54 protein-coding genes (2 of these 54 cut by a window edge) are annotated in these 57,144 nt (G+C 55.6%); 29 read left to right on the top strand and 25 right to left on the bottom strand.

Annotation, left to right across the window (positions count from 1 at the left end):
- Together kdpD and FCN45_RS18355 are read left to right on the top strand one after the other, a co-directional pair.
- A protein-coding gene (gene kdpD, locus FCN45_RS18360) for a two-component system sensor histidine kinase KdpD (protein WP_137386706.1) crosses the window boundary here: on the top strand, window positions 1-2,270 show its 3' portion. The gene continues 403 nt to the left of window position 1, outside the view; 2,270 of the gene's 2,673 nt are visible here — the last part of the coding sequence; the start codon falls outside the window, past its left edge; it ends in the stop codon at window positions 2,268-2,270.
- Window positions 2,271-2,324: 54 nt separating this feature from the next.
- Entirely contained in the window at window positions 2,325-2,834 is a 510-nt protein-coding gene (locus FCN45_RS18355) for a TIGR00645 family protein (protein ID WP_110867675.1), read from the top strand.
- 112 nt (window positions 2,835-2,946) lie between these two features.
- Here the strand turns inward: FCN45_RS18355 and FCN45_RS18350 are convergent, their stop codons facing one another.
- Window positions 2,947-3,879 carry a LysR family transcriptional regulator gene (locus FCN45_RS18350; RefSeq protein WP_137386705.1) on the bottom strand — a complete coding sequence of 311 codons (933 nt, stop codon included), beginning with the start codon at window positions 3,877-3,879 and terminating at the stop codon, window positions 2,947-2,949.
- A gap of 92 nt (window positions 3,880-3,971) precedes the next feature.
- Between FCN45_RS18350 and FCN45_RS18345 the strand changes: the two genes are divergently transcribed.
- From FCN45_RS18345 to FCN45_RS18330, 4 genes are all read left to right on the top strand, one after another.
- Complete coding sequence (locus FCN45_RS18345; RefSeq protein WP_110867673.1) at window positions 3,972-5,177, top strand: MFS transporter; 1,206 nt, start codon at window positions 3,972-3,974, stop codon at window positions 5,175-5,177.
- Between the two features lie 53 nt (window positions 5,178-5,230).
- On the top strand, window positions 5,231-6,580 hold the full coding sequence (locus tag FCN45_RS18340) for a sodium:proton antiporter (RefSeq protein WP_101762737.1): 1,350 nt from the start codon (window positions 5,231-5,233) through the stop codon (window positions 6,578-6,580).
- A gap of 26 nt (window positions 6,581-6,606) precedes the next feature.
- Complete coding sequence (locus tag FCN45_RS18335) at window positions 6,607-6,954, top strand: hypothetical protein (protein ID WP_137386704.1); 348 nt, start codon at window positions 6,607-6,609, stop codon at window positions 6,952-6,954.
- 160 nt (window positions 6,955-7,114) lie between these two features.
- The gene (locus tag FCN45_RS18330) at window positions 7,115-8,011 is read left to right on the top strand and encodes an alpha/beta hydrolase (RefSeq protein WP_110867672.1); all 897 of its coding nucleotides are present in this window, start codon (window positions 7,115-7,117) and stop codon (window positions 8,009-8,011) included.
- On the opposite strand, the gene FCN45_RS18325 is transcribed toward FCN45_RS18330, so the two are convergent.
- Window positions 8,012-8,929 (bottom strand): bestrophin family protein, encoded by a 918-nt coding sequence (locus FCN45_RS18325; RefSeq protein WP_110867671.1) that lies wholly within the window; start codon window positions 8,927-8,929, stop codon window positions 8,012-8,014. It abuts the gene before it with no gap.
- A 108-nt stretch (window positions 8,930-9,037) separates the two neighbouring features.
- The gene (locus tag FCN45_RS18320; protein WP_137386703.1) at window positions 9,038-9,940 is read right to left on the bottom strand and encodes a LysR family transcriptional regulator; all 903 of its coding nucleotides are present in this window, start codon (window positions 9,938-9,940) and stop codon (window positions 9,038-9,040) included.
- A gap of 95 nt (window positions 9,941-10,035) precedes the next feature.
- Between FCN45_RS18320 and FCN45_RS18315 the strand changes: the two genes are divergently transcribed.
- Entirely contained in the window at window positions 10,036-10,857 is an 822-nt protein-coding gene (locus FCN45_RS18315; protein ID WP_137386702.1) for an SDR family oxidoreductase, read from the top strand.
- Window positions 10,858-10,932: 75 nt separating this feature from the next.
- On the opposite strand, the gene FCN45_RS18310 is transcribed toward FCN45_RS18315, so the two are convergent.
- The 3 genes from FCN45_RS18310 to FCN45_RS18300 all read right to left on the bottom strand — a co-directional run bounded on the left by FCN45_RS18310 (window position 10,933) and on the right by FCN45_RS18300 (window position 12,760).
- Window positions 10,933-11,301: a helix-turn-helix domain-containing protein gene (locus FCN45_RS18310; RefSeq protein ID WP_137386701.1), complete on the bottom strand. Its 369-nt coding sequence runs from the start codon at window positions 11,299-11,301 to the stop codon at window positions 10,933-10,935.
- An 87-nt stretch (window positions 11,302-11,388) separates the two neighbouring features.
- The gene (locus FCN45_RS18305; protein ID WP_137386700.1) at window positions 11,389-11,664 is read right to left on the bottom strand and encodes a type II toxin-antitoxin system RelE/ParE family toxin; all 276 of its coding nucleotides are present in this window, start codon (window positions 11,662-11,664) and stop codon (window positions 11,389-11,391) included.
- Window positions 11,665-11,827: 163 nt separating this feature from the next.
- Complete coding sequence (locus FCN45_RS18300; protein WP_137386699.1) at window positions 11,828-12,760, bottom strand: nucleoside recognition domain-containing protein; 933 nt, start codon at window positions 12,758-12,760, stop codon at window positions 11,828-11,830.
- Between the two features lie 318 nt (window positions 12,761-13,078).
- Between FCN45_RS18300 and dinD the strand changes: the two genes are divergently transcribed.
- Window positions 13,079-13,936 carry a DNA damage-inducible protein D gene (gene dinD, locus FCN45_RS18295; RefSeq protein WP_137386919.1) on the top strand — a complete coding sequence of 286 codons (858 nt, stop codon included), beginning with the start codon at window positions 13,079-13,081 and terminating at the stop codon, window positions 13,934-13,936.
- Between the two features lie 72 nt (window positions 13,937-14,008).
- Here dinD and gorA read toward each other — a convergent pair whose 3' ends face one another.
- Complete coding sequence (gene gorA / locus FCN45_RS18290) at window positions 14,009-15,361, bottom strand: glutathione-disulfide reductase (RefSeq protein WP_137386698.1); 1,353 nt, start codon at window positions 15,359-15,361, stop codon at window positions 14,009-14,011.
- A 126-nt stretch (window positions 15,362-15,487) separates the two neighbouring features.
- Between gorA and rnz the strand changes: the two genes are divergently transcribed.
- Window positions 15,488-16,399, top strand: a complete 912-nt coding sequence (rnz, locus tag FCN45_RS18285; protein WP_137386697.1) for a ribonuclease Z — start codon at window positions 15,488-15,490, stop codon at window positions 16,397-16,399.
- Here the strand turns inward: rnz and FCN45_RS18280 are convergent.
- A complete protein-coding gene (locus FCN45_RS18280) occupies window positions 16,396-17,208 on the bottom strand; it encodes a CPBP family intramembrane glutamic endopeptidase (protein ID WP_137386696.1) in 813 nt (270 codons plus the stop codon). The genes rnz and FCN45_RS18280 overlap by 4 nt on opposite strands.
- A gap of 40 nt (window positions 17,209-17,248) precedes the next feature.
- Window positions 17,249-18,091, bottom strand: a complete 843-nt coding sequence (locus tag FCN45_RS18275) for a 23S rRNA (adenine(2030)-N(6))-methyltransferase RlmJ (RefSeq protein WP_101762727.1) — start codon at window positions 18,089-18,091, stop codon at window positions 17,249-17,251.
- Between the two features lie 330 nt (window positions 18,092-18,421).
- On the opposite strand from FCN45_RS18275, the gene FCN45_RS23770 reads away from it, so the two are divergent.
- The 3 genes from FCN45_RS23770 (at window position 18,422) to rsmJ (ending at window position 21,990) form a co-directional block, all read left to right on the top strand.
- Window positions 18,422-18,871, top strand: a complete 450-nt coding sequence (locus FCN45_RS23770; RefSeq protein ID WP_246862542.1) for a hypothetical protein — start codon at window positions 18,422-18,424, stop codon at window positions 18,869-18,871.
- 318 nt (window positions 18,872-19,189) lie between these two features.
- The gene (gene prlC, locus FCN45_RS18265; protein WP_110867662.1) at window positions 19,190-21,232 is read left to right on the top strand and encodes an oligopeptidase A; all 2,043 of its coding nucleotides are present in this window, start codon (window positions 19,190-19,192) and stop codon (window positions 21,230-21,232) included.
- Window positions 21,233-21,240: 8 nt separating this feature from the next.
- Window positions 21,241-21,990 (top strand): 16S rRNA (guanine(1516)-N(2))-methyltransferase RsmJ, encoded by a 750-nt coding sequence (gene rsmJ, locus FCN45_RS18260; RefSeq protein WP_110867661.1) that lies wholly within the window; start codon window positions 21,241-21,243, stop codon window positions 21,988-21,990.
- A gap of 66 nt (window positions 21,991-22,056) precedes the next feature.
- Here rsmJ and uspA read toward each other — a convergent pair whose 3' ends face one another.
- A complete protein-coding gene (gene uspA / locus FCN45_RS18255) occupies window positions 22,057-22,494 on the bottom strand; it encodes a universal stress protein UspA (protein WP_007889892.1) in 438 nt (145 codons plus the stop codon).
- Window positions 22,495-22,912: 418 nt separating this feature from the next.
- Here uspA and uspB point away from each other — a divergent pair, with 418 nt between their 5' ends.
- Window positions 22,913-23,248, top strand: coding sequence for a universal stress protein UspB (uspB, locus tag FCN45_RS18250; protein ID WP_008108136.1), 336 nt, complete (start codon window positions 22,913-22,915; stop codon window positions 23,246-23,248).
- Between the two features lie 44 nt (window positions 23,249-23,292).
- Here the strand turns inward: uspB and pitA are convergent, their stop codons facing one another.
- Window positions 23,293-24,792, bottom strand: coding sequence for an inorganic phosphate transporter PitA (pitA, locus tag FCN45_RS18245; RefSeq protein ID WP_137386695.1), 1,500 nt, complete (start codon window positions 24,790-24,792; stop codon window positions 23,293-23,295).
- Between the two features lie 242 nt (window positions 24,793-25,034).
- On the opposite strand from pitA, the gene FCN45_RS18240 reads away from it, so the two are divergent.
- Window positions 25,035-26,219, top strand: coding sequence for an NAD(P)/FAD-dependent oxidoreductase (locus FCN45_RS18240; RefSeq protein WP_137386694.1), 1,185 nt, complete (start codon window positions 25,035-25,037; stop codon window positions 26,217-26,219).
- Here FCN45_RS18240 and FCN45_RS18235 read toward each other — a convergent pair.
- Window positions 26,216-27,211 (bottom strand): autotransporter domain-containing protein, encoded by a 996-nt coding sequence (locus FCN45_RS18235; protein ID WP_137386693.1) that lies wholly within the window; start codon window positions 27,209-27,211, stop codon window positions 26,216-26,218. The two genes, FCN45_RS18240 and FCN45_RS18235, sit on opposite strands and share 4 nt — an antisense overlap.
- Before the next feature lie 566 nt (window positions 27,212-27,777).
- Between FCN45_RS18235 and FCN45_RS18230 the strand changes: the two genes are divergently transcribed.
- From FCN45_RS18230 to yfaU, 6 genes are all read left to right on the top strand, one after another.
- Window positions 27,778-28,125: a hypothetical protein gene (locus tag FCN45_RS18230; protein ID WP_137386692.1), complete on the top strand. Its 348-nt coding sequence runs from the start codon at window positions 27,778-27,780 to the stop codon at window positions 28,123-28,125.
- Between the two features lie 267 nt (window positions 28,126-28,392).
- Window positions 28,393-28,809 carry a DUF1640 domain-containing protein gene (locus FCN45_RS18225; RefSeq protein ID WP_137386691.1) on the top strand — a complete coding sequence of 139 codons (417 nt, stop codon included), beginning with the start codon at window positions 28,393-28,395 and terminating at the stop codon, window positions 28,807-28,809.
- Window positions 28,810-28,986: 177 nt separating this feature from the next.
- A complete protein-coding gene (locus FCN45_RS18220; protein ID WP_101762719.1) occupies window positions 28,987-29,769 on the top strand; it encodes an IclR family transcriptional regulator in 783 nt (260 codons plus the stop codon).
- 13 nt (window positions 29,770-29,782) lie between these two features.
- Window positions 29,783-30,985: an L-rhamnonate dehydratase gene (rhmD, locus tag FCN45_RS18215; RefSeq protein ID WP_137386690.1), complete on the top strand. Its 1,203-nt coding sequence runs from the start codon at window positions 29,783-29,785 to the stop codon at window positions 30,983-30,985.
- Between the two features lie 47 nt (window positions 30,986-31,032).
- Window positions 31,033-32,319, top strand: coding sequence for an MFS transporter (locus FCN45_RS18210; RefSeq protein WP_137386689.1), 1,287 nt, complete (start codon window positions 31,033-31,035; stop codon window positions 32,317-32,319).
- A gap of 13 nt (window positions 32,320-32,332) precedes the next feature.
- Window positions 32,333-33,133: a 2-keto-3-deoxy-L-rhamnonate aldolase gene (gene yfaU, locus FCN45_RS18205; protein WP_137386688.1), complete on the top strand. Its 801-nt coding sequence runs from the start codon at window positions 32,333-32,335 to the stop codon at window positions 33,131-33,133.
- Between the two features lie 109 nt (window positions 33,134-33,242).
- On the opposite strand, the gene FCN45_RS18200 is transcribed toward yfaU, so the two are convergent.
- The gene (locus FCN45_RS18200) at window positions 33,243-33,734 is read right to left on the bottom strand and encodes a helix-turn-helix domain-containing protein (RefSeq protein ID WP_137386918.1); all 492 of its coding nucleotides are present in this window, start codon (window positions 33,732-33,734) and stop codon (window positions 33,243-33,245) included.
- A gap of 317 nt (window positions 33,735-34,051) precedes the next feature.
- Here FCN45_RS18200 and FCN45_RS18195 point away from each other — a divergent pair, with 317 nt between their 5' ends.
- Entirely contained in the window at window positions 34,052-35,074 is a 1,023-nt protein-coding gene (locus FCN45_RS18195) for an alpha/beta fold hydrolase (protein WP_101762714.1), read from the top strand.
- Window positions 35,075-35,651: 577 nt separating this feature from the next.
- Here FCN45_RS18195 and FCN45_RS18185 read toward each other — a convergent pair.
- The 3 genes from FCN45_RS18185 to proP form a co-directional block, all read right to left on the bottom strand.
- A complete protein-coding gene (locus FCN45_RS18185) occupies window positions 35,652-36,623 on the bottom strand; it encodes a diguanylate cyclase (RefSeq protein ID WP_137386687.1) in 972 nt (323 codons plus the stop codon).
- A 109-nt stretch (window positions 36,624-36,732) separates the two neighbouring features.
- Entirely contained in the window at window positions 36,733-37,710 is a 978-nt protein-coding gene (hemB, locus tag FCN45_RS18180; protein WP_101762712.1) for a porphobilinogen synthase, read from the bottom strand.
- Window positions 37,711-37,826: 116 nt separating this feature from the next.
- Window positions 37,827-39,332 carry a glycine betaine/L-proline transporter ProP gene (gene proP, locus FCN45_RS18175; RefSeq protein WP_101762711.1) on the bottom strand — a complete coding sequence of 502 codons (1,506 nt, stop codon included), beginning with the start codon at window positions 39,330-39,332 and terminating at the stop codon, window positions 37,827-37,829.
- Between the two features lie 360 nt (window positions 39,333-39,692).
- On the opposite strand from proP, the gene FCN45_RS18170 reads away from it, so the two are divergent.
- From FCN45_RS18170 to FCN45_RS18160, 3 genes are all read left to right on the top strand, one after another.
- A complete protein-coding gene (locus FCN45_RS18170; protein WP_137386686.1) occupies window positions 39,693-40,493 on the top strand; it encodes a hypothetical protein in 801 nt (266 codons plus the stop codon).
- Window positions 40,486-40,956 carry a hypothetical protein gene (locus FCN45_RS18165; protein WP_137386685.1) on the top strand — a complete coding sequence of 157 codons (471 nt, stop codon included), beginning with the start codon at window positions 40,486-40,488 and terminating at the stop codon, window positions 40,954-40,956. The genes FCN45_RS18170 and FCN45_RS18165 overlap by 8 nt, the downstream gene beginning before the upstream one ends.
- A 111-nt stretch (window positions 40,957-41,067) precedes the next feature.
- Window positions 41,068-41,571, top strand: a complete 504-nt coding sequence (locus tag FCN45_RS18160; protein ID WP_137386684.1) for a hypothetical protein — start codon at window positions 41,068-41,070, stop codon at window positions 41,569-41,571.
- Here FCN45_RS18160 and FCN45_RS18155 read toward each other — a convergent pair.
- The gene (locus tag FCN45_RS18155) at window positions 41,539-42,498 is read right to left on the bottom strand and encodes a D-2-hydroxyacid dehydrogenase family protein (protein WP_137386683.1); all 960 of its coding nucleotides are present in this window, start codon (window positions 42,496-42,498) and stop codon (window positions 41,539-41,541) included. The genes FCN45_RS18160 and FCN45_RS18155 overlap by 33 nt on opposite strands.
- The gene (locus FCN45_RS18150) at window positions 42,473-44,077 is read right to left on the bottom strand and encodes an EAL domain-containing protein (RefSeq protein ID WP_137386682.1); all 1,605 of its coding nucleotides are present in this window, start codon (window positions 44,075-44,077) and stop codon (window positions 42,473-42,475) included. Before FCN45_RS18150 ends, FCN45_RS18155 begins: the two co-directional genes overlap by 26 nt.
- A 227-nt stretch (window positions 44,078-44,304) precedes the next feature.
- Between FCN45_RS18150 and FCN45_RS18145 the strand changes: the two genes are divergently transcribed.
- A complete protein-coding gene (locus FCN45_RS18145; RefSeq protein ID WP_137386681.1) occupies window positions 44,305-45,069 on the top strand; it encodes a class II aldolase/adducin family protein in 765 nt (254 codons plus the stop codon).
- 11 nt (window positions 45,070-45,080) lie between these two features.
- Window positions 45,081-46,031 (top strand): ABC transporter substrate-binding protein, encoded by a 951-nt coding sequence (locus tag FCN45_RS18140; RefSeq protein ID WP_137386680.1) that lies wholly within the window; start codon window positions 45,081-45,083, stop codon window positions 46,029-46,031.
- A 78-nt stretch (window positions 46,032-46,109) separates the two neighbouring features.
- On the opposite strand, the gene FCN45_RS18135 is transcribed toward FCN45_RS18140, so the two are convergent.
- The 4 genes from FCN45_RS18135 to FCN45_RS18120 form a co-directional block, all read right to left on the bottom strand.
- Complete coding sequence (locus FCN45_RS18135) at window positions 46,110-47,156, bottom strand: AI-2E family transporter (RefSeq protein WP_101762704.1); 1,047 nt, start codon at window positions 47,154-47,156, stop codon at window positions 46,110-46,112.
- A 115-nt stretch (window positions 47,157-47,271) separates the two neighbouring features.
- Complete coding sequence (locus FCN45_RS18130) at window positions 47,272-48,921, bottom strand: iron ABC transporter permease (protein WP_137386679.1); 1,650 nt, start codon at window positions 48,919-48,921, stop codon at window positions 47,272-47,274.
- Between the two features lie 3 nt (window positions 48,922-48,924).
- A complete protein-coding gene (locus tag FCN45_RS18125; protein WP_168197471.1) occupies window positions 48,925-49,896 on the bottom strand; it encodes an ABC transporter substrate-binding protein in 972 nt (323 codons plus the stop codon).
- The gene (locus tag FCN45_RS18120; protein WP_137386677.1) at window positions 49,874-50,587 is read right to left on the bottom strand and encodes an ABC transporter ATP-binding protein; all 714 of its coding nucleotides are present in this window, start codon (window positions 50,585-50,587) and stop codon (window positions 49,874-49,876) included. The genes FCN45_RS18125 and FCN45_RS18120 overlap by 23 nt, the downstream gene beginning before the upstream one ends.
- 226 nt (window positions 50,588-50,813) lie before the next feature.
- On the opposite strand from FCN45_RS18120, the gene FCN45_RS18115 reads away from it, so the two are divergent.
- Window positions 50,814-52,037, top strand: coding sequence for an MFS transporter (locus FCN45_RS18115; protein ID WP_137386676.1), 1,224 nt, complete (start codon window positions 50,814-50,816; stop codon window positions 52,035-52,037).
- A gap of 212 nt (window positions 52,038-52,249) precedes the next feature.
- Here the strand turns inward: FCN45_RS18115 and FCN45_RS18110 are convergent, their stop codons facing one another.
- Complete coding sequence (locus FCN45_RS18110; protein ID WP_137386675.1) at window positions 52,250-53,065, bottom strand: TIM barrel protein; 816 nt, start codon at window positions 53,063-53,065, stop codon at window positions 52,250-52,252.
- Between the two features lie 424 nt (window positions 53,066-53,489).
- On the opposite strand from FCN45_RS18110, the gene FCN45_RS18105 reads away from it, so the two are divergent.
- Together FCN45_RS18105 and iolB are read left to right on the top strand one after the other, a co-directional pair.
- Complete coding sequence (locus FCN45_RS18105; RefSeq protein ID WP_137386674.1) at window positions 53,490-54,995, top strand: CoA-acylating methylmalonate-semialdehyde dehydrogenase; 1,506 nt, start codon at window positions 53,490-53,492, stop codon at window positions 54,993-54,995.
- A 24-nt stretch (window positions 54,996-55,019) separates the two neighbouring features.
- Window positions 55,020-55,835 (top strand): 5-deoxy-glucuronate isomerase, encoded by an 816-nt coding sequence (gene iolB / locus FCN45_RS18100; protein WP_137386673.1) that lies wholly within the window; start codon window positions 55,020-55,022, stop codon window positions 55,833-55,835.
- A 72-nt stretch (window positions 55,836-55,907) separates the two neighbouring features.
- Here the strand turns inward: iolB and FCN45_RS18095 are convergent, their stop codons facing one another.
- On the bottom strand, window positions 55,908-56,753 hold the full coding sequence (locus FCN45_RS18095) for a MurR/RpiR family transcriptional regulator (RefSeq protein WP_064741245.1): 846 nt from the start codon (window positions 56,751-56,753) through the stop codon (window positions 55,908-55,910).
- A gap of 331 nt (window positions 56,754-57,084) precedes the next feature.
- On the bottom strand, window positions 57,085-57,144 hold the 3' portion of the coding sequence (gene iolC / locus FCN45_RS18090; protein WP_137386672.1) for a 5-dehydro-2-deoxygluconokinase. It continues 1,854 nt past the right edge of the window; the window shows 60 of its 1,914 coding nt (coding positions 1,855-1,914); its start codon lies off the right edge, out of view; the stop codon is at window positions 57,085-57,087.

Here is a 57,144-nt window from a genome sequence, read left to right as displayed (position 1 = left end):
ACGTCATCACCACCGTTAACGTCCAGCATCTGGAAAGCCTGAATGATGTGGTCGGCGGTGTCACCGGCATTCAGGTGCGTGAAACCGTGCCCGATCCCTTCTTTGATAGCGCCGACGAAGTGGTGCTGGTGGATCTGCCGCCGGACGATCTGCGTCAGCGGCTGAAAGAGGGCAAAGTCTACGTCGGCGACCGCGCCGAACGCGCCATCGAAAACTTCTTCCGTAAAGGCAATCTGTTCGCGCTGCGTGAGCTTGCGTTGCGTCGTACCGCCGATCGCGTGGATGACCAGATGCGTGCCTGGCGCGATCGGCAAGGCCGCGACAAAGTGTGGCACACGCGTGACGCCATTCTGCTGTGCATCGGCGACGATACCGGCAGCGAAAAGCTGGTGCGCACCGCCGCGCGTTTAGCGGCACGGCTCGGCAGCGAATGGCACGCGGTGTATGTGGAAACGCCGCGCCTCAATCGGCTACCGGAAGCGCGCCGTCGCGCCATTTTACGCACACTGCAACTGGCGCAGGAACTTGGCGCTGAAACCGCCACGCTCTCCGATCCCGATGAAGCGCGCGCGGTGCTGCGTTACGCGCGCGAGCACAATCTCGGTAAAATCGTGACCGGCCGTCAGCCACAACGGCGCTGGCGGCGCGACAGCTTTGCCCAGCGCCTCGGCGAACTCGGCCCGGATCTCGATTTGCTGGTGGTGGCGCTGGATGAACCGGTGCGCGATGCGCCGCATCCGCTCAGCGGCCAGCGCGCCAGCAACGAAAAATGGCGGCTCTATCTGCGCGGCTGTGTGATGGCGCTGCTGCTGTGTATTTTGGTCACCGGCGTTGGCCGCTGGCTGCTGGTGGCGTTTGATCCCGCCAACAGCGTAATGATTTATCTGCTGGCGGTGGTGCTGGTGGCGCTGCGCTATGGCCGCTGGCCGTCGGTGTTCGCCACGGTGATCAACATCATCGCTTTCGACCTGTTCTTTGTCGCGCCCACCGGCACCGTGGCGGTGTCGGATTTGCAGTATCTGGTGACCTTTGCGGTGATGCTGGCGGTGGGCGTGATTGTTGGGAATCTGACAGCGGGCGTGCGCTATCAGGCCAAAGTGGCGCGCTACCGCGAACAGCGCGCGCGACATCTGTATGAGATGGCGAAAGCGCTCGGCAGCGATTTGACGCCGCAGGATATTGCCACCACCAGCCAGCGCATCATCGATGTCACCCTGCAGGCGCGCAGTTTACTGCTGTTGCCGAATGAGCAGGGCGAGCTGGAAACCGTGGGCGATACGGCGATCGGTACGCCGCCGGATCTGGCCATCGCCAAATGGAGTTACAGCAAAGGCCAACCGGCGGGCGCGGGCACCGATACCTTGCCCGCGGTGCCGTACCAGATTTTGCCGCTGAAAAGTGGTAATCACTGTCTCGGCTTGCTGGTGGTGGAACCGGAAAACCTGCGTCAGCTGATGATCCCCGAACAGCAGCGTTTACTGGAAACCTTCACCGTGTTGATTGCTAACGCGCTGGAACGCATGGCGCTGTCGCACAGTGAGGCGGCGTCGCGGCTGGCCGCCGAGCGCGAGCAGCTGCGCAATGCGCTGCTGTCAGCGCTGTCGCACGACCTGCGCACGCCGCTGACGGTGCTGTTTGGTCAGGCGGAGATGCTGATGCTCGATCTCGCCAGCGAAGAGTCGAAGTATGTCGGCCAGGCCAATCAGATTCGTGAACAGACGCTGAGTACTATCCGGCTGGTGAGTAACATGCTGGATATGGCGCGCATACAATCCGGCGGACTCAATCTGCGCGAAGAGTGGGTGGCGCTGGATGAGGTGATTGGCGGCGCGCTGAGCAGCATGGGCCCGTCGCTGAAGGGCCATGAATTTATCCTCGATTTACCCGAGATGGTGCTGATCAAAGGCGACAGCGCCATGCTGGAGCGCGTGTTTACCAATCTGATCGAAAACAGCCTGAAATACGCAGGCAACGCGGCGCAGCACGGTATTCGGGCGTGGCGCGATCGCGATCGGCTGGAGATTGCGGTGTGGGACAGCGGTCCCGGCATCGCGCCGGAGAACCTCACGCGTATTTTTGACAAGTTTGCGCGCGGTGATAAAGAGTCGGCGGTGCCGGGCGTCGGCTTGGGTTTGGCGATCGGTAAAACCATTATCGAATCCCATCGCGGGCGCATCTGGGCGGAGAATCGGCCGGAAGGCGGCGCGGTGTTCCGTTTGTCATTGCCGCTGCCCGCCGCGCCTGAAATTTCTGAAGAAGGGCTGAAATAACTTCACATAAGTTCGGTTATACTCGCCCACTTGTCTGTTGATTAATGGGAACTTATGGAACGTTTTATCGAAAACCTGATGTATTCATCGCGCTGGCTGCTGGCTCCGGTTTACATGGGACTTTCGTTGGGCCTGCTGGCGCTGACCATCAAATTCTTCCAGGAAATTTTTCACCTGTTGCCGCACGTCTTCAGCATTGCGGAGAACGATTTGATTCTGCTGCTGCTGTCGCTGGTGGATATGACGCTGGTCGGCGGTTTGCTGGTGATGGTGATGCTCTCGGGTTACGAGAACTTTGTCTCCAAGCTGGATATTGATGAGCACAGAGAGAAGCTGAGCTGGCTCGGTAAAATGGACTCCGGCTCGTTGAAAAACAAAGTCGCGGCCTCGATTGTGGCGATTTCGTCGATTCACCTGCTGCGTATCTTTATGGACGCGCGCAACATCGAAAACGAAAAGCTGATGTGGTACGTGATTATCCACCTGACGTTTGTGCTGTCGGCCTTTGTGATGGGCTGGCTGGACAATATGTCGAAGGGGGATAAGAAAGCGGTAAAGATGTAGTTTGTGCGCGCTGTCCCTCACCCCAGCCCTCTCCCGCAAGCGGGCGAGGGGGCTGACCGCGCTACCATCGGTTCCCTCTCCCGTTGGGAGAGGGTTAGGTTAGGGACAACCGCTACCGCGTCGCTGGCTGCGTCCCGGCTAACTTCGGCATCACGTCCCGAATCATGGCGAAAAACTTCTGTAACCGCGCCGGATAGTAGCTGGCCCACGGATAAGTCAGCCACACCGGCAGCGGCGGCGCTTGCCACTCCGGCAACAGCTGAATCAAATCCCCTTTCGCTAAATCCTCCTGCACCACCCACGATGACACCACCGCCGCGCCCATCCCGGCAACGGCGGCTTTGCGCACCGCGTATAAACTGTCGCTGGCGAGGCGCGGGGCAATCGCCAGGTTCACCGGCTGACCATCGTTAATACGCTGCAGGGCGATTTCGTTGCGATAAAAACTGGTCAGCGCCAGCCAGGGCAGGTTGGTGAGCTGCGAGACGTCCTCAATCGGCGGGTGCGCGGCCAGCAGCGACGGTGCCGCCACCACAAAGCGCGGCACTTCCGCCAGCAGCACCGCCACGATGGACGCATCGCTGGGCGCACCGACCTGAATGGCGCAGTCGATGTTTTCGCTGATGAAGTCTGGCGTGCGGTCATTCAGCGTCCACTCCACGTTTAAGCGTGGATAGCGATGCAGATAATCAATCAGCGGTTCAATTAGCTGATCCTGACCAAACGCATGCGGCGCCCGCACGCGCAGCGTGCCAATCGGGTCGTCGCTGGCGCCGGTGAGATCATCCTCTAGCGCGTGCCAGGTCGCGACCAGCTGACGCGCCTGCGCATAACAGCGTTCGCCATCGTCGGTGAGTTTCAGCGCATGCGTGGTGCGCATAATCAGTTTGAGACCGAGCCGCTGCTCAAGCGCCTGCAGCCGTCGGCTGATGGTGGGCTGCGTGGTGCCAAGCTGGGCGGCGGCGGCGGAAAGCGATCCGCTCTCGACGATGCGGATAAAGGTCTGCATCAGTTCGATACGATCAAGGCTGGATGGGTTGTTCATACGCACCGCGCATAACAGTTCTGTGTTTGAGCAGTCTACCGCGTATGGCGGCAACGCGCTTTAATAAGCGCACTTTCACGGGGGAATCCACTATGTCAGCTATATCAACGTCAGCCATGCCAGCTGAAAAACTGCCCGCGCCGCTGGTCTTCACGCTCGCGGCCGGTGCCGGACTCAGCGTTGCATCTATTTACTACAGCCAGCCGATGCTGGATATCATCAGCAAACAATTCAACGTCGGCATCGGCAGCGTCGGCATGGTGCCAATGCTGACGCAAGCCGGTTACGCGCTGGGAATTTTGCTGCTGGCCCCGCTCGGCGACCGCCACGATCGCCGTACCATTATCCTGATTAAAGGTCTGCTGCTGGTTGCCGCGCTGCTGCTGTGTGGCTTCTCGGGCGGATTGAACGCCTTGCTGATTGCCAGCTTCGTCACCGGTTTAACCGCTACCGTGGCGCAGGATATCGTGCCCGCTTCCGCGGCGTTAGCGCCGGAGCGCAGCCGCGGCAAAATCGTCGGCACGGTAATGACGGGATTGCTGGTGGGGATTTTGCTATCACGCGTGGTAAGCGGCGTGGTGGCGGAGTATTTCGGCTGGCGCACCATGTACATGATTGCGGCGGCGGCGGTGTTGCTGATTAGCGTGGCGCTGTGGCGCGTGCTGCCGCGCTTTACGCCGGGCACGTCGGTGAGCTATCCGCGTTTGCTGCTGTCGCTGGCGCATCTGTGGCAGCACCATCAAACGCTGCGCCGCGCCGCGCTGGCACAAGGTTTGTTGTCGGTGGGCTTTAGCGCCTTCTGGTCAACGCTGGCGTTGATGCTGAGTCAAAACTTCCATCTGGATAGCGCGGTCGCTGGCGCATTCGGCCTTGCGGGTGCGGCAGGCGCTCTAGCCGCGCCGTTAGCGGGCAGCGTGGCGGATCGCATCGGTCCGGCGCGTGTTACGCAGTACGGTGCCACGCTGGTAATGGTGTCGTTCGCGCTGATGTTCCTGCTGCCGCTGCTGCCGATGCCGGCTCAGCTTGGTCTGATTATCATCAGCACCATCGGTTTTGATTTGGGGGTGCAGGCCACGCTGGTGGCGCATCAGACGCTGGTTTACAGCCTGGCACCAGAAGCACGCAGCCGCCTTAACGCCTTGATGTTTACCGTTGTTTTCATCGGCATGGCGACCGGCGCGGCGCTGGGTAGCCTGGCGCTGGCACATTGGGGTTGGACCGGCGTGGTCGCACTCTCAACATTGGCCGCTGCGCTTGCCTTGATGATTCGCCTCGCAAGCCGTCATCTGAAAAACTGATCGCCTAACATGTGCCAGGCTTAAAGGAGAATGTTATTTAAAAACGGAGCGTTATGAATTTCCTGGCCTGGACCGCCGCCACCGGCGGTCTTTTACTTCTTATGTCACTGGCTTCCGGTTGGATACACCGCGGGCCAGTGACCTCATTTGGTCTCTACCTGTTCGCCGGCATCCTGTGTGGCCCGTGGATGCTCAATCTGCTGCAAGTCGACATCATCGGTCACGCCAACCTCGCCGCACATCTCACCGAAATCGCGATGGCAGCCTCGCTGTTTATCACCGGGCTGAAACTGCGCTTGCCGCTCAACGCGCATGCGTGGCGGCTTGGCGTCAGGCTGGCGTTTCCCGCGATGCTGCTCACCGTCGGCAGCATGACGGTGCTGGTGCACTGGATCACCGGCTTTGACTGGGCGATGTCGCTGGCGTTTGGTGCCATTGTCGCGCCGACCGATCCGGTGCTCGCCAGCCTGATTTCAGTGAACGATGCGCGGGATGACGATGCCCTGCGCGTGGCGCTCTCCAGCGAAGCGGGCATGAACGACGGCTCGGCGCTACCGCTGCTGATGCTGGCGATTTTGCTGTTGCAGCCGGGCGAACTCAGCACCGCTGCGCTCGGTGAATGGTTCGCCAAAGACGCGCTGTGGGCGATTGGCGGCGGGCTGGGAATCGGCTTTGCGCTGGGCTGGCTGATCGGCCAGCTGGCGACGCATTTACGTACCGCCAATCAGGATCTGGCACCCAACGATCTGTTCGCACTGGCGCTGATTGCGCTCAGCTATGCCGCCGCGCAGTCGGTGGATGCGTCGGGCTTCCTCGCCACATTTGCGGCTGGCGTCGGTTTACGTCGTGCGGAATTGCGCGTGGTGAAGCACTATCCGCAAGATGAGATGTCTGAAGAGGAGCGTTTCTTACCGGCTGAAGCGCGCGTGAATACCGGTCAGCGGATGGCGCAGGGCAGCAGCGGCATGGTGAAATCGGTGGGTTTGGTGATCGGCGATGCGCTCTCCTTTGGTGATACTATCGAGCGTTTGCTGGCGGCGGGCATGATGGTGGTGCTCGGTATTACGCTGGCGCAGCACTGGAATCTCACCGGCATTGGCCTGGCGCTACTGCTGTTTGTGGTAGTGCGCCCGCTGGCGGTGTGGATCACCACATGGCGCTGTGATATTCCGCTGATGCGACGCTTGCTAATTGGCTGGTTGGGTATTCGCGGCATCGGCAGTATCAACTATATTGCCTATGCATGGGTGCACGGCATGCGTGGACCGCAGGCGGAGCAGATGGTGGACATGGCGCTGACGTTAGTGGTGTGCAGCATTGTGTTGCACGGCATCACGGTCACGCCATTGTTAAACTGGCGTGCTGCCCGTCAGGCCGCCCGCGCCGAACAGAACGAAAAATGATTTATTGGAAATTATTGGAGCCTATTATGAAAGCGTTATTACTCGCCCTCGTTGGGCTGTCGCTGTCGGCCGGTGCGTTGGCTGCCGACGGTGACAATAATCAGGAAGAGAATGTTTATGCCAGCCAGCTGTGTCATCTGGTGAGCAGTGAAAAGAAGACCAGCGATTTGGATGGCTACACCGAGAAGTTGAAGTCGCAACTCGCGGCCAGCCAGTCTTCTTCGGCCATGCAGCAGCCTGAATTCAATGAAGAAATCGCGCAGGAAGTGATTAGCGCGTGGCTGGAGTTGGGCGAGGATGAGCGCGGTAAACTGCGCCACGACCAGTCGCAATGTGAGCAAACGGTAATGACCCAATTCCAACAGCAGGATTAGTTCTATTTATCGCAAGAATACGCGCCTTTTTAGGCGCGTTTTTTTATGGCTTTTTTGTACGATTTACGTACATAATCGCCAACGTCGAAATCAGACACGCGTCACATAATGAGATTCAGCTGTTGAAGCTGGCATTTTTTGCATACTGGCACTGGGCAAGATGATTACACGTCGTCACTTTTTGTTGGCTACTGGAGCAACCGTTCTCTCGATGACCGCGGGCAAGCTGTTTGCCCGCGATGACGTCATTCCGTTGTGGCCCGACGATCCGCCGGGCGGCGGCGGTCCTTCCGGCTTGCTTAAAGTGAATTCGCACGGTTCCTGGACCAATATCGTTTCACCCGCGATTCAGCGTTTCCGCCCGGAAAATCCCAACGGCGAAGCGGTGATTGTGGCGGCGGGCGGCGGCTATCGTTTTATCGGCATGGGCCGCGAAGCCTGGCCGGTAGCGCGCTGGCTTAATGCCAACGGTTATACCGTGTATGTGCTCAGCTACCGTTTGCCGGGTGAGAAGTGGCAGGCGGGCAATCTGGCACCGCTGCAGGATGCGCAGCGCGCCATTCGTCTGGTGCGTTCGATGGAGCGCAAAGTGCATGTGCTGGGCTTTTCTGCCGGTGGCCATCTACTTGGCATGGCGGCGGCGCGTCCGGATTTCGAATCCTATCCGGCGCAGGATCCGCTTGACCAGATCAGGCCGAAGGTGGATAGCGTTGGCCTGATTTATCCGGTGATCACCCTTGAAGCGCCATATCAGCACACCAACACGCATCTGATGATGGTGGGGAAAAACGCCACGCCAAGCCAGGAAGCCAACTGGTCAGTGCAAAATTACGTCACACGTCAATATCCCCCGACGTTCCTCGCGCAGGCCGAGGACGATCGCACCTCCAATCCTCATAATACTGAACTGATGCGCGATACCTGCCGCCGCATGCGCGTGCCGGTTGAGCTGATTGAGCTCAGCAGCGGCGGTCACGGTTTTGGTCTCGGCAAAGCGGGCACGCCTGCCGCATTGTGGGATCAGGCGTATGTGCGTTGGTTGGATAATCAGAGTTGATTACGTCAAATTGAAATGCGCATCCGGCTGCAGTGGTTCCGGTAGCGGCATATCGCCATTCATCGCTTTCAAATTGCGTTCGATAGTGACGCACAGCGCATCGAGCGGCAGATGATTCGGTGCGGTGCCAAACGGATGTTCCAGCTCCTCCGCCAGCGCTTCCAGCGATAAAAAGGTGTAGGAGATAAACATCGACACCAGCGGCGTCATCAGGTGCAAATCCGCCACCAGCGCAAACGGCAGCAGCGTGCAGAATAGATAAACGGTGCGATGCAGAATCAGGCTGTAGGCGAACGGAATCGGTGTGCTGGCAATGCGATCGCAACCGCCCAGAATCGCTGATAGCTGATTCAGATTCTCATCAATGCTTTGCCAGACAATATCCGACACCAACCCTTCATCGCGGCGTAGCGCCAGCCATTCACTCAAACACACTAAAATCTGCGACGTCGGCATCGGATGATGCAACACCGCGCTGTGCCAGTTAGCCGGCAGCAAACGCTGTAAATCGGCCTGCACATCGGTTTTACGCAGGCGATGTTTCAGGCACCAGCAGAACGCCAGCAGCAAGCCGGTAAATTCCCGCACCTGTTCTTCGCTCACGCCACGCATGCTTTTGATCTGCCGCAGCAGCGAGCGCTGGGTGATATGCAGGCTGCCCCACAAGGTGCGGGCTTCAAGAAAGCGCGCATAGCTGGCGTTATTGCGAAAGCCGAGGAAGATGGCGATCGACACCCCGACCAGGCTAAAAGGCGCGGTGGTGAGGTGAATGCCGAAAGTGGAGTACCACGGATAGCCAAAGATGGCGATCAGCGACATCAGCAGGTTAAGTGACAGGCGAAACACGATGTTGCTGAGCACCGATCCATGCCAGTCAAACAGCCGGAGAAACCAGTGTTGGTGAGGACGTACGATCATTTTGCGATGGTGTATTTTTTAGGTTTTGTGGCGACAGGTTACGCCGCCAGGCATGAGGTGATCAACGCCATTGCCAAAGGTTTTAAGACAAAAGCCGTGCTGCTCGCCTCACGCATGACGCGGCAGGCTGATTTTCAGCGCATCGATAAACAGCCGTAGCGCCATGGATTGATGCCGGTTGGGTGGGAACCACAGCGCAATCCCCGCCGATTGCACCCGCCAATCGGCCAGCAGCTCCACCAACTGGCCGCTGCGCATCTCTTTCTCGACATACAGCGACGGCACATAAGCAATGCCTAAACCGGCGAGAGCGGCCTGCGCCATCAGCGCGTTGCTGTCCAAAGTCAGCGTGCCTGGCACGTCAATCTCCTGCTTTTCTTCCGCCTGCGCATATTCCCACTGATAACGTTTTCCGCTCGGTAAGCGCTGGCGAATGCACTGTTGCTGTAGCAGATCGCGCGGATGATTAACCGCCGCGTTTCTCGCCAGATAAGCGGGCGCGGCGACGGTGACAAACGTCAGCGGGCCGCCAAGCGGAACGGCCACCATATCCTGCGGCACATCCTCAATCAGCCGAATGCCGGCATCAAAACCGGCGGCGGTGATATCCACCAACGCACCTTGCGCGGCAAAATCGAGCTGGATATCGGGATAGCGCGCGCTAAAGTCCGCCACCACGTGCTCCAGCAGCAAAGCGATCGCGGCATCGCTGGCGCTGATGCGCAGCGTGCCGTAATGCTGATGGCGGCTGGCGGAGATGTCGTGCAGCACATCATCCATCTGGTTCAGCAGCGGCGAGAGTCGATCCAGCAGTTGCTGCCCGGCATCGGTGAGCGACACGCTACGTGTGGTGCGTTGAAACAGCTGTACGCCCAGATTGTACTCCAGCGTTTTCACCAGATGGCTGAGTGACGAGCGCTTGAGACCGAGCATTTCAGCGGCACGGCGAAAGCTGCGCTGCTCGCCCAGCGTTTTAATGGCCTGCAGTTCGTGCCAGGAAGGACGTCTCATTGGTGGTTTTTCCTCACCGGGTCATGCGCGATTAGGTGGATTATCTCCACCAGTAAAGCGATCTACCATCAGGTTTTCAATATGAGGAGCACAAGATGAAAACCTGGTTGATTACCGGCGCCAGCAGCGGGCTGGGCCGATTGATGAGTGAACGTTTACTGGCGCGTGGCGATCGCGTAGTAGCGACTGTGCGGCGTGAACAGGTGATGGCCGATCTGCAGCAAACCTATGGCGAACGGCTGCAAGTTATTACGCTCGATCTGGCGCACACCGCCAGCATTGCGCCCACCATTGAACGCGCCTTTGCCGCCGTCGATCGCATTGATGTGGTGGTGAGCAATGCCGCTTACGGCCTGTTCGGCGCAGCTGAAGAGTTGAGCGATGCGCAGATTGATCGGCAGATCGCCACCAATCTTACCGGATCAATCCAACTGATTCGCGCGGTGATCCCGTTCCTGCGCCAGCAAGGCGGCGGGCGCATCGCACAGGTTTCTTCGGAAGGCGGCCAGGTCGCTTATCCCAATTTCAGCCTGTATCACGCCACGAAATGGGGGATTGAAGGATTTGTCGAGGCGGTGCGCCAGGAAGTCGCCAGTTTCGGTATCGATTTCCTGCTGGTCGAGCCGGGCCCCACCGCAACCCATTTTGGCGCCGGGCTGGACGTGGCAGATGCGCTAGAAGTTTATCGTGAAAACGCTGCAGGCCAACTGCGCAAGGCAATTCTTTCAGGCGATTTCACCATTGCCGGCGATGCCGGGAAATGCGTTACGGCGATGATCGCCACGCTGGATCAGGCCAGCATGCCGCTGCGTTTAGCGCTTGGCAGCACGGCGTATCAGAACATCGAAGCGGCGCTGGAAAGGCGGTTGGCGGAGCTACGCGGACAACGGGATGTGGCATTCGGCGCGGATGTGTAATCGTATAATGTAAAAATCACGCGAGTGCCATGCAGAACGCGTGGCACAAAAAAGCCGGGAAGACCGGCTTTTTGTTTAATCATCGGTAAGTTGTTCTGGCATGCACTCGTAAAGCTCAGCGAGCTTGGCGAGATTAAAATCACGCGGTTTTTCGCTTTTTTCCATGGCGGAGACAGACGCTTGCGTGATGCCAAGCGCTTCAGCAACCTGCTTTTGGGTCAGTTTACGATAGATGCGCCAAGCGGCGTGAAGAGTGACACCCTTATTAATGGCGATGTCTACGACGTCACCTGGAATCAAGGCGTCATCATTAATACCGGATTCGTAAGGGATTGATTGCCATAGTTCAGTGAAATCAGCATGTTGAGCCATTTTTTCGAACAGCTCGATGGGAACAATTGCCGCTTTGCGGTTGCCAGCACTGTCAGTGATGAATTCGATCATAGGATGTATGTTCCAGTATTCAGCGTTATCAGTTTTTTGAAAACGAGTTGAGAATCTGTGAATTAAGGCAGCAAATCTCTACCTTGATTATTTATATGTTCCGCTGGTACGTCTCATTACCTGCTGAATAGCGATGATTTTCGGTTCCTCGCCTTTGTTATAGTCGAACAAAACACGATAATTTCCCCATCTAAGCCGATAGTCAGCCTGACCATTTTTCAAAGACTTAACATCCAGATTGGGCGGAACAAGCGGAAACTTTTTTAACTCATTCACTTGCTCATTCAGCTTCTTCCTTTCGTAAGCGTCTGCAATGGCTCGCATCTGCTTCAGAGCAGCTTTGCGCCAATGTAGCTCTGGCATTCCCTTACCTCACTTGTTACAAACACTCCTCACTGGATTTAGATATTATAGATATTCTTTTCTATATCTGCAATGTATATAGATTTTTACTGTGTTTTAGTTCTATATAATCACAAAGCAGCGGGTTTGGCGGCTATCCATCATCAACGCTTTTGAGCCATCATCAGAATAGAATGGCGTGCACCGTCGCACGCAGCGCAATACCGAGCAGAATGCCAGGCACGGCAAAGCGGAACAGGCGCGGGAATCGGCTCGACAGGCCAAGGTAAATCCCGATGCCGGGCAGGTCAAAGGTCTGAATCAGTAATCCCGCCGAGGCGTTGATGTTGTGCGTGCTGTATAATCCTTTCTCCACCAATCCCGCCACCACGCCGTAATAGGCGGTGCCGCCCGCCAGACATTTGGTCAGCGCCGGAAGAATATAGACTTCGGAAATATTCAGCTTATCCAGCAGCGGCGACACCAGACGCGTCAGCATTTCAATCCCGCCCGCTTCTTTCAACATGCCAACCACCGATAATGAAATAATCAGCATCGGCAGCGAACCCAGCGCCAGACGAATCGCATCGGATCCGGCGCTATTAATGATGCCAATCAGCCCCATTTTATTTTCACTGTTGGTAACGGCCTCATCTTCATTTAATAGCGCCGCATCGGAAAGTTTGCGGCCAAACAGGTGATAGGTTGCCGCCGCCGCTAATACACCGCCGCAGATCGAAATAATTAGCGCTGTGCTCCAGTGTAATCCCGCCGGAATCAGGGGATAAAAGGTGCTGGCCTGGCCCATCGCAAACAGCATCGCCAGCGTGGCCGCCATATGACGATCGGACGTACCGCGCTTTTCCATGATGGCCAGCGCCGCCAGCGGGGCCGCGAAGCTGACGAAATTAAGTTGAATCATGGCAAAAAATGCCAGCCCGGTAATACCGAAGGGTTTTAATAACGGTGTGGCATGACGTACAACAAAATCCAGTACGCCTTTGACCTCCAGATATTTCATGATGAATAACATCACCACCATAATCGGAATCAATGTGTAGAGCGCCACGTCTACCGAGGCTTTGCCTGCGGACATAATGATATCAATAATATTCATGCCCGATTCCGACCTTTGTTCACACCGTTCTCCCCGTAAAAATAAATAAGCTGGCAATGCCATGAAGTTTGCGGTGCGTATTAATGCGCACCCTACAGCAACGAAATAAATCTTATCCTGTGCGTGGATTATTGAGTAGTGAAGAAAACGGATTTTGTATTTCAGGAAATGAAGTATACCCGCCTACTTTAATGACTGATTGCGGTTGAGGTTCAATAAGCATTAACGAAAAACAAGACGGATCTGCTATCGGTATAGAGGAAGGCTGTTCAGTTTGATCCTCCGAGTGATATGTGAACACGCAGTTCTGGGGGAATGATGGAAAACAAACATATTAAGATGCTGACCGATGCTTTTGTAGGCTGTTCTCAACAAACTGATAGCGGTGTGGAGTTCTGGTTGGCGCGGGATGTGCAACATCTGCTGGGATATGGCAAATGGGACAACTTTCAAAGTGTGGTTTTGAAAGCCAAAACGGCTTGCGAGATCTCAGGTCATGATGTGCTGGATCATTTTGCCGACGTCGGGAAAATGATCGAACTTGGCAAAGGTGGGAAGCGCGAGATAGATGATGTCATGCTTACGCGGTACGCATGTTATCTGATTGCCCAAAACGGCGATCCCAGGAAGCAGGAGATTGCCTTTGCGCAGACTTACTTTGCCATGCAGACGCGTAAAGCTGAGCTTATTGAATTAAGGCTGCTGGAAACTGAGCGGGTGCAGGCCAGGAAAAAATTAAGCGGAACTGAAAAAGAGCTTTTAAACGTTATCTACGAACAAACGGGTGGAAGCCAGAACTTCGCACTTATTCGCAGTAAAGGTGATTTTGCACTGTTTAATCGCAGTACCCAGGTTATGAAAGCACAATGGGTAGTACCAGAAAGTCGTCCGTTAGCCGATTTCGCACCAACCATTATTTTAAAAGCCAAGGATTTTGCCACAGAGATTACTATTCATAATGCTCGCACACTCCGAATGCAAAGTGAGCGGCAAATATCTGGTGAGCATGTTAATAATAATCAGGCGGTAAGAGACACGTTACTCAGTCGGGGAATCACACCTGAATGTTTACCGGCTGCAGAAGATGTAAAAAAAGTTGCGCGTAGATTGGCTTCAGCCGAAAAGAAATCACTTGTTAAACCTGCTAAACTGGAAAAAGATAGCGACGAGATTTAATAAGATAATATCAGGATGCTTATGCATCCTGATATTATTCACGAGATTAGCGGGTTATTAAATAAACCGATATTAACGCATCGTCACAAACTCTTCCGCCGCCGTTGGGTGAATCGCTACGGTGTTATCGAAGTCTTGCTTGGTTGCGCCCATTTTCAGCGCCACCGCGAAGCCTTGCAGCATCTCATCCATACCGTTACCGATACCGTGAATGCCGACAATCTTCTCCTCCGGGCCAACGCACACCAGCTTCATACGGCACGGCTGGCGATGCTGGGTAACGGCGGTATACATCGCGGTGAAAGAAGATTTATACACTTTCACCTGATCGTCGCCGTACTGTTCGCGCGCCTGCGGTTCGGTCAGGCCCACGGTGCCAATCGGCGGATGGCTGAACACCACGGTCGGCACGTTGCTGTAATCCAGATGCTCGTCCGGTTTGTTGTTGAACAGGCGCTCGGAAAGACGACGACCTGCCGCCACGGCCACCGGCGTCAGTTCCACCGCGCCGGTGTTGTCGCCCACCGCGTAGATGCCTTTCACGTTGGTGTTCTGGAACTTATCGACCTTGATGTAACCTTTGTCGTTCAGCGCCACGCCAGTTGCTGCCAGGTTGAGGTTGTCGGTCGCCGGCTCACGGCCAATCGCCCACACCAGGCAATCCACGGTTTGCTCGTGGCCACTTTCCAGCTGCAGCGTCAGGCTGCCGTCGGCGTTTTTAATCACGGCTTTTGGAATCGATTCGGTGTGCAGCGTTGGGCCTTCGGCCTGCATCACTTCTACCAGCGTATCGACGATCAGCGGATCGAAGCTGCGCAGAGGCGCATGCTTACGCACGAAGAGATGCGTTTCCGCACCCAGCGCATTGACCACGCCCGCCAGCTCAACCGCGATGTAACCCGCGCCCACGACCGCCACGCGTTTTGGCAGCGCATCGAGTTCGAAGAAACCGTCAGAATCGATACCGTATTCCGCGCCCGGCACCTTTGGATGGCTTGGACGCCCGCCGGTGGCGATCAGAATATGATCGGCTGTGAGTGTTTCACCGTTCACTTCCACGGTGTTGGCATCGATAAAGCGCGCGAAACCTTTGATCACCTTAACCTTGTTTTTACCAAGTACGTTGTCGTACGAGCTGTGAATGCGGTCGATGTAGGCGCTGCGGTTTTTCACCAGAATTGACCAGTCAAACCGGTTTACCGTGGTATCAAAGCCATAATCTGGCCCATAAAGATGAATAGCTTCAGCGATTTGCGCCGCATGCCACATAACCTTTTTCGGTACGCAGCCGACGTTGACACAGGTGCCGCCCAGCTCTTTGGCTTCAATCAGCGCGCACTTCTGGCCGTGCATCGCGGCACGGTTAATCGAGGCGATACCGCCGCTGCCGCCGCCGATGGCGAGGTAGTCAAAATGTCTGGTCATCCGTTATGTCCGTCTGTTGGAAGAAAATTGGCATAGAGTTTAACGCTATGACGATTATTGACGCAAAGATTGCACCTATGATTGTAATAGCATTGATTTTTATGTCCGATTACAGGGAAGCATAGCATGCAACTGACATTCCTCGGCACCGGCGGCGGTGCGCCCAGCCTGCAACGTAACGTCACGGCGATAGCGCTGACGCTATCGAAACGTGGCGACACCTGGCTGTTTGACTGCGGCGAGGCGACGCAGCATCAATACATGCGCTCTGCGTTAAAGCCGGGCAAGCTGGAGAAAATCTTTATCACCCATCTGCACGGCGACCACATCTTTGGACTGCCGGGCTTGCTCACCAGCCGCTCCATGGCCGGCATCCCCGAACCGATGACCATTTACGGGCCGAAAGGTATTCGCCAGTTTATCGAGACGGCGCTCAGTTTGAGTGGCTCGTACACCTCTTATCCGCTGGAGATTATCGAGATCGAAGCCGGTTTGGTGCTGGATGACGGCGAAGTGCGCGTGACGGCCTGGCCGATGAATCATGTGATTGAGTGTTATGGCTATCGCATTGAGCAGCACGATAAACCGGGCTTCCTTGATGCGCCGCGCCTGAAAGCCGAAGGCGTACCGCGCGGGCCGTGGTATCAGGATTTGAAAGCGGGTAAGCGCATCCAACTGGAAGATGGTCGCGAGATCAACGGCGCGGATTATCTTGGCCCGGCAACCAAAGGCAAAGTGCTGGCGATATTTGGTGATACCGCGCCCACCGACGTGGCGCTCCAGCTGGCGGCTAATGCCGATGTGATGATGCATGAAACCACGCTGGAGGCGGCGCTGCAGGAGAAAGCCAATGGACGCGGCCACTCAACCACCATTCAGGCTGCGGAGGTGGCGAAACAGTCGGGGGCGAAGCGCATGATCGCCACGCATTTCAGCTCGCGCTATTTATCTAAGGATCGGGAAAAACTGTTGGCGGAGTGCCAGTCGGTGTTTGCGGCGACCGAGCTGGCACATGATTTCGCGGTGTTCGAGGTTTAGTGCTGTAGCGCCGGATAGGTGAAGAACAGCAGATGCGTCATGTTGAACAGGAAATGGATGCCGGTGGCGACCCACAGGCGTCCGCTCCACTGCCACGCCAGGCCGTAAATTAATCCGGCGAGCGTGGCGAAGATCATCAGCAGCGGTCCGCCGGGGAAGTGCGCCAGACCAAACAGCAGCGACGTCAGTAACAGGGCCGCCACGGCACCAATGTGCTGGCGCAGACGCTGTTGCAGATAGCCACGAAAGAACGCTTCTTCTGCCAGTGATACGAAGAACAGGTTCGCCAGCATAAAACTGCCCAACCATTCCGGCCAGTGGGGTTCAATGGCCAGGCCACCCAACTGCACCGCGACATACAACAGCAGCGGAATCGCCGCCAGCAGCGCCAGCCACAAAATTTTAAGTCGCGGCGGCGCGGATTGGGTGCGGAACAGCTGCGGCAAGCAGATGAGCAGCACAAACGGAATCAGCGCTTTATCGAAGTTGTACGAGAAACTAAAGGGCAGGCTGAGCGGCCCGGCCTGCACATCTTCCACTTGGCGCGGATTTTTGAAGCCCGGGAAAAAGTGTACAAACAGGCCGATGGCAATGGCAACCAGCGCGGCTTCACTCACCCACTGAATCCAGCGCGCGTTATTTTCCACGCGAATCCAGGCGATGACGGCAATCGCGCCGAGAAGAACCATCGCCGGCCAATCCAGCACATCCTGGAACAGCCCTAAAAGAGTGGCAAGCGTGAGCAGCAGTACCGAAAAACGTTTGGCGGGCGACAGCACAGCAAGCGCGCCAGCCAGAATGATCCACATGATAATAGTCCTGATAGGCTGGCGACGCGGTAAGGCGAACTTACTCTGGCACGATCTGCGTGACGCTGAAGTGACCGGTTCCGGCTGGCACCAGCTTCTGATGCAGCCACGGCAGCAGCTCTTCCATCTGCGCTTTCAGCTTCCACGGCGGGTTAATCACGATCATGCCGGAAGCCGTCATGCCGCGCTGATCGCTGTCCGGACGCACCGCCAGTTCAATCTGCAGAATGTTGCGGATATTGGTGGCCTGCAGATCTTTAACCATGTGTTTGATCTGCTGACGCATCACCACCGGATACCACAGCGCAAACACGCCGGTGGCGAAACGCTTGTGACCTTCCTGAATGCCTTTCACCACATCCTGATAATCGCTTTTCAACTCATATGGCGGATCGATCAGAATCAGGCCGCGACGGCTCAGCGGCGGCAGCTTGGCTTTCAGCTGTTGGTAGCCATCACCACGCGCCACGCGCGCACGGGAATCTTTGCTGAACTCGGTGCGCAGCAGCGGGTAATCGCTGGAGTGCAGCTCTGTCAGCTCCATTTTGTCCTCTTCACGCAGCAGGAAGCGGGCAATCAACGGCGAACCAGGATAGTACTTTAAGGTGCCGTGCGGATTGAGATTTCGCACCGCCGAGAGATACGGCTTGAGCAACTCCGGCACATCCGGCTGCTGCCAGATGCGGCCAATGCCTTCCAGATATTCACCGGTACGCTCGGCGTGCTCTCCGCTCAGCAGGTAACGTCCGGCACCGGCGTGGGTATCCAGATAGAGGAAAGGTTTTTCCTTCTCCATCAGAGCGGTGAGGATCAGGCTTTCAACGGTGTGTTTCAGCACGTCGGCATGGTTGCCGGCATGAAAACTGTGGCGATAACTCAGCATAAAAAAAGGGGGTCCGCGGTTGCATCAAAGGGAGTGAAAACATCGTGTGTGGCGCGATTATAGCCGCGCTGCATAAAAATTGCTGACGTTTTGGCTGCCGCTTAAGTTTTGCGCCAATGCGCCGCTATAGCCCGGTGCGATCAGACTTCTTGCCGGTAAATTTGCTACGGAATGACGTGATACTCGAAATTTCATCACGGATTAAGTAAGTTAGTTTCCGATAACGAAGCGGTCATGAGCGAAATGCCAGGTGGTTCTGGCAGGAAACTTTCCGGTGAAGACCGTATAATTTTTTGCTTAAAGCATCTCAAACAACTCCTGGTGACAATAATGAAAAAAATGACTGGTGTCGCGGTGGCAAGCCTGTTGGTACTGACTGGCTGCGCGAAACAACAACCCGTTCATAGTTTAGTAACGCCGCCGACTGCGGACGAACAATCCGCCGCGCAAACCGTGCCAGAGCAGCAAGGTACGCCATTTGTGGCTTCAGCGCCGGCGCAACCCGCGACGGCTTCACTCAGTGACGACCGTTCCAGCAACATTCAGCAGTGCCGTAAAGAGCTCGACGCGATGCGTCTGTATAGCCAGGCGTCATTTGACAGCTATCAGGCCGAATTCCAGAAAATCGGTGCCCAGACCAATAAATATCTGCAAATTAAAGATTCCATTGGCGCGGATATTAACGACTTAGTGATGCCGCGTTATCAATTCCAGATTCGTGAATTGTGCTTCCGTATTAAGACACGTCTGTCACAGCTGATTATTCGTCAGGCCGGTTAAACATCTGTATTTAACCCCCTGAGCATTAAGCTGCCGTACGATAATTCCCGCTTTGCATGGGCTTCAGCACTATTAAACCAATAGCGCTGAAGCCTTTGTTGCCTTTTAAGCCGTGACAGGAACATGTGATGAGACAACGTCATTGGCCGTGATGCTGGATTATTACCGTGTTTTTACTCTCCGCCTGAGTCTTAGCGCGGCCTTTTCTTCGTGGGTCCGGTCTCAGTGGCATTGATTTTCCTGTCATCAAGCCGCATGTTAGTAAAATGCGTCGCGCGAGCATTCGCGCCACTACTTCATCATGAAAGGACTGCGCTTATGACCAATCCGTTACTCACGCCTTTTTCGCTGCCCCCGTTTTCTGCTATCAAACCTGAACATGTGGTTCCTGCGGTTACCGAAGCGCTGAACGACTGTCGCGCAGCGGTGGAGCGCGTTGTGGCGCAAGGCGCGCCTTACACCTGGGAAAATCTGGTGCAGCCGCTGGCTGAAGTTGACGATCGCTTAGGTCGCCTGTTCTCGCCGGTCAGCCATCTGAACTCGGTGAAAAACAGCCCGGAACTGCGCGAAGCTTACGAGCAAACGCTGCCGCTACTGTCCGAATACAGCACTTGGGTCGGCCAGAATGAAGGTTTGTATCAGGCCTATCGCAACCTGAAAGAGGGCGATAGCTACGCGGCGCTGGATACCGCGCAGAAGAAAGCGGTGGATAACAGCCTGCGTGATTTCGAGCTGTCCGGTATCGGCCTCGATAAAGAGAAGCAAAAGCGCTACGGCGAAATCGCGGCACGTCTTTCTGAACTGGGTTCGACCTACAGCAACAACGTGCTCGACGCCACCATGGGCTGGAGCAAGCTGGTGACCGATGAAGCGGAGCTGGCGGGTATGCCGGAAAGCGCGCTGGCCGCCGCCAAAGCGCAGGCCGAAGCCAAAGAGCAACAAGGCTGGCTGCTGACGCTGGATATCCCAAGCTATCTGCCGGTCATGACTTACTGCGACAACGCTGCGCTGCGTGAAGAGCTGTACCGCGCGTATTCAACGCGTGCTTCCGAACAGGGCCCGAATGCCGGCAAATGGGACAACGGTCCGGTGATGGCGGAAGAGCTGGCGCTGCGTCATGAACTGGCTCAGCTGCTGGGCTTCGACTCTTACGCCGACAAATCGCTGGCAACCAAAATGGCGGAAAATCCGGCGCAGGTCATCGACTTCCTGACCGATCTGGCGAAACGTGCCCGTCCGCAGGGTGAAAAAGAGCTGGCTCAGCTGCGCGCCTTCGCGAAGAAAGAGTACGGCGTCGACGAGATGAATCCGTGGGATCTGACGTATTACGGCGAGAAACAGAAACAGCATCTCTACACCATCAGCGACGAACAGCTGCGTCCGTACTTCCCGGAAGCGCGCGCGGTGAGTGGTTTGTTCGAGGTGGTTAAACGCATTTACGGCATCACCGCTAAAGAGCGTAAAGACGTCGATGTTTACCATCCAGACGTGCGCTTCTTCGACCTGTTCGACGAAAGCGGTGAACTGCGCGGCAGCTTCTACCTCGATCTCTACGCACGTGAACACAAGCGTGGCGGTGCGTGGATGGACGATTGCGTCGGCCAGATGCGTAAAGCCGACGGCAGCCTGCAGAAGCCGGTGGCCTATCTCACCTGTAACTTTAACCGTCCGCTGCAGGGCAAACCGGCGCTGTTCACGCACGATGAAGTGATCACGCTGTTCCATGAATTCGGTCACGGTCTGCATCATATGCTGACGCGCATCGAAACGCCGGGCGTGTCTGGCATCAGCGGTGTGCCGTGGGATGCCGTCGAGCTGCCGAGCCAGTTTATGGAAAACTGGTGCTGGGAGCCGGAAGCGCTGGCGTTTATCTCCGGCCACTACGAAACCGGCGAACCGCTGCCGAAGGAACTGCTGGATAAAATGCTGGCGGCGAAAAATTATCAGGCGGCGCTATTTATTCTGCGTCAGCTGGAGTTCGGCCTGTTCGATTTCCGTCTGCATACCGAGTTCGATCCCGCGCAAGGTGCGCGCATCCTCGAAACCCTGCGTGAAGTGAAGAAGCAGGTTGCCGTGGTGCCAAGCCCGGAATGGGGCCGTTTCCCGCACGCCTTCAGCCACGTCTTTGCTGGCGGATATGCGGCCGGTTACTACAGCTATCTGTGGGCCGACGTGCTGGCTGCCGATGCCTATTCGCGCTTCGAAGAAGAGGGCATTTTCAACCGTCAGACTGGTCAGTCGTTCCTCGACAACATCCTGACGCGTGGCGGTTCGGAAGAGCCCATGGAGCTGTTCAAACGCTTCCGTGGTCGTGAACCGCAGCTCGATGCGATGCTGGAACACTACGGAATTCAGGGATAAGCCGGCTTGTGAAAATTGGTTTAATCGATGAAACGGGCGCCGGAGACGGCGCCTTATTACATTTAGCCGAGCGCTGGGGTTTGCAGCAGGACGAACAGGCGACGATGGCGCTGGTGTTAACCGCTGAGCATCTTGAGTTGCGTAAACTGGATGAGCCGAAACTCGGCGGCATCTTTGTGGATTTCGTCTCGGGCGCGATGGCGCATCGGCGTAAGTTTGGCGGCGGTCGCGGCGAAGCGGTGGCAAAAGCGGTCGGCATCAAAAGCGGTTATCTGCCAGACGTGGTTGATGCAACGGCCGGTTTGGGGCGAGATGCGTTTGTGCTGGCGGCGCTGGGCTGTCGCGTGCGTATGCTGGAACGCCATCCGGTGGTGGCGGCCTTGCTGGACGATGGTTTGCGTCGCGGTTATCAGGATGCGGAGATTGGCGGCTGGCTGCGCGATCGGCTGACGCTGCTGCACGCTGTTAGCCAGCAAGCGCTGAGCGATATCACGCCCGCGCCGGATGTGGTCTATCTCGATCCGATGTATCCGCATCGCCAGAAAAGCGCGATGGTGAAGAAAGAGATGCGGGTGTTTCAGTCGTTGGTCGGTGCGGATGATGATGCTGATGCGTTGCTGGAACCGGCGCGCCGTCTGGCGAAGAAGCGCATTGTGGTGAAGCGTCCGGATTACGCGCCGCCGTTAGCGGGCGTGGTGACGCAGGATGCCGTGGTGACCAAAAGCCATCGTTTTGATATTTATCCGCCGCAGGGGTAATAACGCAAACAATGCGCAATACATTGCGCCGCTACAAAAAATCAGGCCGGTAACCCGGCCTGATTTTTATTCTTCGTCTTCGTCGCGTAACGGCACAATCAACATGTCGATATGCACGGTGTTAATCAACTGGCGCGCCGATGACATCAGCTTGCTCCAGAAGTCCTGATGGTGACCACACACCACCAAATCCACATCATATTTCTTAATCGCATCCACCAGCACCTGGCCAAGATCGCCGCTGCCGCTCAGGGTTTCACTGATCGGATAACCGGCGTTAATTGACAGCTCTTTCAGCGCGGTGTGCGTCTCTTCAGAAATACGCTTCTGCATGTCGCCCAGATTGACATCAATCAGCCCGGTGTAGAGGTCTGAATAGTTCACATCAACGTGGATCAGCGAGATTTTTGCATCATAGGGACGGGCCAGCGAAACGGCTTTATCAACCAGCAACTGGCTTTCCGGGGAAAGGTCTACTGCAATCAGGATGTGTTTATAAGCCATGATAAAACTCCTTTCTCAAGATTCGGGGCAATCTTCCTGCTTTCACGGTCGGCGATTCCTTTGCGCGAGACGGCGATGAAGCGCCACCAACCAACTATTTCAGCCTTGCAGGCGGTTTTTGTTATGTCCTGAGTATAGCCAGAGTTGTTAACAAATGCTGCAAGCGCAAGTTCGCTTGTGAGGAAGATCAAGCGTTATCGGCTTTTTCACTCGCCCTGAACGAAAATCATCGCTGGAAAAAAATTCAACAGATCTCCTACACTGAAAATAAGTGCCACTGCCGTATGCGTTGCGCACTCAGGTTCGCATAACAACAATGCAATCGACATCATTCAATGGCTGGTTTATTTCCCGTGCGGCGTCTACAGCAATTCCCCGCTGCGTTCGACGTCGTTGCGGCTCCAGCCGGGAGGGGAACATGATCAGCACTATCGCGCTTTTTTGGGCTCTGTGTGTGGTTTGTCTGGTGAATATGGCGCGCTATTTCTCTTCTTTGCGCTCACTTTTGGCCGTTTTGCGCGGTTGCGATCCGCTGTTATATCAATACGTGGATGGCGCGGGTTTCTTCACGTCGCACGGGCAGCCGAGTAAGCAGGTGCGGCTGGTGCGCTATATCTGGGAGAAGCGCTATCACGATCATCATGACGACGAGTTCATTCGCCGCTGTGAGCGCGTGCGCGGACAGTTTGTGCTGACCAGCGGGCTCTGCTTTTTGGTGGTGGTGAGTTTGATTGCGATGGCTATCTGGCAATAAAAAAGGGCGACATCGCGTCGCCCTCGAATATTTCTGCGCTTTGCTTAGATCAGTTTCAGTGCAATCCAGTAGAGCGAACCCGACAGCAAAATACACACCGGCAAGGTGAACACCCACGCCATAGCGATATTTTTGATGGTGCGACTCTGCAATCCACCGCCATCGACCAGCATAGTACCGGCCACCGACGACGACAGAATGTGCGTGGTAGAAACGGGCATACCGGTGTAACTGGCCACGCCAATCGATACTGCGGCCGTCACCTGCGCCGACATCCCTTGCGCATACGTCATGCCTTTCTTACCGATTTTCTCACCAATGGTGGTGGCAACACGACGCCAGCCAATCATGGTACCGATGCCGAGCGCCAGCGCCACAGCCACAATAATCCAGATCGGTGCGTACTCAACGGTGCCCAGCAAATCGCTTTTCAGCTTGTTGAGGAAGCGCTTATCGTCCGCGCTGGTTTCCGGCAGCTTAGCCACTTTATCCACGGTATCGGAAACGCACAGCAGCAGGCGACGCATCTGGCTGCGTTGATCAACCGTCAGCTGATCGTAGCTCTGCAGATTGTTCAGCAGCAGCTGCGCACGATCGATAGCCTGCAGCGCACGGCTGCTGTCGCAATGGAACTCCTGCGGACCGCCAAGCGATTCATCTGGCGTTGGCACCACAGGCGGCGCCATCTGCACCATGTGCGTCAGTGATTCGTTGTGCTGCTGATAATACTGCTCCAGATGGTTTACGGCATCGCGCGTGCGGGTGATGTCATAACCCGACGCATTCAGGTTCACCACAAAACCAGCCGGCGCAACGCCGATCAGCACCAGCATAATCAGGCCAATGCCTTTCTGACCATCGTTAGCGCCGTGTGAGTAGCTCACGCCAATCGCAGAAACGATCAGGGCAATGCGCGTCCAGAACGGGGGCTTTTTCTTGCCATCAATCTTTTCACGGTCAGCAGGCGTCATGTGGATGCGCGAACGCTTGGTGGTTCCGCTCCAGTAGCGACGCAGGATAAAGATCAGACCGCCTGCAATCACCAGACCTACAATCGGCGAAAGAATTAGGGACATGAAGATATTGATGACTTTCGGCAGGTTGAGCGCGTCAACCACCGAGGTGCCGGTCATCAGGGCGTTGGTGAGACCAATACCGATGATAGCGCCAATCAATGTGTGAGAACTGGACGCCGGCAAACCCAAATACCAGGTGCCAAGGTTCCAGATAATCGCGGCCAGCAGCATGGAGAAGACCATGGCGAGTCCGTGGGCCGAACCGACATTCAACAGTAAATCGGTCGGAAGCATGTGAACGATGGCATACGCCACGCTCAATCCACCAAGCAAAACACCTAAGAAGTTGAAAACACCCGCCATGACAACCGCCAGTTGCGCCCGCATCGCACGGGTATAAATGACAGTCGCGACCGCGTTAGCAGTGTCGTGAAAACCGTTGATTGCTTCGTAAAACAATACAAACAGCAGAGCAAGAATCAGTAACAGGCTGGTACTGAGGTCGAGACCAGCAAACAGATGTAGCATAAACGTTACGCCATTTTGGGAGGACATGAACGCGGCGCATTATCTGCGACAACGTGCGCGATATGAAAGAAAAATATAGCTCTTTATTGTCTTAAAATTGTAATGCAGCGTATAGATTTAGCTGAAAACAGCTTAAAATTAGTAAGTTACATTATGACACATTTACGGCATTTTTTTGAAGCTGGCGCTAAAAGCCGCAAATCCCTACAATCAGCGCCTTTCGGGCCAGGCGGATAAAAGCAGTGGAAAAGTTTGACGTTATCATTATTGGTGCAGGCGCAGCCGGCATGTTCTGCGCGGCGCAGGCAGGGCAATTGGGTCGCCGCGTATTGCTGCTGGATAACGGCAAAAAAGCCGGTCGCAAGATTTTGATGTCGGGCGGCGGTCGCTGCAACTTTACCAACATGCACACCGAACCGGCGGCGTATCTGTCGCACAATCCGCATTTCTGCAAATCGGCGCTGGCGCGCTACAACCAGTGGGATTTCATCGATCTGGTCAATCGTCACGGCATTGCGTATCACGAGAAAACGCTCGGGCAATTATTCTGCGATGACTCCGCACAGCAGATTGTCGATCTGCTGTTGAAAGAGTGTGATGCCGGCCAGGTGACGCTGCGCCTGCGCAGTGAAGTGCTGAGCGTTGAGCGCGACGATAACGGTTATACCTTGCAGCTGAACGGCACATCGGTGCAGGCAGAAAAACTGGTGATCGCCAGCGGCGGGCTCTCAATGCCAGGCCTCGGCGCCACGCCGTTTGGCTATAAAGTGGCGGAACAGTTCGGCCTGAAAGTGTTCCCGACGCGCGCGGCATTGGTGCCGTTCACGCTGCATAAACCGCTGCTGGAACAGCTCAACACGCTGTCGGGCGTCGCGCTGCCCACCACCATCACCGCGCAGGACGGTACCTTATTTAAAGAAGCGATGCTGTTTACCCATCGCGGCTTATCGGGGCCCGCCGTGCTGCAAATCTCCAGCTACTGGCAGCCGGGTGAATTCGTCACCATTGATTTGTCACCTGCCACTTCGCTGGATGATTTCATTCATGTGCAGCGCGAAGCGCATCCCAATCTCAGCCTGAAAAACAGCCTGGCGAAAATTCTGCCAAAACGGTTGGTGGAAGTGCTGCAGGAGCTAAAGCAGATTCCTGACGTCACACTGAAGCAGCTAAACAGCAAGCAGCAGGGCGAACTGGTCAGCACGCTGCATCAATGGCGCGTGCAGCCTAACGGCACCGAAGGCTATCGCACCGCCGAAGTGACGCTAGGCGGCGTCGATACCACCCAACTGTCGTCAAAAACCATGGAAGCGCGCGATGTGCCAGGTTTGTTCTTTATCGGCGAAGTGGTGGACGTTACCGGTTGGCTGGGCGGCTACAACTTCCAGTGGGCGTGGAGCTCGGCCTGGGCGTGCGCGCAGGCGCTTTAAAAGGCAATCTTTACACCCAGTTGTGTCTGCCAGTTGCTGGCACCTTCCTGACTTAGGCGATGTTGCCACTTAAGCTGGCTATTAAGCTGAACATTCTCAGTCAGTTGCCAGCCAACGTCGCCGCTATATTGCAGGTGCTTACCGCCTCGGCCAGTACGCAGATTATCTTTATCTACCGCAACATTGCCCGCATGGCCGCTGTACTGTACATAGCGTGTTTCAAGGCCAAATTTCAGGCTATCTGTTGGTCTGAAGTCATATTTCATACCGCCAGAGAACTGCAGCTGTTTTTGCTGTGAATAACCAATATGTAGATTGTCGTTGTCATGAATATCCTTGATGCGTGCCCATTGCATGGTGGCGCCCAGCACTGGGGTGAACGCATGTGAACCCTGCTGCCAGCGCCAGCCAACATCCATACCGATATTGGCGCTGCGGGCTTTTACCTGCGCCACTTTATCTTTTTCATCACTGCTTATATTGCCGCGATAGTGACCGACGCTAATCGGCAGAGCCAGTTGCAGGCCATGCTGTGGCTGCCAGCTCAACATGGCATTGATACCTTGAGTATCAACCTGCCCGTGGCTGTTGCCGCTGGACTGTGAGGGCTCCAGAGTGAAGTGACCTTTACTGATCGCCACACTCAGTGCCAGCTGTCGTTGCTCATCTTCCGTCAGTAATCCACGTAAGCCTACCAGCCAGCCGTAATAGCGGTTTTCACTCTGGTTGTGATTGGCTTCGCTGCGATAGCGCTCATCAACGCTAAAACCCGAAATGAACAGGTCATGGCGACCATCCCGACCTGCAAGTTGTGCATCATAGATAAAGCGTGCTTGCAGATTTTCATCCATACCAAAGAGTGCGGCAGGCAGAGCGGCATAAGCTGGGATTTGTGGCTTAGGTCCTGGCACGGAGGGCGGCGGCGGGGGAGGTGGATTGCCATCGAGCACGGGGTCGATCAGATCCGGATCGGGTGGAAGCGGAGCAATCATCGAGCTCTGCAGCCGGTAAAACCAAAATAAATGGGGCCTGCTACCGGCAAGCTTTCCCTGAATATGCGGGCGATTAGCCGCCGGATTGAAATCATCATACCAGCTGTTTCGTGCGAAAAATTTCCCCACCATTTTTAAGCTGTCAGCGGCTGCATGTTTAACGTTATGCAACAGCGAATCGGAGTGGGGATGCTCGGATAAAGGCGCTAAAACCGCTTCGGTTGATGAGTGAGAAAGGGGGGTTACAGGAAGCGGTGGAATGTCTGAAGAAAAGGGTTTTATCTCTTTAGCATATAACGGCTCGAAGCTACAAAGTGCACCGATAGCCAGCGTCAGCTGAGTCAGGTTCATCGTATCTGGTCGATTTATGGCGAAAGGGTTTGCAACTTATAGTGACCTGTTAGTCGAGCTATTTAAGACCTGTCTTGTTTTGACGGGCAAAATGAATCGCTCGGCAGCTGATCACAGTTAACTGGTTACGTTATGGATGCGGCCGGCAAAATATGTGCGGCCAGCCGAATGCTGTTACTATCGCGCGTTTCCTTTTTCCAGCGGATAAACCATTCATGTTAAAACTCAAATTTATTGTGCCGTTGCTGATCGTCATCAGTGCCGCGGTTTGGTGGCTGATGCCGCATTACAGCGATGAGGACAAAGGCTATTACATCGCCATGTTCTGTACGCTCACGCATGATGGACGCGGCAATGCTCCGCAAGATATGCAGCAGATTATTGAAGGCAGTAATTCCGATTACGCATTACAAAAGGTGCATTTCCAGCAAGCTTTGGCAGAGCATCTGCAAACGGTTTGGCAGGATTTGTCACCGCAACAGCAGCAACAAGCGCGGCAGGAAAATCTCTCCTGCCGCCGTTTGATGTCTGAGAAATTGCTACCGGGCCAGCCGGTTCAGTAATTATTGAACGGGCAGCGCAGGGATTAAAAGCTGCGCCGCCGTTTCAAGAAGCCGCTCAACACCTTCCCGCTCCCATATCGCAAAACGTTTCGCAGCAGAATCTGACGCCAATTTTGCGAGACGTCCCGCATTCGTCTGCACGTTACTTGTTGTACTAATTGATATTTTTCGCAGCGCCGCGCAAAATACACACAGTCACATGGTGCAGCAATCGCTCGCTGAGCATGATGTTGGCACGCGCCTCACATCAACTCAGGAGCTTCACGGATGACACTCGCGATGATGAACACACACAAAGCCTTTAAAGCACTGCAGTTGGCCGGCGTCAGCGACCAACAGGCCGAAGCCATGGTCGAGATCTTTACTGAGATGCAGCAGGATAATGCGTTATCTCGTGCTGATTTAATGAAGGCCGGAGAAGGAATTACAGGGAGCATTAAAGAACTGGATGTTCGACTTACCGGCGATATCAGAGAGCTGGATATTCGGCTTACTGGTGCGATTAAAGATCTGGATGTTCGGTTAAGTGGCGCGATTAAGGATATTGAGGAACTGAAAGCTGACGTGAAACAACTCAAAGCGGATGTTGCCACGCTGAAAACCGATATGCGCTGGATCAAACGTTTGCTAATGGTGATGACCACCACGATGGTCATTGCAGCGATCAAATACATTTTCTCTTAGATCTTGTGCTCCTGCGGCAGGAGTACAGTCGGCTGTACTCTCAGCGCGGCGCGATTCACATTCCCGCACACGCGCTGCCAGCAAACGCGCTCAGCGCCGCGTAATTTGAAGCGGCGCACACTTATCACGAAGTAAAACTACAACACTGCGCTCCAGATCATCAGACTGGAGTCCAGCATGTTGGAAATTACGCCTGTCCCCGCGCTGACGCGCGCCATAGCGATTCTCGACTTTATTGCCCAGCACGGACCGTGCAGCGCCGCCGAGATCATTGAAACGCTGGCGCTTCCCAAAAGCAGCGCCTACCTGCTGTTCGCTGAACTGAAAAAACAGCGTCTGATCACTATCGATCGCAACAACAACTATTGCCTGTGGACGCGGCTGGTGGAGTTTGCCGGTCATGCACTGCAGCGCATGGATATCCGCGATATTGCGCGTCCACCTCTGACACGTTTAATGCAGCAGACCAATCTGCTGTGCCACCTCGGCATCCTCGAGGGTGGTCACGCCTGTTACATCCTCAAACTCGAATCCGCCGCCACCATCAGCGTGCGCTCGCACGAAGGCAAAAGCCTGTCGCTGTATCGCTCGGGCATTGGCAAGTGTCTGCTCGCCTGGCAGCAACCTGAAGAGCAGGAACGCATCATCAGCGGCCTGCGCTTTGTGGCGGTGACGCCAACCTCGCTGCGCAATGCCGACGCGCTGCGTACCGAGCTGGCACGCATTCGCCGTCAGGGCTGGAGCTTTGATAACGGTGAAGATTATCCCGATGTGCGCTGCGTCGCCGCGCCGATTTTCAATGCCCGCCAGCAGCTCGTCGCCGCCATTTCGCTGGTGGGCACCCGACTCGACATTGACGACGACAAACGCGATTACCTTGCTGGCCAGGCGATTGCCTGCGCCCGCGATATTTCCCGTCTGCTGGGCTGGCGTAGCCCGGCGGAAAAACACGCCTCGTAACCAGGAGAAGAGCATGTCCCTACCTAAAATTAAAACTGTCCGCGCCTACTTTGCCGGTGGCGCTACCGCGGATAAAGCAGCGGCTGGCGGCGATTACCACGATCAAGGTGCCAATCACTGGATTGATGACCACGTCGCCACGCCCATGAGCAAATACAAGCAGTATGAGCAGTCGCGTCAATCCCTTGGCATCAACGTGTTAGGCACGCTAATTGTCGAAGTCGAAGCCGATAACGGTCAAACCGGTTTTGCCATTACCACCGGCGGCGAAATGGGCTGTTTCATCGTGGAAAAGCATCTCAACCGATTCCTTGAAGGACGCTGCGTCAGCGACATCAAACTGATTCACGACCAGATGATGAACGCCACCCTGTATTACGCCGGATCGGGCGGCCTGGTGATGAACACCATTTCATGTGTCGATTTGGCGCTATGGGATCTGTTCGGCAAAGTCACCGATCTGCCGGTGTACAAACTGCTGGGCGGCGCGGTACGCGATGAACTGCAGTTCTACGCCACCGGTGCGCGTCCGGACCTGGCGCAGCAGATGGGCTTTATCGGCGGCAAAATGGCGGTGCAGTGGGGACCGCACGATGGCGATGAAGGCATCCGTAAAGAGGTGGCGCGCATCGCTCACTATCGCGAAAGTTGCGGCCCGGATTTCTGGCTGATGCTTGATTGCTGGATGAGCCAGGACGTCAATTTCGCCACCAGGCTGGCCCACGCCTGCGCACCTTATAACGTCAAGTGGCTGGAAGAGTGTTTGCCGCCGCAGCAGTTCGAAGGATACGCCCAGCTGAAACAGCAAGCGCCGCAGGGCATGTTGATCACCAGCGGCGAACATCACGGCACGCTGCAATCATTCCGCACGCTGGCTGAAACCGGCATCGATATTTTGCAGCCTGATGTCGGTTGGTGCGGCGGCCTGACCACGCTGGTGGAAGTGGCGGCGCTGGCGAAATCACGCGGCCAACTGGTGGTGCCGCACGGCTCCTCGGTTTACTCGCATCACGCGGTGATCACCTTCACCAACAGCCCATTCAGTGAATTCCTGATGACCAGCCCGGATTGCAGCACGCTGCGCCCGCAGTTTGATCCGCTGCTGATCAACGAACCGGTACCGGTTAACGGTCGCATGCACAAATCGGTGCTGGATAAACCGGGCTTCGGCGTGGATCTGAATCGCGATGGACTGAAGCGTCCTTATCAACACTAATCGCAGCGGCTGCGGCGACGCGTCGCAGCCCTGCGTGAGGGTTTACCATGGATAATCTGGTGTTAAGCGCGGTTAAAAAGAATCGCGCACGTCTTATTCCTTTCATGTTGATGCTCTACGTGCTGGCGTTTCTCGACCGCGCCAACATTGGTTTCGCCAAAGAGGCATATCAGCTTGATACCGGCCTGAGTAATGAAGCTTACGCGTTAGGTGCTGGAATCTTCTTTGTGGTATACGCGCTGCTTGGCGTACCGGCCAATTTGCTGATGCGACGCTTTGGCGCGCGCAGCTGGATTGGCGGCAGCACGCTGCTGTGGGGATTGCTTTCGGCGGCGATGGCATTTGCTGATACCGAAGCCAAATTCCTGCTGGTGCGTACCTTGCTCGGCGCCGCTGAGGCGGGTTTCTTCCCGGGCATGATTTATCTGACCTCGCTGTGGTTCCCGCAACAGCAGCGCGCTAGCGTCATGGGACTGTTCTACATGGGCGCGCCGCTGGCGTTGACGCTGGGTTCACCGCTCTCTGGCGCACTGCTGGAAATGCACGGCGTGCTAGGCCATCCCGGCTGGTTCTGGATGTTTATCATTGAAGGATTACTGGCGGTGGCAGCCGGCGTTTTCACTTTCAGCTATATCGACGACACACCGACGAAAGCGCGTTTTCTCAGCGCCGAAGAGAAGCTGGCGCTGCAACGTCAGTTGGAGAGCGAAGAGCAGCAGAAGCCGACTTCACATCTGCGTGATGCGCTGCGCAATGGTCGCGTCTGGCAGCTCGCCATTATCTATATGACCATTCAGATTGCGGTTTATGGCCTGATTTTCTTCCTGCCTTCTCAGGTCGCAGCGTTGTTGGGCACCAAAGTCGGTTTCCTCGCCTCGCTGGTGGCGGCGATTCCGTGGGTGGCCGCGCTGTTTGGCACCTGGCTGATTCCGCGTTATTCCGACCGCAGCGGCGAGCGTCGCCGGGTCGCGGCGTTCACCTTGCTGGCTGCTGCCGTCGGGATTGGTTTGTCCGGATTGGTTTCGCCGCTGTTGGCCATCATTGCGCTTAGCGTCGCGGCGGTGGGTTTTATTGCCGTGCAGCCGGTGTTCTGGACCATGCCGACGCAGCTGCTTTCTGGCACTGCGCTGGCGGCGGGCATCGGCTTCGTCAATTTGTTTGGTGCTGTAGGTGGCTTCCTCGCACCGCTGATTCGCGTAAATGCCGAAATGCACTTTAACAGCAGCGCTGCCGGATTGCTGGCGCTGGCGCTAATTGCCGCCATCGGTTCACTCATTATCCTCAGCCTGAAAGTGGAGCGTCAGTTGCCACACTCTCAGCAGCCAAGTCATTAAGTAAGGAGCAGCTATGCAGGATCCGTTAAATAATCCCTTCAAAGCCGGATTGGCGAAAGGCGAAACGCAGATTGGTTTGTGGCTGAGCAGCACATCGTCGTATCTGGCCGAAATTGCTGCCACCAGCGGCTACGACTGGTTATTGATAGATGGCGAACACGCCCCGAATACCGTACAGGATCTCTATCATCAATTGCAGGCCGTTGCGCCTTATCGCAGCCAGCCGGTGATACGGCCAATCGAATTCCAGACCGCACTGATCAAGCAGGTGCTGGATATCGGTGCGCGCACCTTGCTGGTGCCGATGATCGATACCGCTGAGCAGGCACAGGCGCTGGTGAAGGCGACGCGCTATCCGCCTTACGGCACGCGCGGCGTCGGCGCAGGCGTGGCGCGGGCGGCACGTTGGGGGCGCGTGGAAAATTATATGGCGCGCGCCAATGAAGAGTTATGCCTGCTGATTCAGGCCGAAAGCAAAACGGCGATTGATAATCTCAATGCGTTGCTGGAGGTTGAGGGCGTTGACGGAATCTTTATTGGTCCGGCTGATTTGTCAGCCTCATTGGGCTATCCCGATAATGCCGGGCATCCTGAAGTGCAGAAAGTGATTGAGCAGAGTATCAAACGCATCCGCAGCGCAGGAAAAGCGGCCGGTTTTCTGGCGGTTAATCTGGAAATGGCGGAACGCGCTATTCGGTGGGGAGCTAATTTCGTTGCCGTCGGTGTGGATACCATGCTGTATACCGATGCGCTGGATAATCGGCTCGCGCATTTTAAAAAGAGCGTAAATGCGCTGAATAAATCGAGTTACTAATTGAGAAACGGATGGTATGCCATCCGTTTCTATTCAATTAAAGCGTTCATGAATTGGAATGAAGAAGTCTGTTGGCGTCAAATGGCGCCAAAAAAGAGTCAATTATTTATCAACGCATCGCACAACCAATTCGCGGCATATATTTATCGTTACGTACCGCGGGCGTGATAATTGCTTTATTGCGTTCCGTGGCGTCAAATCCCGCCTGACGGCAAAGCACACAGGGATCGCGACTTTCACGCATTGCAAGTTTGGCTTCCTCATCCAGCTGGCGCTTACGGCAATAAAGAGGCGTGCAGCCCAGCACATGTTTAAATGAGCGCGTGAAAGATTGTTGGCTTTCAAAATGATATTTCACTGCCAGGCTGATAATTGGCACATTGCTGTCTTTTAAGTCATTAATGCAATGAGCCAGTTTCTTTTTTCGAATGTAGCGTGCCAGCGTCTCATTGTGATAGCGGGCGAAGAGTTTCTGTAAATACCATTTCGAATAGCCAGACTTCAGTGCAATATCATCAATCGTTAAACGTTGATCCAGGTTAGCCATAATCCATTCGGTTACCGAATCAATTACCCCTTCATTATATTTTTGCTGTGTCATCATAGTCCTCCATTAACAGTGGCAGAGTGTAATTTAATTAATCTTTCCAATCTGCAATTAATGTAAAGTTTTCTGGTTATTTGGCTGTTTTAATATTTGTCATCAAGACCGGTCTTGGTTTTCGTGAATTTACAGGTTTTCTTGTTGTGATGATGTTGAGTATTTATCGTAATAACGGGCGTTATTATTAACTCAAATTTTTCATCGCTTCGCGGCGCTTAATAGTAAAAGGTGTGCTTTCTGGCGGCACACCTCATCAATACTTAACGCGGATTAACGTGCCACACTGAAGGTTTTCACTGTTGAGGAATCACCTAATGGGTTTTCGTTTCAAGCCAAAACAGTCACTTGCCGTGATTCTGGCATCAGTGGCATTAGGCGCTGTTGCTCCGGCGCTCGCCGCCAATGTGTATGGTGAACAGCTCGAAGGCTTTAACTATCCCTATCCGCTGCAGCACTTTAACTTCTCCTCGCAGCAGCAAGCGCTGAGTATGGGTTATATGGATGTCAAACCTACGCAGCAGGCCAACGGTGAAACCGTGGTGTTGATGCACGGCAAGAACTTCTGTGGCGCAACCTGGGATGACACCATCAAGGCGCTGAGCCAGAAAGGTTATCGCGTCATCGCGCCAGATCAGATTGGCTTCTGCAGCTCAACTAAACCAGCTAACTATCAATACACCTTCCAGCAACTGGCACAGAACACCCATCAACTGTTGCAGCAACTGGGTATCGACAACGCCATTATGGTTGGGCACTCGACCGGCGGCATGCTGGCGACGCGTTATGCGCTGATGTATCCCAGACAAACGCAGAAGCTGGTGCTGGTCAATCCCATCGGCTTAGAAGACTGGAAAGCCAAAGGCGCGCCGTGGCGCTCGGTGGATCAGTGGTATCAGCGTGAACTCAAGCTGGATGCGGCGGGCATCAAGAAGTACGAACAGCAGACATATTACAGCGGCCAGTGGAAGCCGGAGTATGACAAATGGGTTGATATGCTGGCTGGGCTAAACAGCGGGCCAGGCCACAAGAAAGTGGCGTGGAACTCGGCGCTCATCTACGACATGATTTTCACTCAGCCGGTGTATTACGAGTTTAAAGATCTACGCGTGCCGACCACGTTGATGATTGGCACCGCAGATACCACGGCGATTGGCAGTGATATCGCGCCGCCGGAAGTGAAAGCAAAACTCGGGCATTACAATGTATTGGGCAAGCAGGTGGCGCAACTGATTCCCGGCGCACGCTTAATCGAATTCCCGGGCATGGGGCACGCGCCGCAGATGGAAGAACCGCAGACGTTTAATCAGGCATTGATCACGGATTTAGTGGGGCATTAATTGCAGGGTCGCCATTCACGGAGTAATGCTTGTCAGTTAAGCCAACGACGAATGCGCAGGCCGGAGCCACTTTTGGTCCGGCGGTCCTCGCGCCGCTTACGCGGTACCTTCACTTCGCTCGTCTGCCTGACAGACCGGTGGAGACGGGACTTCCTTGTCCCGGCTCCGCCTTTCGCCCGCGTCCTGCGGGCTCTCCTGGCTTCCTCGTTTCGTTCAGCGCTGCGGATTGCCGGTCCAAAAGTGGCCCCGGCCTGCTCATAAGCTTCAGTGCGTGTTGCTGAAAAGGGCACGTTTGCCAGAGGCGCTGGCGCGTCTGCTGCGGCAAAAGGGCTATTCGCAGCGCTGAGGCTTTTACGTTGGGCCAGGAGGCTCACGCAGGGATGCGTGAGGCAGTTCGGGGCCGGCCATGGATGGCCGATCCACGAACGGTCCGTTGGCACAACGTGGAAGCCGAAGGTACCGCGTTAGCGGCGCGAGGACGGTCCGTGACGCAGCAGATGTGTCAGAGCCCGCATCAGAGCTAAAGCAAAATCCTTTCTCAACTGACGTGCATTACGCCATTCACGGCGACCCACAATCAACTCAGCTTCTTTTTCCCGTTCTTAGCGGCGTACATCCGTTCGTCGCTACCTTCCAGCAGCTGTTCCAGCGACTGCGGATGATCGGGATCGAACTCAACAATGCCCGATGAGAAGTGCAAAGCGTAGCGGCGCTCCAGGTTCTGGGTTTGCTGTTGCAGGAAACCATCAAAGCGCGCCAACACACCTTCGGCATCGGCTTGCTGCAAGCCATTAAACAGCACCACAAATTCGTCGCCGCCCAAACGAGCAAAGATATCCGCATGGCGAAAACTCACCTTCATGGCGTTGGCAAAGTCCATTAATGCGCGGTCGCCTTCGCGATGACCGAGCGTATCGTTAATGGCTTTAAAGCGATCGAGATCGAGGAAAGTCAGGCTGGCCGGTAACTGCTTCAACTGGCACTCATTCAGCGCCAGCTGGCCGAGCGTCATAAAGCCACGGCGGTTGGTGATTTGCGTCAGTTCATCGGATGTTGCGGTCTGGAACGCCACCAGCTCCGCTTCCGCCATTGCGGCTAAATCACGCAATGTATGGATATCATCCGCATCGAACTGGCGCGCATGATGATCGATAATGCACAAGGTGCCGACTTTCGCACCAGCCGGCGTGCGCAATGGGCAACCGGCGTAGAAACGCACCGGATTTTCGGCATTTTTAACTAGTGGATTATCGTAGAAGCGTTCATCATCAAGCGCGTTTTCCACCACCATCACATCATCCTGCAGCACGGCGTGGCCACAGAAAGAGGTATTGCGCGGTGCGGTGGTATCGCTTGAACCCGCAGTGGATTTGAACCACTGATGGTCCTCTTCCAGCAGGCTGACCAGCGCAACGGGTACACCAAACAAACGACGGGCAAGGCGGGTTAAACGGTCGAAACGCTCTTCGGCAGGCGTGTGCAGAATGTTGAGCGCACGTAACTGGGCCAGACGATGTGACTCGTCCGCAGGCAGTGCAGGTGCTTTCATCGCGTTACTCTTAATAATTATGGGATTACAGAAACACTGGTGTTTAAGCCACAAAGGCTGAAAGCGCCTGGCAACGGTATGCGATGTCCGATGCCAAGCGTAACGATAATCAGAGCACTTTTTGCTCAGCGAGATCAAGGGCAAAATAGCTGAAAATGAGATCCGCGCCGGCACGTTTAATCGCGCCAAGGCTCTCCAGAACCACATTACGTTCGTCGATGGCACCCGCCTGCGCGGCGAATTTGATCATCGCGTACTCACCGCTCACCTGGTACGCAGCGAGCGGCAGCGTGGTGCGTTCGCGGATATCGCGCAGGATATCGAGGTAAGCGCCAGCTGGTTTTACCATCAGAGAATCTGCACCTTCCGCTTCATCAAGCAGCGACTCGCGCAGCGCTTCACGGCGGTTCATCGGATTCATCTGGTAAGTCTTACGATCGCCTTTCAGCGCGGTGCCTGCGGCTTCACGGAACGGGCCGTAGAAGGAGGACGCGAACTTCGTCGAATAAGACATGATGGCGGTATCGGTGAAGCCGGCGGCGTCGAGCGCCTGGCGAATGGCTTTCACCTGGCCATCCATCGCGGCAGAAGGAGCGATAAAGTCTGCGCCGGCTTGTGCCGCAACCACGGCTTGCTTGCCGAGGTTGATCAGCGTTTGGTCGTTATCGACGCCGTGATCGCACAGCACGCCGCAATGGCCGTGGCTGGTGTATTCGCAGAAGCAGGTATCTGACATCACGATCATTTCTGGCACGGTGTCTTTGCAGATACGCGACATACGCGCCACTAAACCGTTTTCATTCCAGGCATCGCTGCCGGTGGCGTCGGTGTGGTGGGAAATACCGAAGGTCATCACTGAACGAATGCCCGCTTTGGCAATACGTTCAATCTCATAAGCTAAACGTTTCTCGGGAATACGCACCACGCCCGGCATGGCGTTAATGGGCACATAATCGTCCACGCCTTCTTCAACGAAAATCGGCAGTGCCAAATCGTTGATGCTGAGGTGAGATTCCTGGAACATTTCGCGCATTGACGCGCTTTTGCGCAGCCTTCTTGGGCGCTGGATCAGATTAAATTCAGACATGCTCTACAACTTATGCAGGTTAAAAAAGTGGCAATAGTTTACCCCTTTTCGCGGCTGCGCATGAAGGATTGTGTGCGGAAACGAAAACTCCCGCCGGGCGGCGGGAGTCGGGAAGATTACTCGTTGATGTCCGGATGCTGCTGCACCAGGTTTTTACGTTTCGCCTCAAGCTTGGCGATCTCGTCATCAATATCTTCGATTTTCTGCTCGATGTTGTCGTGATGCTCCTGCAGGATCTCACGTGCTTCATCCATGTCCGACGCGGCTGGCGTGGCACCGCGCAGCGGCTTGTTGGCGGTCTCTTTCATGAAGATACCGGTAATCAAACCAATCACCGCGACAACCATCAGGTAGTAAGCCGGCATATACAGATTGTTGGTGGCTTCCACTAAATAAGCAGCGAATGTCGGCGTTAGACCGGCAATCAGCACCGAAATATTGAAGGCACTTGCCAATGCGCTGTAGCGAATGTGGGTTGGGAACATCGCAGGTAGCGAGGATGCCATTACACCGGTAAAGGCGTTTAAGATCACAGCCATCAGCAACAGACCGGCAAAAATCAGACCCAGCACGCCACTGTTAATCAGCATAAAGGCCGGAATCGCGAAGGCAAACAGGGCGATACTGCCGATGATGACAAATGGACGACGGCCAAAGCGGTCACTCAGCATGCCCATTACTGGCTGTACAAACAACATACCCATCATAATGGCGATGATGATCAACACGCCGTGATCTTCCGAGTAGTGCAGGTTATGTGACAGGTAACTCGGCATGTAGGTCAGCAGCATGTAATAGGTCACGTTGGTGGCGATCACCAGACCGATACAGGCCAACAGGCTTTTCCAGTGTTTGGTCGCGATCTCTTTAAACGACACTTTCGGGCCGTCGCGCAGACCTTCACGGTCGCCTTGTTCTAGCTTGTCAACGTGTTGCTGGAACGCCGGCGTTTCTTCCAGGGCATGACGCAGATACAAACCGATAATGCCGAGCGGCAGCGCAATAAAGAACGGAATACGCCAGCCCCACTCGAGGAATTTCTCTTCACCGATAATGGTGGAGATCAGCACCACGACGCCCGCACCGAGCACAAAACCGGCGATGGAGCCGAAATCAAGCCAGCTGCCCATAAAGCCGCGCTTGCGGTCAGGCGAGTACTCGGCAACGAAGATCGATGCACCGGTATATTCACCGCCGACCGAGAAGCCCTGCGCCATTTTTGCCAATAGCAGCAGAATAGGTGCCCAAATACCAATTGAGGCATAGGACGGTATCAAGCCGATACAGAAGGTACTGATCGACATGATAACGATGGTAATAGAAAGGATTTTCTGGCGACCATATTTATCGCCCAACATGCCGAAGAACAAACCACCGAGTGGACGAATCAGGAACGGAACTGAGAACGTACCCAGTGCAGCAATCATCTGTACACTTGGAGAAGCATCCGGGAAGAACACCTTACCCAGCGCGTAAGCCACAAAGCCATAAACACCAAAATCAAACCATTCCATCGCGTTGCCCAGCGAAGCCGCGGTAATGGCTTTACGTAAACGGGAGTCATCGATAATGGTGACATCATCAATCCCGATAGGTTTTACACGCTTCCTACGTAGTTTCATGCAGATACCCTGTATTGGAATTCGAAAAATCCTCAACGCTGCGGACTCAAACAATGCCAACAGTCCGCGGCGTTGAGAAAATTAAAGCATAGCGGGGAAATAACGCTTTTTCCCTGCCCTGCCGGGCAATTATTAGGAAAGTAATGATTGCCAACCGCGACAGAGTATACCGATTTTGTGTGATATTTGTCATGTTCTCACCATTAACTGACTATTTTTTAGCTAATGCTGTGGCCTGTTAGCGCTTAAAACGCGTCGAAAAAAGGCCATAATTTCACGCAGCGATTTGCAGTAAGCGTGCGCCATCTCGCGAAACTACATATACTTGCGTGAGTTGCTTTTTTGGAAATCAGGTTTCATATGGCGCGCTTTGTTTTATTTGCCAAAAGTCTCTGTTTTGATGCCGACCAACAGGTGTTTTATCCACTCAATTCTCCCGCTCAACGCGTGGCATTAAGTCCGCTGCAAAGCGCGGTATTACGCCGCGTGCTCAATGCCCAAGGCAAGCTGGTGCGCAATCAGGCATTGCATGTGCTGTTTCAGCGCGAACCTTCTGAGATCCCCTTTGCCGATCGCTTAACGTTGACCATTGCTGAGATCAATCGTCTGGCGCAGCAGGCGCACGCGCCAGGTGCATTGGTACATCAGGTGCCGCTGATTGGCTGCGTGCTGGCCGAGCAGGTCGATGTCGAATCCTTCAGTGAGGTCGCTACGCCTGTTGCTGAAGCTGAAAAGCCGGTCACGGTGCAGCCCGAACCTGCTGTGAAAGCGGTCGCCGTGAAGAAAAAATCCTGGCTGTGGCGTGGCGTGCTGGTGGGATTATTACTGCTGAATGTGGCGCTGGCACTGATTGCCCGTCAGGAGTTTGCGCCAACCGAACATGATGGCATGCAATTTAAATTTTATGGTCAGGAAGCGCAGACGCAGGTCTTCATTGCAGATAGCTATCCAGAAAACTCGCTGATCGTTAAAGATGCTCTGCGGCGTTTTACTGATTTGAAGCCTCAATTAATGGATGGGGCGACTCCGCCATTACTCTACATAAACCAGTCGCGTACCCGCGTTCATACTAGTGCTTTCCTCTGCGCCAGACCGATTGCGCAAAAGGATAATGAGTGCATATCGTGGATGGTGTTTGTTCAGGAGTTACCGGATGCGTAAAGCAGTACTAGGTTCAGCTATTTTCGTGACGTTTATGCTTCCCTGGGCATTGGTGCTATTAGTACGTCCAACCGTACCGGTACCCGAATGGTGCGAAATACCTTATCGTATTGATAATCAGGGGAAACCAACCGGTACATTAAATGCCACCATGCGCACTCGTTTTAAAGCGGATGGTAGCAGCACGTCAATACTCATTGGCGCGGTCATCGTACAAGATCGCCAATATCGTTTAAATCGCGTTTCTGTCAGTAGCTGGCATCGTCAGGGAGATTTTATGCTGGTGAATACCCGTAAAGTGCAGGCGATGGCCGATGATACGGTGCCCGAGCCACTCGCTGCGCAGATACTTTTCACCTCGGCGCGAGAATCCCACAGTGATTATTATCAGATGTATCAACTCCCCAATGGCGATCAAATAATCAATTATTCTGGTATGCCGCGGCTTTATTGCCATACCTGATTGATGCGCACATAAATAAGAAAAACTTACCATTAAGCGAGGCGGCAACCTCTGCTTGCCAGCTCCAAAACATTGGGTAATACTCTGCCGCCGTGCTTTGGTGGAGTGTTCATGTCGAGGATAAACGCCCAGTCTTTTAAGAATCCCTGGCTGTCGATGAGCGACAGTGTAGAAAGCAATCTTATCAATCTTGTGCCTGCGGCACAGCGTACGACTGCCGTTTCCATTAGCTCGGTGGCGTGGATTAACTGTGGCGAACGAACCGATGCGCAGCTGGCATTATTGGCGCAACAACCCGATGAACTGCTGCAGCGCCTGAAAAGCTGGCGTCAGGCCGGATTACTCTCCCGCCAGGCGACCGAGAGCTTACGTCAGCTGCAACGGTTGACGCAAACCAGCATCGCATGTAACCAACCCATCACGCAGCTTGATGAATATCAGCAGTTGGTGGGGCAGTTAACGCCGACGCTGGAGCGCATTAATCAACGTCTCAATGCCCAGCGCGATGTGCCGAATGGCGCGCTGGCGGAAGACAGCCTTGAAGTGGCGCTGCGCATTGCGGAAAAACGGCGCGCAGGCCGTTCAGAGCAGCGAGCGCAGCGGCGCACCCGTTAACCATCCCTGAATATCTTCCACCGCCTGCGTGAAGTAGGTGCGATAATTGTTGTCGGCGACATAGCCGAGATGCGGCGTCGCCAGCACGTTCGGCAGCTGACGCAGCGGATGATTGGCGGGCAGCGGCTCCTGTTCAAACACATCTAATCCCGCACCGGCTAACTGACCCGATTGCAGCGCGGCGATCATCGCCTGTTGATCGACAATGCCGGCGCGCGATGTGTTAATCAGCAGCGCGCCGGGCTTCATCTGCGCCAGCGCTGCTGCATCAATTAAATGGCGTGAGCGCTCGCTCAATACCAGATGAATGGACACCACATCGCTGCTACTGAGCAGCGCAGCTAGCGATGGCGAACGTTCTGCGCCACACTCGGCGGCACGTTCGGCGTTTAAATTCTGGCTCCACGCACACACACGCATCCCGAACGCCTGCGCCACTTTTGCCATCTCGCCGCCGATTTTACCCAATCCAAGTAATCCCAGCGTTTTGCCCTGCAGGCTCATGCCAACGGTGTGCTGCCACGCGCCGTTGCTGCGCAGCGCCTGATTCTCCGGCACGATATGGCGCGCCAATCCCAGCAACAATCCCCACGTCAGTTCCAGCGGTGCCGCGCTGCTGCTGGCGGTACCGCACACCGCGATATAGCGTTCCGCGCAGGCATGTAAATCGATGGAGGCATTACGCATGCCGGAAGTGACTACCATTTTCAGATTGGGCAAGCGGCCAATCAGCTTGGCGCTGAGCGGCGTGCGTTCGCGCATAACCACCAAAATATCGGCGTGCGCGATGCGCTTAACCAATTCATCCTGGTCGGCGAAATGTTCAGTCAGGGAAGTGGTGTGCACCAGCGGGGCGAGAGACGCCCAATCGGCAAGCGACTGGGCGACGTTCTGGTAGTCATCAAGAATGATGCAGTTCAGGCTCATAATGTTCCTCAACGAGAAGTGGCTTGTGCCCTTGCTCGCTGAGCCAGGCACGCAGCCGGTCATTATCCAGCGGACGGGCATAATAGTAGCCCTGAATAAATATCACACCACGCTGCCGCAGGTACTCAAATTGTGTTGCGGTCTCGACGCCTTCGCCCAGCACATCCAGTTCCAGCTTGTGGCACAGATTAATAATCGCATCCAGCACCGGCGTTTCCACGTCGAGGCCTTCAATGGCATTGATAAAGCCGCGATCGATTTTCAGGTAGTCCAGCGGGAAGGTGAGCAGGTAGGTCAGTGAACAGTGGCCGGTACCGAAATCATCAATCGCCACCTTCATGCCCTGCGCGCGCAAATGACGCAGTTTACACGCCACCTTTTCACCCTCTTCAATCAGGCTGCGTTCGGTCAGCTCCAGCGTGATGCACAGCTGTTTATCTTTGATGCGCTCAGCAAACAATTCAATATCGGCCACGAAATCGTCATGCTGCAGATGCTCCGCCGCCAGATTCAGCCCGAGGTGAAATCCGGGCTCGACCTGCCAGCTCTGAATATCTTCGGCCATCAACTCCAGCAGATGCTGCGTCAACGGCACAATCATCCCTTCGGCTTCAGCGGCGCTGATAAAGATATCCGGACGAATCATCACACCGTTGGGCCGTTGCCAGCGCAGTAAGGCTTCAACACCGGCGCAGGCGTGCAAGGTATTGCTGTATACCGGCTGATAATGCACTGAGAACTGGCGGGCGCGGATAGCGCGACCAATTTCATCGTGCCAGGAAATACGACGACGCAGCCAATTGGCGGTGAGGATCATCAGCAAAATCGAGAAAATCGCCGCCATCGGCAGGAAGATGAACAGCGCCTGACGCCAGGCTTTGAGCAACTCAGAAGCCGGAACGGTTACATTAACGGTGATGGGATAGCGGCTGGAGTCGGCCTGAAAAGATTCACTTTTCATATACAGCTTTGGCTGCATGTCAGCTGGTCCGCTGGCGATCACTGCGCCACCGCTAAATTGCAGGCTCATGTGGTAACCGCGTGAACCGCCAATGGCGTTCATGAAATCCATCAAATATTGGCCGTCGATGACCGCCCAAAAACCGCTGGTATCGGGAAGCTGACGCATAAACACCACCGCCGGACGATTCGGCACGCCAACCGTTCCGCGCACCGAAATGCTCCACCAGGCTTTGCCGGTTATCGGCGGCGGCTGCATCATCATCTCAGTCAGGGTGCCATGTCGCAGGCCAAAGGCGGACGAGCAAATGATGTCATTGCCTTTCATCATACCAATGGATCGAAAATAGGGATTAAGCGTACCGGCGCGCTGCAGCTGATCTTCGATTTTGGCACAAGGCTGGTACTGATACTGGCGCATCTCAGTGATCATATTCCAGGCGTTGTCACTCATCTTTTCAGCCTGAGTAATCAAGGTATTGGCGGTTGAAATCTGCTGTTGGCTGACGGTGTGACGCGCTTCGATGGCCGTACAAAGGATGCCGAGCACCAACGGCAGCAACCCGGCACAAACGATTAAGACCCAATCAAAATCGTGATGTCGTTTTTTCAGTGGCACCAGACAATCCTCAGTCGGTTTAAGCTGCGCTTGCGGCGTCAGCAGCATACCATTTTCACAGGGCTGTGTAGGGTAGCGATTTAAGAATAAACCGGTCTGATACAGGTCAATGATCAATCTCACTTTGCGTTTAATGACATTGTTTTGCCGTTATTGGCATTTCCCAGCGGCAAAAACGCTATGCCACGATGTTAGGTAAGCACATTGACCTGAAATGAGGAGCGGAAATGAGCACGGAAACCCTGGATATCACATCATTACGGCAGCGCATCAGCGAAGGCGAATGGCAGGCGCGCATCAAACTGGCGCAGGCTTATCATCTGGCGGCGAAGCTACGCTGGACCGACCATATTTACACCCATTTTTCCCTGCGCGTACCGGGCGATCAGCCGCACTTTCTTATCAACGCTTTCGGGCAAACCTTCGATGAAATCCAGGCGGAAACGCTGGTTAAAATCGACATCGACGGCAATATTATTGACGACCCAACCGGGCTGGGAATTAACCTTGCCGGGTTTGTTATTCACAGTGCGATTCACCGCGCGCGGCCAGATGCCCATGCGGTGCTGCATACGCACACCGCGGCTGGCATTGGCGTTTCGGCGCAGCGAAACGGCCTGCTGATGATTTCGCAACACAGCACGCGTTTCCATAATCGCCTCGGCTATCACGATTACGAAGGTATCGCGCTGGATCTCGACGAGCAGCAGCGCATCGTTGCCGATCTCGGCGATCTTAACGCGCTGATCCTGCGCAATCACGGCCTGCTGACCAGCGGCGGCAGCATTGAAGAAGCTTTCTACAACCTCTATTACCTCGAGCGCGCCTGTCAGGCACAGTTGGCGGCACAGTCGGGTGGCGCGGATCTGATCATTCTGCCGGACGCCGTTTCCGAGAAAGCCGCGCAGGCGTTTGATAACAGCATCCGTAATCGCAAATATCAGCTGCACTGGGATGCTTACATCCGCCAGCTCAACCGCAACGCACTCTGAGAATCTCCCCGATGAAATGGCTAAAACCGGTAGTTTCTGCGCTGCTGCTGTGCGCGGCGTTTGGCAGTCAGGCGGCGCCTGATTTGAGTAAAGTCACGCTGGTGCTGGGCGATCAGGCACGCAATCTGCGTTCGCTGATCGAAGCGGCAGATGTCATGAAAGACGCGCCTTATCACTATCGCTGGGCGAATTTCCAGGGCGCGGCGCCGCTGTTTGAAGCGCAGCGTGCGGGTGCGGTCGATACCTCGTACGCTGGCGATTTGCCGGTGCTGATGGCGGCGTCGGGCGGCGTACCGCTGAAGATCATCGCCACCAACGTCGGTGACGCCGGTTCGAACGGGCTGATCGTCCCCGCCGATTCGCCGATCCACAGCGTGAAAGATTTGGCTGGCAAGCAGGTTGTCGTCTCGTCGGCGCGCGGCAGTATCTCGCAGCACTTGCTGTATGAGGCGTTGGAAGAGGCGAAAGTGCCACGTGATACGGTGCCGGTGCGTTTTGTGTTGCCAACCGACGCCAGCGCGGCGTTCAACTCCGGGCAGATTGCCGCATGGGCAACCTTCGATCCCTATTTAGGTATTGCGGAAAAGCATGGCGCGCGTCTGCTGCGTGACGGCAAAGGGCTGACAACCGCGCTGTCGTTTGTCACCGCCACGCAAAGCTCGCTCGACGATCCCGCGAAGCGCGCGGCGATTGCCGATTTCACCCATCGTCTGGCCAAAGCGCGCGAGTGGGCGCTGGCGCATCCGCAGCAGTATAACGAGGTGTATGCGCAGTTAACGCGCCTGCAACCAGCGGACGCGCAGCAGATTACTGCGCGTATTTCCCACGGCGTACGTGGCGTGACGCCGGATGATGTGGCAAAGGTGCAGAAGGTGTCGGACTTGTTTAGCGAGTTGAATATCCTGCCAAACAAAGTTGATGTACAGACGATTACCGACAACAGCGTGTTTCAAACGCAATAACGTAAAATCACGCCGCTACGACAACCTGCACTAAACCGTAGCGGCGCAATTTATTGCGCGACCTTGAGTAAAAGAGCCTTAACGCGCCCGTTTACCCGGACGTCCATTACCCAACATAATCGCCAATCGGCTTCCGCCCGGCGTGGTTTCCATCAAAATCTTGGTCACGCTGGTGAGCGGCACCGACAGCAACATGCCGACCGGACCCAGCAGCCAGCCCCAGAAAATCAACGACAGAAACACCACTAGCGTCGAGAGTCCCAGCCCGCGCCCCATCAATCTTGGCTCCAGCATGTTGCCGAACACCATATGAATCGCGCTGAACAGCGCCGCCACCAGCATGGCGTCATAAATATCATTTAACACCAGCGCCTGAATAAATGGCGGAATACCGGCGATGATCGGGCCAATGTTGGGGATGAAATTAAGGATGAACGCCACCACGCCCCAGAACAGCGCGAACTTCACGCCGAGCAGCAGCAGCGACAGCCAAACGGCCACGCCGGTAATCAAACTCACCAGGGTTTTCAGTGCCAGATAGTGCGTCACACCTTTCAGCGCGCGGTGCAGACCGGCGATGCGGATTTGTGGATTAACCATCGCATTGCGCATCTTGTACGGCAGATGACGCACTTCAAACAGCATAAACACCACGGTGAGGATCAGCAGCAGGACGTTGGTCATCGCGCCGGACAGCTGTTTTAGCACCGATGTTGCCATGTCCATCACCACGTTGGGATCGAGGCGCGCAGCCAGCGCTTCGGTAGAGATGTTGATATGAAAACGCGCGGCAAAATGTTGCACCACCGCCAGTTTCTGCTCCAGCATGGCGCGGATTTGCGGATAGGTATCGCTGAAGTCACTGGCCGAGCTGGCGAGTACAGCAATGAGTAACAGTACGACGATAAAAATCACGGTGATCACCAGCGTAATCGCCAGGCCACGTTTGACGCCGCGTCGCATTAGCATCGTAACCAGCGGATTGAGCACAATAGCTAAAAAGCTGGCGAGTAAGAAGGGCACCAGAATGTCCGAGGCGGCGCGAATGCCCGCCAGAATAATCACCAGCATCGCCAGTTTTACCAGGATGTTCTGGCCAATTTTTTCCTGAAGCAGGTTATTCATTCTCTCTCCTGAGACAAAATTTCTCAGGAGAGTGTAGTTGATGAAAATTAACCTTCTGTTTTTTAAGATAAAGAGAAATCCGGATCGCCGTGCCGTAGGGGCGCCATTATTATCATCACCGGGCATGACGCCGCATCAGCACCGTGGCCGCCAACATCAAACTCAAACTGGCGCAAAGCGTCAGCGTGGCCATCGCCATACCTTGTCCCACTGAGCCCTGTTCGAACTGACGCCAGATAAAGATCGCCACGGTTTGCGTGCCTGCCGGAGCCAACAGCAGCGATGTCACCAGCTCGCGCGACGCTACGGCAAACACCATCATCATCGCCGCCAGCAAGCTGGGCGCGACTAGCGGCAGCACAATCAGACGCAGCGCCTGCACACGTGATGCGCCGTGCACGCGCGCCGCCGGTTGCAGCGTGGGTGCCAGCTGGCGCAGCGCGCTACTGACATAACGCACCGGCCACGGCAGCAGCAAACAGCTGTACGACAGCAGCAGAATAAACATCGTGTTGTAGGGCGAAACCGGCCAGAAACCGCGGTTCCACAGCAGAATCAACCCCACGCCCACCACCACGCCGGGCATCGCCGCAGGCAGCAGCGCCAGGCCATCCATCATCGCCAGCAAACGGGTTTTCCCTTCCGATACGCGCCAGGCGATCAGAAAACCCAGCGCGCCGGTCAGCAGCGCCGCGCCGAGTGCCAGGCCAATGCTGGTGGAGAAGGCCGCCAGCGCATCGCCTTGCTGGCTGAACAGCGCGCCGAAGTGGCGTAGCGTCAGATTACTCAGATGCAATCCGCCGGAGAGCGTATTCAGCAAGCCGCTCAGGGTCATCGCGCCGAGCGGCAGCACCACCGCCAGCAGCACGGTGACAGCAAACGGCAGCAGCATTAAGAGTTGTAAGCGTCCCGCATGCGCCAGTTCCTGACTCACCGGTTTGCCACCAACCGCCGTCACATCGCTGCTGCCGGTCAGTTTGCGCTGCAGCAGCCACGCCGTGAGCGCCATCAGGCTCAGTATCATTGACAGCGACGCCGCGCCAGGCAGATCGATCGGCCAGTCGGCGAGTTTGGTTTCAATACCGACGGTCATCAGCGTCAACTTTGCCTGCGCACCGAGCGCCGCAGGCACGCCGTACTCCTCAATCGCCAGCGTAAACGCCAGCAGCACGCCGCCCGCCAATGCCGGTAAGGTGAGCGGCAAGGTGATGTGCCAGAAACCGCGCCACGCCGATGCGCCATGCACGCGCGCCACCCAGGCGAGACGTTGCCCGCTGGCCAGCAGCGAACGCGACACCGCGAAATAGACCACCGGGAAGATGTTCAGCGTCATCACGCCAATCATGCCGCTGCTGCTAAACAGCAGGCTGTCGAAGTTGATGCCGGTGAGTTGTTCGATATACCCGTTGCGTTGCAGCGCCAGCGTCCATGACAGCGCCACAATATAGGGCGGCGTCAGAAAGGGGATCAGAAACAGCAGATCCCACAGCGCCGCGCCCGGCAAGCGGAACAGGCCGCGCAGTGCGCCGAGCGGCAAGCCCAGCAGCAAACTGCACAGCGCCACGCCGCCGCCGATTTTCAGCGTGCCCAGCCACATCGCTGCCAGCTGCGGATCGTCCAGCAGCGCCGGAAAAGCACTAAAAGCGCCGCGCCAACTGCCTTCACCTAAGTAGGGAAACAACGCTTGCAGCACGATAAACAGCAGCGGCAGCGCCACCAGCAGCAATAACGCCAGCAGAATCACGCCATTCAGGGCACGCGACATCGCTTACTGTCCGAACAGGGCGCCAAAGCGCTTTAGCACCGCCGATCGTTCGCTGCTGCCATCCTGATTAGTCGGCAATAACTTGATCTCGGTAAACAGCGGACGTTGCGCTTTGATATCGGTACGCGCCGGCATCAGCCAGGCTTTCGCCACTTGCTCCTGACCTTCATCTGACAGCACGTAATCAACGAATTTCTTCGCATCGTCTGGGTGCTGGCTGCTTTTCAGGATCATCATCGGACGCGGTGCGACCACGGTACCGTTTTCCGGAAAGATCACCTTCACGCTCTCGCCCTGCGCGATGTTGTTATAGGTGACGTAATCGACCGCGCCAAACACCGCCGCTTTCGCGCCTTGCAGCACCGGCGTCACCGCCTGCGCGTTGGGGCCGCTCATCACCATGCCGTTGGCTTTCAGCTGGTCAAACAGCTGCCAGGCTTTTTCGCCTTCGCTGTTTTGCAGGCCAATCAGCAGATCGAGTGACGCGCCAGACAGCGCCGGATCCGGCGTGGTGACGTTATCTTTGAAGGCGGGCGCGGTGAGATCCTGCCAGGTTTTCGGCTCTGGCGTGTTGCTTTGCGTATTCCACACGATGCCGAGCGCGGAAATGCCCTGCGCGACATAGTTGGCGGTTTTGAACTGATTCGGCACCTTCGCCGCGTTGGCGCTGTTGAACGGCAGCAGCCAGCCGCGCTGTTGCAGATCTTCGGCGGTATCCCACGAAGCCGAGATCAGCACGTCGGCTTGCGGATTGGCCTGTTCCGCTTCCAGACGCGCCATCACTTTGCCGGTGGTGGCCTGGAAAATATTCACTTTGATGCCGGTCTTTTTTTCAAATCCGGCGGCAAGACTTTTCGACAGCGAACCCGGACCGGCGGTGTATACCGTCAGCGCCTGGGCGTCGTTGATCATGATGGCGGAAGTCAACATCATCGCGCTGATGGCTCCTGTTTTAACTGACTTGAGAGATGGCATTGCAGTCCCCTGAGAGGTGAGTAACGGAAACAATCTGGCCCTGCGCCAGGTGAATGATGCGGTCGGCCAGCGTGCTGGCTTCGTCGCGATCGTGCGTAACGTAAACAGCGGTGATGCGCGCCGCGCGCAGCAAATCCGCCATGGTGTGAACCAGAGTTTCACGCAGGTCGCGTTCGAGGTTGGAGAGCGGTTCGTCGAACAGCAGAATGGCCGGTTTCGCCACCAGCGCGCGCGCCAGCGCCACGCGCTGCTGTTGGCCGCCTGAAAGCAGCGCCGGTTTGCGATCGCCAAAATCCGCAAGGCCCACCTGCGCCAGTGCGGCATCGGCCTGTTGCCGCGCGGCGGCTTTTTTCATGCCGCGCATGCGCAGCGGAAAGGCGACGTTTTGCGCCACCGACATGTGCGGCCACAGCGCGTAATCCTGAAACACCATGCCGAGGTTACGTTTTTCCGGCGCATCGCAGTGGTGCGGCGATGCCACGCAGCGTTGGCCGATCCACAGTTCGCCGGCGGTGGGCTGCAGCAAACCCGCCAGCAGTTTCAGCAGCGTGCTTTTGCCACAGCCGCTCGGGCCGAGCAGCGCCAGAATTTCGCCTGCGGGAATGGTCAGGGAGAGATCGTGCAGAATAGTCAGGTTATCCACCGACCATCTGAGATTTTTCAGTTCAATAGGCAGCGCGGCATGCGTCATCGGCCACCTCCCGCGAAGGCGTGAGCGTTACGCACGCGCGCCTGAGAAATCAGGGGCGTCATCAGATTGTTATCCTCTTTGGGATTTGATTGGGGGCGAGTCTACGAGCGCGATATGACGAAATGATGACCATAAAACTGGGCATTTCACTGATGCGGATAAAACCAAATGGCGTATAGTTATCCTCTTGTTATAAAAATTCCGTCACCCACGAGCGCAATCACTCATGCCTGACTCGCCTGCCGCCGCACCTGAACACGGCCGTTTTCGCCTCAATTTACTGATCCTTTCCATCGTGAAGTTCAACTTTGCCAGCTATCTCACCATCGGCTTGCCGCTGGCGGTGCTGCCCGGTTTTGTCCATGACGGACTGGGTTACAACGCCTTCTGGGCCGGATTGGTGATCAGCCTGCAATACATCGCCACGCTGCTCAGTCGCCCACACGCGGGACGCTATGCCGATATGTGGGGGCCGAAAAAAGTGGTGGTGCTGGGGCTGGTGGGATGCTTGCTGAGCGGCATCTGTATTTTGCTGTCGGCGCTCAGCGATGGGCAGGGCGTGCTGAGCCTGGTGCTGCTGTGTCTGGGGCGCGTGATTCTCGGCATCGGACAGAGTTTTTCCGGCACCGGTACGTCGCTGTGGGGCGTGGCGCGCGTCGGTTCGCTGCATATTGGCCGGGTGATTTCGTGGAACGGCATTGTCACCTATGGCGCGATGGCGATTGGTGCGCCGCTCGGCGTGGTGATTTTCCGCAGCGGCGGCTTGCTGCTGCTTTCCAGCATCATCATTGCCATTTGTTTACTGGCAATTGCGCTGGCGCTGCCGCGTGCACCGGTGAAAGGCAGCAAAGCCAAGCCGCTGCCGTTCCGTGACGTGCTGAGCAAGGTGTATGGTTTCGGCCTGATTCTGGCGATGGGTTCCGCCGGATTTGGCGTGATCGCCACCTTTATCACGCTGTTTTATCAGGATAAAGGTTGGGATGGCGCCGCCTTCGCGTTGACCATGTTCAGCGCCGCGTTCGTCGGCACGCGTCTGCTGTTTCCGAATGCCATCAACAAGCTCGGTGGTTTGCGCGTGGCGAGTATCTGCTTTGCGGTAGAAGCGATGGGCCTGTTTCTGGTGGCCGGTTCATTCGACCCGTGGATGGCGAAGATGGGCGCGTTCCTCACCGGCGCGGGTTTCTCGCTGGTATTCCCGGCGATTGGCGTGGTGGCGGTGAAAGTGGTGCCGCAGCAGAATCAGGGCAGCGCGCTCGCGACTTATACGGCGTTTATGGATTTATCGCTGGGCATCACCGGCCCGATCGCCGGTTTCATCATGAGTTATGCCGGCGTGTCGCTGGTCTATTTCCTCACCGCACTGCTGGTGTGTTTAGCGCTGTTCTGCACGCTGCGCATGATTAAGCGGATGCCGGAAGAGCCGATGGTGGAGATTAAGGAGAATGCATAATTTTGCTATTGAACTCAGGCATACCCTAAATAGTTTAAGTCAGAGCAAGGCGGCAAGCGTGAGAATCCCCAGGAGCTTACGCCCGTAAGTGACTGGGGTGAGCACGAGAAGCCAACGCAGCTATGGCTTAAAATATGACGGGTATGAAAAAAAGGCCTCCGACCGAGGCCAACACTAACAAAATGTGTCATTAGACACAGATAAGGGTTCGTTTAGGCTTGCAGCAACTCAATGCTGTAGCGAATTTGGCGCTCAATGTCTGCTGGCTTCCACGTCTCCAGCTCGGATGAAAACGGTTCAAAGGCATACACGCCTTTATAGCCCAACATCTCCAGACGTTTCACCTGCGCCACGCTGTTCAGCACATCGCGGTCGCTGAGCATGATGCGTTGTTCATCGGTCAGTTGCGCCGTTGGGCGGGTATCTTCCACGCCGGATAAATGCACCAGACCAATATGGTTGATATCAATCTCCTGCGGGAACTCGTTTTCGGCGTTCTCATACAGGTGATGATGGAAGGTATCGAGCAGTACCTTAAACGGGACTTTTGCTTGCTGAATCAGTTGCTGCGTCTGCACCGCCGAGCGCAGCGAACTGACCGGGAAGCCCAGCGGTTCAACCAGCCCCTGAATGCCATACTTTTCAAAGCGCGGCGCCAGTACCTGCAGCGCTTCCAGCGTCTGCTGGGGCGAAATCTCAACTCCTTCATTGAGCGGACACATCACCAGCGCTTTTGCGCCGATGGCCTGAGCTTCCTGTAGCAGCGCGTCGGCTTTAGCCAGCAGCGACTCATCGGCACGGTTAAACGGATAGAGCGCGTTAATCGTCACGATTTCAATGTGGTACTTATCCGCTAGCGCGCGCAGCTGCGCCGCGCTGAGATCATCGGTTACCTTGCCGCTCTGCATGTCATTACGCAGTTCAACCTTGCTCAATCCCAGGCGTTGTACCAGCTGAAAGAAGGCTTCCAGCGTTAGCCTGGGCGCAATTTTACGGTTAATACAGAAACGGGTCGGATCGATGGCCATGTGCGGCTCCTGTAAACGGATACGGATTAGGTGCTGCAAAGAGAACATTTATTTCATTATTATTGAATTATGAAATATCAGATATTGGATCTGCCTCGCAAAAATTTCATATTTCGTTTCGCATTGCATGGGGAAGCTGGATTTCAGACATAAATTCGGTGCGGGCAACGGCTTAGCGGCAGAGCGGTTTGGCGAGCCTTTAGCACCAGCAGTGCAGCGCTACAGGCTGATTTACACCCGGCTGTCAGCGCAGGCGGAAAAAATGCGATCCATGCCGCTAAAAGGAAATTTTCTAAAAATAAGTATTTGAAAAATTCATTTCATTACGATAGCTTCATAGCACGCTTTAAGCATTGCCTGCACACGCAGCGTCGCGGTTCGAACGGGCTATCTGCAGGGAACTTCACATCTAAGAGGCAACGACATGACTATCGTAGGAAACTTTATCGGCGGCAAAATTACCCACAGCGCCAGCAATGAAACCATTCCCGTGTACGATCCGGCGACCGGGAAAGTCGTGCGTGAACTGACGCAGAGCACCGCTGCTGAAGTGGAAAAGGCGATTGAAGTCGCGCATGCCGCCTTCCCGGAATGGTCGAAAACCGCGCCGTTGCGTCGTGCCCGTGTGATGTTCAACTTTAAAGCGCTGATGGAAAAACATCGCGAAGAGCTGGCGGCACTGATCGTGTCTGAGCACGGTAAAGTGTGGTCCGATGCGCTGGGTGAACTGACGCGCGGTATCGAAGTGATCGAGTATGCCTGCGGTATTCCACATCTGATTAAAGGTGAAAACTCACCGAGCGTGGGCACCGGCGTTGACAGCTATTCGCTGATGCAGCCGGTCGGCGTTGTCGCCGGTATCACACCGTTTAACTTCCCGGCGATGGTGCCACTGTGGATGTTCCCCATCGCGCTGGCGTGCGGCAACACCTTTATCCTCAAGCCACCGGCGCTGGATCCTTCCGCATCTGTGCGCATGGCCGAACTGCTGAAAGAAGCGGGCCTGCCGGATGGCGTATTCAACGTGGTGCATTCGTCTAACGAAGATGCCGAGCAGCTGTACAAAGATCCGCGCATCGCCGCAGTCAGCTTCGTGGGTTCTTCCGGCGTAGCGGAGCACATCTATAAAACTGCCAGCGCCCACGGTAAACGCGTGCAGGCGTTTGGCGCGGCGAAAAACCACGCCATCGTGATGCCCGATGCCGATCTCGATGCCACCGTGAACGCCATTATGGGCGGCGCGTTTGGTTCAGCGGGTGAACGCTGCATGGCGCTGCCGGTTGTGGTTGCCGTGGGTGACGACACCGCAGACAAACTGATTGCGCGTCTGACGCCGCTGATCAAAGCGCTGCGCGTCGGTCCTGGCATCCAGAAAGGTGCCGAAGAGAATGAAATGGGGCCGGTGGTTTCTGCTGCGCACCAGAAGAAAGTGCTGGGCTACATCGACAAAGGTGAGCAGGAAGGCGCGAAGCTGGTGGTTGATGGCCGCGGCATACAGGTTGCTGGCCATGCAGAAGGTTACTACGTTGGCGGCACGCTGTTCGACAATGTGACGCCGGATATGACCATCTGGCGCGAAGAGATCTTCGGGCCGGTGCTGAGCATCATGCGTTCCAGCGATTACGACAGCGCACTGCAGCTGGTTAACAGCCACGAATTCGGTAACGGCAGCGCCATCTTCACCAGCAACGGCCACACCGCGCGTGAGTTCGTGCAGAACGTCGAAGCTGGCATGGTTGGCGTCAACGTGCCGGTTCCGGTTCCGATGGCGTTCCACAGCTTCGGCGGCTGGAAGCGTTCGGTATTTGGTGCGCTGAACGTGCACGGTCCAGACGGCGTGCGTTTCTACACCCGCATGAAAACCGCCACCGTGCGTTGGCCGAGCGGCCAGCAGACCGTATCTGAGTTCAGCATGCCGACGCTGGGCTAATTTCGCTCAACAAGGAGGAACAGGATGTCTCTGATTTCGAAAGCGCAAAAACCCGACAGTAACGGCCGCATCCAGCACGTCACGCCGGAAAGCGCGGGCTGGGAATATGTCGGCTTCGACGCTTATCTGCTGAAAAAAGGGCAGAGCCTGAAGCTGAGTAGCGGCGACAAAGAGTTGTGTCTGGTGCTGGTGGCGGGCTTTGCGTCGGTGAAAACCCGTCACGCCGAGTTTCCGAATCTGGGTAAGCGTCTGTCGCCGTTTGAACGCACTCCGCCTTACTCAGTTTACGTACCGCATAACGACGAAGTGGAAGTGTATGCGGATAGCGATCTGGAGCTGGCGGTGTGTAATGCACCGAGCAGCGGCAACCTGCCGGCGCGACTGATTGCGCCGGAAGATGTTGGTGTTGAGCGGCGTGGTAAAGGGCGTAATCAGCGTCTGGTGCACAACATTCTGCCGGACAATAAAGAGGCCGACAGCCTGCTGGTGGTGGAAGTCTACACCGATGAAGGCGCGACCAGTTCGTACCCCAGCCACAAGCACGACCAGAAAAACAGCCCGGACGAAACCTATCTGGAAGAGACCTACTATCACCGTTTCGATCCCGAGCCAGGTTTCGCCATGCAGCGCGTTTATACCGACGACCGTTCCCTCGACGAGTGCATGGCGCCGTATAACCGCGATGTGGTGACGGTGCCGCGTGGCTATCATCCGGTGGCAACCATTGCCGGGTACGATAACTACTATCTCAACGTCATGGCGGGTCCAAAACGTCTGTGGAAATTTACCTGGGAGAAAGATCACGCCTGGGTGAACAGCGACCAGTATCCGCGTTCGTAGATTGCACATCAATGTAAGAAGGGCAGCCAATTGGCTGCCCTTTTTTGTTAGCTGGTCGACTCTGCGAAGAGATTATTCGCTGATCACGTTGTTGTTCAGCGCCAGCGACACGGCGAGCGTCTGTGCCAGACACAGCGAAGCGACCTGCGAACGGAAGCCATCCACTTGCGCTTCACGCACCACAAAACACACATCGCTGAAGGCGGCCAGCGGGCTGACCTGACTGTCGGTGATGGCGATCAGATGCGCGCCACGTTTGGCACCCAACTCAACCAACTCCACCGCTTCACGCGCGTATGGCGAATAGCTGATGGCGATCACCACGTCTTTCGGGTTCACCATGCTCAGCTGCTCGGTGAACATGCCACCGAGGCCGTCGATCAGAAACGCACGACGCTCCAGATGGCGCAGCGCATACACCAGATACGATGCCACGCTGAATGAGCGACGCAGGCCGATGATGTAGATGTTCTCGGCTTCATCGAGCATTTTCACCGCGCGGTTGAGCTGGTCCGGATTCACCTGCATCGCCAGCTGTTGCAGCGCCTGGCTGTTGACCATGGTGAAGACGTTGAGGATTTCGGCCGGGCTTTCGGGTGAAGTGGCGCTGTCGTCGGTGGCGGTCTGGCGGAACAGACGTGCGCGCTCGGTATAGTTAACGGTCTCTTCCATCAGGTGCTGACGGAAAACCTGTTTCATTTCGTTGAAGCCGCTGAAGCCAAAGGCGTTGGCAAAGCGGATCAGCGTGGAGGGCGGCACATCGGCATGTTGTGCGATGGAAGCAACGGTATCGAAAGCGATGCTGTTACTGTTATCAAGGATATAACGAGCCACCTGCTTCAGGCGTTTGCTCAGCGTCTCATAGCGACGACGGATCTCGTCCTGTAACAAGGTTAATTGCGTTGGATTATTGGTCATTACTTCGGCCCGCTAGAAAAGAAAATATGGCTGGATAATGAGCGCTATAGTACCAGATGGATGGAAAATTTCATTTGTTTGACATCATCATGACGCTTATTTCATCGGTTTATGAAATGCCTCACAGAATATGCAGGTTTTCCCCTCACCCTAACTCTCTCCCGCAAGCGGGCGAGGGAACCGTCTTGTGCGGTACACCGGATCGCGTTCAATACTCAACAATGGCTGGATCGGTCCCTTCTCCCGCTGGCGGGAGAAGGCGAGGATGAGGGCCAGCGAGCACAATCAAAAAAGCGGCCAATTGGCCGCTTTTTCCCAGCTAACTTCGCACTTAACCGCGCACAGCGCGCCAGTAGCCGATCAACCGCAGGTAGTTCCCTTTCACGGTCTC

Origin of the sequence: Pantoea sp. SO10 (genome assembly GCF_005281435.1) — a bacterium.
Classification (GTDB): Bacteria; Pseudomonadota; Gammaproteobacteria; order Enterobacterales; family Enterobacteriaceae; genus Pantoea; species Pantoea leporis.
The sequence above is the reverse complement of the archived record's forward strand: the minus strand, read 5'-3'. Positions and strand labels throughout refer to the sequence as shown.

Bases quoted from the DNA above. Each gene is read 5' to 3' on its own strand.
- FCN45_RS18355 (WP_110867675.1), top strand. From the start codon at position 2,325: ATGGAACGTTTTATCGAAAACCTGATGTATTCATCGCGCTGGCTGCTG.
- FCN45_RS18350 (WP_137386705.1), bottom strand. From the start codon at position 3,879: ATGAACAACCCATCCAGCCTTGATCGTATCGAACTGATGCAGACCTTT.
- FCN45_RS18345 (WP_110867673.1), top strand. From the start codon at position 3,972: ATGTCAGCTATATCAACGTCAGCCATGCCAGCTGAAAAACTGCCCGCG.
- FCN45_RS18340 (WP_101762737.1), top strand. From the start codon at position 5,231: ATGAATTTCCTGGCCTGGACCGCCGCCACCGGCGGTCTTTTACTTCTT.
- FCN45_RS18335 (WP_137386704.1), top strand. From the start codon at position 6,607: ATGAAAGCGTTATTACTCGCCCTCGTTGGGCTGTCGCTGTCGGCCGGT.
- FCN45_RS18330 (WP_110867672.1), top strand. From the start codon at position 7,115: ATGATTACACGTCGTCACTTTTTGTTGGCTACTGGAGCAACCGTTCTC.
- FCN45_RS18325 (WP_110867671.1), bottom strand. From the start codon at position 8,929: ATGATCGTACGTCCTCACCAACACTGGTTTCTCCGGCTGTTTGACTGG.
- FCN45_RS18320 (WP_137386703.1), bottom strand. From the start codon at position 9,940: ATGAGACGTCCTTCCTGGCACGAACTGCAGGCCATTAAAACGCTGGGC.
- FCN45_RS18315 (WP_137386702.1), top strand. From the start codon at position 10,036: ATGAAAACCTGGTTGATTACCGGCGCCAGCAGCGGGCTGGGCCGATTG.
- FCN45_RS18310 (WP_137386701.1), bottom strand. From the start codon at position 11,301: ATGATCGAATTCATCACTGACAGTGCTGGCAACCGCAAAGCGGCAATT.
- FCN45_RS18305 (WP_137386700.1), bottom strand. From the start codon at position 11,664: ATGCCAGAGCTACATTGGCGCAAAGCTGCTCTGAAGCAGATGCGAGCC.
- FCN45_RS18300 (WP_137386699.1), bottom strand. From the start codon at position 12,760: ATGAATATTATTGATATCATTATGTCCGCAGGCAAAGCCTCGGTAGAC.
- dinD (WP_137386919.1), top strand. From the start codon at position 13,079: ATGGAAAACAAACATATTAAGATGCTGACCGATGCTTTTGTAGGCTGT.
- gorA (WP_137386698.1), bottom strand. From the start codon at position 15,361: ATGACCAGACATTTTGACTACCTCGCCATCGGCGGCGGCAGCGGCGGT.
- rnz (WP_137386697.1), top strand. From the start codon at position 15,488: ATGCAACTGACATTCCTCGGCACCGGCGGCGGTGCGCCCAGCCTGCAA.
- FCN45_RS18280 (WP_137386696.1), bottom strand. From the start codon at position 17,208: ATGTGGATCATTCTGGCTGGCGCGCTTGCTGTGCTGTCGCCCGCCAAA.
- FCN45_RS18275 (WP_101762727.1), bottom strand. From the start codon at position 18,091: ATGCTGAGTTATCGCCACAGTTTTCATGCCGGCAACCATGCCGACGTG.
- FCN45_RS23770 (WP_246862542.1), top strand. From the start codon at position 18,422: ATGAAAAAAATGACTGGTGTCGCGGTGGCAAGCCTGTTGGTACTGACT.
- prlC (WP_110867662.1), top strand. From the start codon at position 19,190: ATGACCAATCCGTTACTCACGCCTTTTTCGCTGCCCCCGTTTTCTGCT.
- uspA (WP_007889892.1), bottom strand. From the start codon at position 22,494: ATGGCTTATAAACACATCCTGATTGCAGTAGACCTTTCCCCGGAAAGC.
- uspB (WP_008108136.1), top strand. From the start codon at position 22,913: ATGATCAGCACTATCGCGCTTTTTTGGGCTCTGTGTGTGGTTTGTCTG.
- pitA (WP_137386695.1), bottom strand. From the start codon at position 24,792: ATGCTACATCTGTTTGCTGGTCTCGACCTCAGTACCAGCCTGTTACTG.
- FCN45_RS18235 (WP_137386693.1), bottom strand. From the start codon at position 27,211: ATGATTGCTCCGCTTCCACCCGATCCGGATCTGATCGACCCCGTGCTC.
- FCN45_RS18230 (WP_137386692.1), top strand. From the start codon at position 27,778: ATGTTAAAACTCAAATTTATTGTGCCGTTGCTGATCGTCATCAGTGCC.
- FCN45_RS18225 (WP_137386691.1), top strand. From the start codon at position 28,393: ATGACACTCGCGATGATGAACACACACAAAGCCTTTAAAGCACTGCAG.
- FCN45_RS18220 (WP_101762719.1), top strand. From the start codon at position 28,987: ATGTTGGAAATTACGCCTGTCCCCGCGCTGACGCGCGCCATAGCGATT.
- rhmD (WP_137386690.1), top strand. From the start codon at position 29,783: ATGTCCCTACCTAAAATTAAAACTGTCCGCGCCTACTTTGCCGGTGGC.
- FCN45_RS18210 (WP_137386689.1), top strand. From the start codon at position 31,033: ATGGATAATCTGGTGTTAAGCGCGGTTAAAAAGAATCGCGCACGTCTT.
- yfaU (WP_137386688.1), top strand. From the start codon at position 32,333: ATGCAGGATCCGTTAAATAATCCCTTCAAAGCCGGATTGGCGAAAGGC.
- FCN45_RS18200 (WP_137386918.1), bottom strand. From the start codon at position 33,734: ATGACACAGCAAAAATATAATGAAGGGGTAATTGATTCGGTAACCGAA.
- FCN45_RS18195 (WP_101762714.1), top strand. From the start codon at position 34,052: ATGGGTTTTCGTTTCAAGCCAAAACAGTCACTTGCCGTGATTCTGGCA.
- FCN45_RS18185 (WP_137386687.1), bottom strand. From the start codon at position 36,623: ATGAAAGCACCTGCACTGCCTGCGGACGAGTCACATCGTCTGGCCCAG.
- hemB (WP_101762712.1), bottom strand. From the start codon at position 37,710: ATGTCTGAATTTAATCTGATCCAGCGCCCAAGAAGGCTGCGCAAAAGC.
- proP (WP_101762711.1), bottom strand. From the start codon at position 39,332: ATGAAACTACGTAGGAAGCGTGTAAAACCTATCGGGATTGATGATGTC.
- FCN45_RS18170 (WP_137386686.1), top strand. From the start codon at position 39,693: ATGGCGCGCTTTGTTTTATTTGCCAAAAGTCTCTGTTTTGATGCCGAC.
- FCN45_RS18165 (WP_137386685.1), top strand. From the start codon at position 40,486: ATGCGTAAAGCAGTACTAGGTTCAGCTATTTTCGTGACGTTTATGCTT.
- FCN45_RS18160 (WP_137386684.1), top strand. From the start codon at position 41,068: ATGTCGAGGATAAACGCCCAGTCTTTTAAGAATCCCTGGCTGTCGATG.
- FCN45_RS18155 (WP_137386683.1), bottom strand. From the start codon at position 42,498: ATGAGCCTGAACTGCATCATTCTTGATGACTACCAGAACGTCGCCCAG.
- FCN45_RS18145 (WP_137386681.1), top strand. From the start codon at position 44,305: ATGAGCACGGAAACCCTGGATATCACATCATTACGGCAGCGCATCAGC.
- FCN45_RS18140 (WP_137386680.1), top strand. From the start codon at position 45,081: ATGAAATGGCTAAAACCGGTAGTTTCTGCGCTGCTGCTGTGCGCGGCG.
- FCN45_RS18135 (WP_101762704.1), bottom strand. From the start codon at position 47,156: ATGAATAACCTGCTTCAGGAAAAAATTGGCCAGAACATCCTGGTAAAA.
- FCN45_RS18130 (WP_137386679.1), bottom strand. From the start codon at position 48,921: ATGTCGCGTGCCCTGAATGGCGTGATTCTGCTGGCGTTATTGCTGCTG.
- FCN45_RS18125 (WP_168197471.1), bottom strand. From the start codon at position 49,896: ATGCCATCTCTCAAGTCAGTTAAAACAGGAGCCATCAGCGCGATGATG.
- FCN45_RS18120 (WP_137386677.1), bottom strand. From the start codon at position 50,587: ATGACGCATGCCGCGCTGCCTATTGAACTGAAAAATCTCAGATGGTCG.
- FCN45_RS18115 (WP_137386676.1), top strand. From the start codon at position 50,814: ATGCCTGACTCGCCTGCCGCCGCACCTGAACACGGCCGTTTTCGCCTC.
- FCN45_RS18110 (WP_137386675.1), bottom strand. From the start codon at position 53,065: ATGGCCATCGATCCGACCCGTTTCTGTATTAACCGTAAAATTGCGCCC.
- FCN45_RS18105 (WP_137386674.1), top strand. From the start codon at position 53,490: ATGACTATCGTAGGAAACTTTATCGGCGGCAAAATTACCCACAGCGCC.
- iolB (WP_137386673.1), top strand. From the start codon at position 55,020: ATGTCTCTGATTTCGAAAGCGCAAAAACCCGACAGTAACGGCCGCATC.
- FCN45_RS18095 (WP_064741245.1), bottom strand. From the start codon at position 56,753: ATGACCAATAATCCAACGCAATTAACCTTGTTACAGGACGAGATCCGT.